43 protein-coding genes and 2 pseudogenes (2 of these 45 only partly in view) are annotated in these 57,671 nt (G+C 72.3%); 27 read left to right on the top strand and 18 right to left on the bottom strand.

The window, feature by feature from the left end:
• A protein-coding gene (locus F0L17_RS25750; protein WP_155072917.1) for an ABC transporter permease crosses the window boundary here: on the bottom strand, window positions 1–737 show its 5' portion. It extends 250 nt beyond the left edge of the window; only the first 737 of its 987 coding nucleotides appear in the window; it begins with the start codon at window positions 735–737; its stop codon lies beyond the left edge, outside the window.
• Window positions 738–843: 106 nt separating this feature from the next.
• Here F0L17_RS25750 and F0L17_RS25745 point away from each other — a divergent pair, with 106 nt between their 5' ends.
• Window positions 844–1,470 (top strand): TetR/AcrR family transcriptional regulator, encoded by a 627-nt coding sequence (locus F0L17_RS25745; RefSeq protein WP_155072916.1) that lies wholly within the window; start codon window positions 844–846, stop codon window positions 1,468–1,470.
• Window positions 1,471–1,983: 513 nt separating this feature from the next.
• Here the strand turns inward: F0L17_RS25745 and F0L17_RS25740 are convergent.
• From F0L17_RS25740 to F0L17_RS25720, 5 genes and pseudogenes are all read right to left on the bottom strand, one after another.
• Window positions 1,984–2,529: a TetR/AcrR family transcriptional regulator gene (locus F0L17_RS25740; protein ID WP_155072915.1), complete on the bottom strand. Its 546-nt coding sequence runs from the start codon at window positions 2,527–2,529 to the stop codon at window positions 1,984–1,986.
• A 13-nt stretch (window positions 2,530–2,542) separates the two neighbouring features.
• Window positions 2,543–3,121, bottom strand: a complete 579-nt coding sequence (locus F0L17_RS25735; protein ID WP_155072914.1) for a sugar O-acetyltransferase — start codon at window positions 3,119–3,121, stop codon at window positions 2,543–2,545.
• A 530-nt stretch (window positions 3,122–3,651) separates the two neighbouring features.
• Window positions 3,652–3,837, bottom strand: a pseudogene (locus tag F0L17_RS25730) (IS110 family transposase); the annotation flags it as partial.
• A 211-nt stretch (window positions 3,838–4,048) separates the two neighbouring features.
• Window positions 4,049–5,785, bottom strand: coding sequence for a hypothetical protein (locus F0L17_RS25725; protein ID WP_155072913.1), 1,737 nt, complete (start codon window positions 5,783–5,785; stop codon window positions 4,049–4,051).
• A 649-nt stretch (window positions 5,786–6,434) separates the two neighbouring features.
• The gene (locus F0L17_RS25720) at window positions 6,435–7,331 is read right to left on the bottom strand and encodes a LysR family transcriptional regulator (RefSeq protein ID WP_155072912.1); all 897 of its coding nucleotides are present in this window, start codon (window positions 7,329–7,331) and stop codon (window positions 6,435–6,437) included.
• 437 nt (window positions 7,332–7,768) lie between these two features.
• Between F0L17_RS25720 and F0L17_RS27890 the strand changes: the two genes are divergently transcribed.
• The 4 genes from F0L17_RS27890 to F0L17_RS25700 all read left to right on the top strand — a co-directional run bounded on the left by F0L17_RS27890 (window position 7,769) and on the right by F0L17_RS25700 (window position 11,837).
• Window positions 7,769–8,650, top strand: a complete 882-nt coding sequence (locus F0L17_RS27890; RefSeq protein ID WP_338018224.1) for an EamA family transporter — start codon at window positions 7,769–7,771, stop codon at window positions 8,648–8,650.
• 437 nt (window positions 8,651–9,087) lie between these two features.
• The gene (locus F0L17_RS25710; RefSeq protein WP_155072910.1) at window positions 9,088–9,588 is read left to right on the top strand and encodes a hypothetical protein; all 501 of its coding nucleotides are present in this window, start codon (window positions 9,088–9,090) and stop codon (window positions 9,586–9,588) included.
• Window positions 9,589–9,609: 21 nt separating this feature from the next.
• Window positions 9,610–10,053 (top strand): YetF domain-containing protein, encoded by a 444-nt coding sequence (locus tag F0L17_RS25705; RefSeq protein WP_162466693.1) that lies wholly within the window; start codon window positions 9,610–9,612, stop codon window positions 10,051–10,053.
• A gap of 605 nt (window positions 10,054–10,658) precedes the next feature.
• Window positions 10,659–11,837 carry a spore photoproduct lyase family protein gene (locus F0L17_RS25700; protein WP_420802455.1) on the top strand — a complete coding sequence of 393 codons (1,179 nt, stop codon included), beginning with the start codon at window positions 10,659–10,661 and terminating at the stop codon, window positions 11,835–11,837.
• Window positions 11,838–12,126: 289 nt separating this feature from the next.
• On the opposite strand, the gene F0L17_RS25695 is transcribed toward F0L17_RS25700, so the two are convergent.
• Together F0L17_RS25695 and F0L17_RS25690 are read right to left on the bottom strand one after the other, a co-directional pair.
• Window positions 12,127–12,270: a hypothetical protein gene (locus F0L17_RS25695; protein ID WP_155072909.1), complete on the bottom strand. Its 144-nt coding sequence runs from the start codon at window positions 12,268–12,270 to the stop codon at window positions 12,127–12,129.
• Window positions 12,267–13,103 (bottom strand): metallophosphoesterase family protein, encoded by an 837-nt coding sequence (locus tag F0L17_RS25690; RefSeq protein ID WP_155072908.1) that lies wholly within the window; start codon window positions 13,101–13,103, stop codon window positions 12,267–12,269. Before F0L17_RS25690 ends, F0L17_RS25695 begins: the two co-directional genes overlap by 4 nt.
• 406 nt (window positions 13,104–13,509) lie before the next feature.
• Between F0L17_RS25690 and F0L17_RS25685 the strand changes: the two genes are divergently transcribed.
• A complete protein-coding gene (locus F0L17_RS25685) occupies window positions 13,510–14,550 on the top strand; it encodes a vWA domain-containing protein (protein ID WP_162466692.1) in 1,041 nt (346 codons plus the stop codon).
• 540 nt (window positions 14,551–15,090) lie between these two features.
• On the opposite strand, the gene egtD is transcribed toward F0L17_RS25685, so the two are convergent.
• Together egtD and egtB are read right to left on the bottom strand one after the other, a co-directional pair.
• A complete protein-coding gene (gene egtD / locus F0L17_RS25680; RefSeq protein ID WP_420802454.1) occupies window positions 15,091–16,074 on the bottom strand; it encodes an L-histidine N(alpha)-methyltransferase in 984 nt (327 codons plus the stop codon).
• A gap of 47 nt (window positions 16,075–16,121) precedes the next feature.
• Window positions 16,122–17,357 carry an ergothioneine biosynthesis protein EgtB gene (gene egtB, locus F0L17_RS25675; protein ID WP_202917939.1) on the bottom strand — a complete coding sequence of 412 codons (1,236 nt, stop codon included), beginning with the start codon at window positions 17,355–17,357 and terminating at the stop codon, window positions 16,122–16,124.
• Between the two features lie 414 nt (window positions 17,358–17,771).
• Between egtB and F0L17_RS25670 the strand changes: the two genes are divergently transcribed.
• On the top strand, window positions 17,772–19,130 hold the full coding sequence (locus tag F0L17_RS25670) for a dihydrolipoyl dehydrogenase family protein (RefSeq protein WP_155072905.1): 1,359 nt from the start codon (window positions 17,772–17,774) through the stop codon (window positions 19,128–19,130).
• 171 nt (window positions 19,131–19,301) lie between these two features.
• Here the strand turns inward: F0L17_RS25670 and F0L17_RS25665 are convergent, their stop codons facing one another.
• Window positions 19,302–20,336: a cytochrome P450 gene (locus F0L17_RS25665; RefSeq protein WP_338018223.1), complete on the bottom strand. Its 1,035-nt coding sequence runs from the start codon at window positions 20,334–20,336 to the stop codon at window positions 19,302–19,304.
• An 893-nt stretch (window positions 20,337–21,229) separates the two neighbouring features.
• Between F0L17_RS25665 and F0L17_RS25660 the strand changes: the two genes are divergently transcribed.
• The 3 genes from F0L17_RS25660 to F0L17_RS25650 all read left to right on the top strand — a co-directional run bounded on the left by F0L17_RS25660 (window position 21,230) and on the right by F0L17_RS25650 (window position 24,646).
• Window positions 21,230–22,702 (top strand): FAD-binding protein, encoded by a 1,473-nt coding sequence (locus F0L17_RS25660; protein WP_155072903.1) that lies wholly within the window; start codon window positions 21,230–21,232, stop codon window positions 22,700–22,702.
• Window positions 22,703–23,080: 378 nt separating this feature from the next.
• Entirely contained in the window at window positions 23,081–23,593 is a 513-nt protein-coding gene (locus F0L17_RS25655) for a hypothetical protein (protein ID WP_155072902.1), read from the top strand.
• Window positions 23,594–23,662: 69 nt separating this feature from the next.
• Window positions 23,663–24,646, top strand: coding sequence for an NAD-dependent protein deacetylase (locus F0L17_RS25650; protein ID WP_155072901.1), 984 nt, complete (start codon window positions 23,663–23,665; stop codon window positions 24,644–24,646).
• Window positions 24,647–24,760: 114 nt separating this feature from the next.
• Here F0L17_RS25650 and F0L17_RS25645 read toward each other — a convergent pair.
• Together F0L17_RS25645 and F0L17_RS25640 are read right to left on the bottom strand one after the other, a co-directional pair.
• Window positions 24,761–25,112 (bottom strand): annotated as a pseudogene (locus F0L17_RS25645) (GNAT family N-acetyltransferase); the annotation flags it as partial.
• A gap of 37 nt (window positions 25,113–25,149) precedes the next feature.
• Window positions 25,150–25,719 (bottom strand): TetR/AcrR family transcriptional regulator, encoded by a 570-nt coding sequence (locus F0L17_RS25640; protein ID WP_155072900.1) that lies wholly within the window; start codon window positions 25,717–25,719, stop codon window positions 25,150–25,152.
• A 427-nt stretch (window positions 25,720–26,146) separates the two neighbouring features.
• Here F0L17_RS25640 and F0L17_RS25635 point away from each other — a divergent pair, with 427 nt between their 5' ends.
• Window positions 26,147–26,515: a hypothetical protein gene (locus tag F0L17_RS25635; protein WP_155072899.1), complete on the top strand. Its 369-nt coding sequence runs from the start codon at window positions 26,147–26,149 to the stop codon at window positions 26,513–26,515.
• Window positions 26,516–26,985: 470 nt separating this feature from the next.
• On the opposite strand, the gene F0L17_RS25630 is transcribed toward F0L17_RS25635, so the two are convergent.
• Window positions 26,986–27,912, bottom strand: coding sequence for a hypothetical protein (locus tag F0L17_RS25630; protein WP_155072898.1), 927 nt, complete (start codon window positions 27,910–27,912; stop codon window positions 26,986–26,988).
• Window positions 27,913–28,116: 204 nt separating this feature from the next.
• Window positions 28,117–29,031, bottom strand: a complete 915-nt coding sequence (locus F0L17_RS25625) for a LysR family transcriptional regulator (RefSeq protein WP_155072897.1) — start codon at window positions 29,029–29,031, stop codon at window positions 28,117–28,119.
• Between the two features lie 232 nt (window positions 29,032–29,263).
• Between F0L17_RS25625 and F0L17_RS25620 the strand changes: the two genes are divergently transcribed.
• From F0L17_RS25620 to F0L17_RS25595, 6 genes are all read left to right on the top strand, one after another.
• Window positions 29,264–30,469: an MFS transporter gene (locus F0L17_RS25620; RefSeq protein ID WP_338018222.1), complete on the top strand. Its 1,206-nt coding sequence runs from the start codon at window positions 29,264–29,266 to the stop codon at window positions 30,467–30,469.
• Window positions 30,470–30,550: 81 nt separating this feature from the next.
• Entirely contained in the window at window positions 30,551–31,351 is an 801-nt protein-coding gene (locus F0L17_RS25615; RefSeq protein ID WP_338018221.1) for a GNAT family N-acetyltransferase, read from the top strand.
• Window positions 31,352–31,571: 220 nt separating this feature from the next.
• Complete coding sequence (locus F0L17_RS25610) at window positions 31,572–31,997, top strand: helix-turn-helix domain-containing protein (protein ID WP_162466690.1); 426 nt, start codon at window positions 31,572–31,574, stop codon at window positions 31,995–31,997.
• Window positions 31,998–32,002: 5 nt separating this feature from the next.
• On the top strand, window positions 32,003–32,419 hold the full coding sequence (locus F0L17_RS25605; RefSeq protein WP_155072895.1) for a VOC family protein: 417 nt from the start codon (window positions 32,003–32,005) through the stop codon (window positions 32,417–32,419).
• Window positions 32,420–32,718: 299 nt separating this feature from the next.
• Window positions 32,719–35,109, top strand: a complete 2,391-nt coding sequence (locus F0L17_RS25600) for an ATP-binding cassette domain-containing protein (protein ID WP_155072894.1) — start codon at window positions 32,719–32,721, stop codon at window positions 35,107–35,109.
• A gap of 315 nt (window positions 35,110–35,424) precedes the next feature.
• A complete protein-coding gene (locus F0L17_RS25595) occupies window positions 35,425–36,069 on the top strand; it encodes a hypothetical protein (RefSeq protein WP_155072893.1) in 645 nt (214 codons plus the stop codon).
• A gap of 20 nt (window positions 36,070–36,089) precedes the next feature.
• Here F0L17_RS25595 and uppS read toward each other — a convergent pair whose 3' ends face one another.
• Entirely contained in the window at window positions 36,090–37,706 is a 1,617-nt protein-coding gene (uppS, locus tag F0L17_RS25590) for a polyprenyl diphosphate synthase (protein ID WP_155072892.1), read from the bottom strand.
• Between the two features lie 667 nt (window positions 37,707–38,373).
• Between uppS and F0L17_RS25585 the strand changes: the two genes are divergently transcribed.
• Window positions 38,374–39,531 (top strand): NAD(P)/FAD-dependent oxidoreductase, encoded by a 1,158-nt coding sequence (locus tag F0L17_RS25585; RefSeq protein WP_155072891.1) that lies wholly within the window; start codon window positions 38,374–38,376, stop codon window positions 39,529–39,531.
• Between the two features lie 446 nt (window positions 39,532–39,977).
• Window positions 39,978–40,718: a hypothetical protein gene (locus F0L17_RS25580; protein ID WP_155072890.1), complete on the top strand. Its 741-nt coding sequence runs from the start codon at window positions 39,978–39,980 to the stop codon at window positions 40,716–40,718.
• A gap of 73 nt (window positions 40,719–40,791) precedes the next feature.
• On the opposite strand, the gene F0L17_RS25575 is transcribed toward F0L17_RS25580, so the two are convergent.
• The gene (locus tag F0L17_RS25575; RefSeq protein WP_155072889.1) at window positions 40,792–40,947 is read right to left on the bottom strand and encodes a hypothetical protein; all 156 of its coding nucleotides are present in this window, start codon (window positions 40,945–40,947) and stop codon (window positions 40,792–40,794) included.
• 194 nt (window positions 40,948–41,141) lie between these two features.
• Window positions 41,142–42,068: a LuxR C-terminal-related transcriptional regulator gene (locus tag F0L17_RS25570; protein ID WP_155072888.1), complete on the bottom strand. Its 927-nt coding sequence runs from the start codon at window positions 42,066–42,068 to the stop codon at window positions 41,142–41,144.
• A 683-nt stretch (window positions 42,069–42,751) separates the two neighbouring features.
• Here F0L17_RS25570 and F0L17_RS25565 point away from each other — a divergent pair.
• The 8 genes from F0L17_RS25565 to F0L17_RS25530 form a co-directional block, all read left to right on the top strand.
• The gene (locus F0L17_RS25565) at window positions 42,752–42,919 is read left to right on the top strand and encodes a hypothetical protein (protein ID WP_155072887.1); all 168 of its coding nucleotides are present in this window, start codon (window positions 42,752–42,754) and stop codon (window positions 42,917–42,919) included.
• Window positions 42,920–42,978: 59 nt separating this feature from the next.
• Window positions 42,979–44,400 carry a helix-turn-helix domain-containing protein gene (locus tag F0L17_RS25560; protein ID WP_155072886.1) on the top strand — a complete coding sequence of 474 codons (1,422 nt, stop codon included), beginning with the start codon at window positions 42,979–42,981 and terminating at the stop codon, window positions 44,398–44,400.
• A gap of 98 nt (window positions 44,401–44,498) precedes the next feature.
• A complete protein-coding gene (locus F0L17_RS25555) occupies window positions 44,499–44,969 on the top strand; it encodes a cobalamin B12-binding domain-containing protein (protein ID WP_155072885.1) in 471 nt (156 codons plus the stop codon).
• The gene (locus F0L17_RS27200; protein ID WP_155072884.1) at window positions 44,969–46,252 is read left to right on the top strand and encodes a methylaspartate mutase; all 1,284 of its coding nucleotides are present in this window, start codon (window positions 44,969–44,971) and stop codon (window positions 46,250–46,252) included. The genes F0L17_RS25555 and F0L17_RS27200 overlap by 1 nt, the downstream gene beginning before the upstream one ends.
• A gap of 66 nt (window positions 46,253–46,318) precedes the next feature.
• Complete coding sequence (locus F0L17_RS27195) at window positions 46,319–47,314, top strand: asparagine synthetase A (RefSeq protein ID WP_155072883.1); 996 nt, start codon at window positions 46,319–46,321, stop codon at window positions 47,312–47,314.
• On the top strand, window positions 47,311–48,588 hold the full coding sequence (locus tag F0L17_RS25540) for a glutamate synthase-related protein (RefSeq protein ID WP_162466689.1): 1,278 nt from the start codon (window positions 47,311–47,313) through the stop codon (window positions 48,586–48,588). Before F0L17_RS27195 ends, F0L17_RS25540 begins: the two co-directional genes overlap by 4 nt.
• Before the next feature lie 3 nt (window positions 48,589–48,591).
• Entirely contained in the window at window positions 48,592–53,343 is a 4,752-nt protein-coding gene (locus F0L17_RS25535) for a non-ribosomal peptide synthetase (RefSeq protein ID WP_155072882.1), read from the top strand.
• Window positions 53,340–57,671, top strand: the 5' portion of a protein-coding gene (locus F0L17_RS25530; protein WP_155072881.1) for a non-ribosomal peptide synthetase. 231 nt of this gene lie beyond the right edge of the window; 4,332 of the gene's 4,563 nt are visible here — the first part of the coding sequence; the start codon lies at window positions 53,340–53,342; its stop codon lies beyond the right edge, outside the window. The genes F0L17_RS25535 and F0L17_RS25530 overlap by 4 nt, the downstream gene beginning before the upstream one ends.

Genomic DNA, 57,671 nt, shown 5'->3' with positions numbered 1-57,671 from the left:
GTGGAGACGCCGGAGAAGGGGTTGCCGAGCAGCATCACCAGCAGCGAGCCCAGACCGATTCCCCCTGTGCCGAGCAGCGCCGCCAGACCTGCGACCGTCGCACCGCCGGCCAGGACGACGAGCGCGAAGGCACCGGCCTCGGCCCACCAGTTGCCGGCCAGCGCGCCGAGCCAACTGTGCGCGATACCGGCGGCGACGAGCCCGATCGTGGTGGCGGCGCCGAGGACGGCGGTCGCAGCCCGGGTACCGCGCAGGCCGAGTGCGGTGACGGCGCCGCCGATGGCGATGCCGGCCAACGCCATCGGCAACACGCTGGAGCCGAGCGCGGTGCCTCGTGCGTCCTCCTTGGGCAGCGGGACAACGTCCTTGGCCGGCACGGGCCGGCCGTCTTGTCCGCCGACGGCATCGGTGAGCAGCTGCGCCACGGCCGGGCCGGCGGCGGAGGCGGTCAGCAGTTGCGGTCCCTGCCGGGTGACCACGACGGCGCCGTAGATGTCGCGCTCTTCGATGGCGGTGCGGGCGGCGTCTTCGTCCGCGTAGGTGTGCACCTCGAAAGCGCCGTCGTGCCGCTCCAGCTGCGTCTTGACCGGTGCGGTGGCCTGGGCGGGCCCGGCGACGCCGAGTGGCAGGTCCCGTGGCTCGAGGCGGGCGTTGGGCCACAGGAAGGCCCACAAAGCGGACGCGATCACGGTGGGGATCAGGAGGACGACGGCGATCATGCTACGTCCGTGCGACATGGGGAGGCCCCAATCGATCAAAGAAGGATCGTTCGTTTTACGTTCTCACTCTGTGACGACCTGGAGCCGCTTGTCAAGAAGGAACGTTCGTTTTAACCTGCGGAACATGGCACGCGTATCCCAGGCACACCTCGACGCCCGGCGTCAGCAGATCATCACCGGCGCCCGCCGCTGCTTCACCCGCAACGGCTTCCACGCCACGTCCATGCAGGACGTCTTCAAGGAGACGGATCTGTCGGCCGGCGCCGTCTACCGCTACTTCGGCAGCAAAGAGGAGCTGATCCAGGCGGTGGCCGTCGAGGCGTTCACCTCGATGCGCGAGGCCTTCGCCGGCGCCACCCGGGACACCCCGACACGCCCGCTCGACGAAGTGCTCAGCGGCGTGCTCAGCCGTGTGCTGGAAGAGCAGGCGCACCGGGCGGGCACCGAGAGTACCGGTGCCTTCGCCAAGCTGATCCTGCAGGTGTGGGGTGAATCCTTGCGCAATGAGCCGCTCGCCATCACCCTCCGGCAGGGGTACGAGGACATGCACGTGGTGTGGAGCGAGCTGGTCCGGACCTATCAGCGCGCGGGTCGACTGCCCGCCGACGTCACCACCGACCACGTCGTACGCACCCTGATGGCCTTGGCACAGGGATTCATCGTCCAGCAGGCCCTGTTCGGCGACGCCAGCAGCGAGATCCTGCGCAACGGACTGCACACACTGATGACGGCGAACGCCGACGTCCAGTAGTGCTTCGTTCCCGTCTCCGCTGGAGTGGGGGTTGTCCCTACCCGAGGAGTGGGCCGAGGACCAGCAGCGGCGTCGGCGGGCTCGGGTGCCCCAGGAGATCGCCCGGTCTGGCACCGCCGGGCCGTGGCAGCCTGCGTATGGTGGGCCTGGGCCACCCGCCCTGCCCCGCTACCGTGAGGCCGCCAGGCCGCTGACCTCGTTGGTCGCCCTGGCGCCCGCTCCCGGGAGGCCACCTGGCGGCAGGGCGGCAGGGCGGCAGAGGCACGATGACCTCGCACTTCGCCGTGCTCGACCAACTCGTTCCGTCCTCGCGCCCCAGGATGAAAGGGGGGTTCGGTGAAATGAACCATGGGAAGTGGCGTGAACAAGGCGGTCGGCAGGTGGTCGGGCTCGCGGCCCCGCTCGTGGACGGGAGGGAAGGCGGCGGCCCGCGAACCCGACACCATTTGCGGATGTGGCCCGCGGGGGCACGTTGTCAGGTTCGTGCCCCCGCGGGCTGCTTGATGGCCGCCTTCAGGCGGTGGTGGTGATGCGCCGGACCGCTTCGCTCGTCAGGGCGCGTTCGTGCGGTGCGGTGTCGAGCGCTCGGTGGAGGGTGAGTCCCTCGATGAGCGCGTCGAGCTGGCGGGCGGTGTCGGCGTCGAAGTGCCGCCGCAGCAGGTCCCGGCTGCGGGCCATCCACGTCCGGGTCAGTTCGCGGTACTCGGGGCGCCGGGCGGCGAGGGTGTAGAGCTCCTGCGTGAGGACGAGGTCGCGCTGCGGACCGTCGGAGATCGCGTGGACGAGGTCGGTGACGGCCTGGCGCGCCTGCTCCGTGTCGCCTGCGGTGACCAAGTGCTGTTCGAACACCGTCACGATGTGCTCGGCGAAGCGGGTGAAGGCTTCGCGGAGTAGGTCGTCGATGCCGGTGAAGTGGTAGGTCATCGAACCGAGCGGCACGCCGGCGCGGGCGGCGATCTTGCGGTGGGAGACGCCGGCGACGCCCTCGGCGGCGATGTGGTCGAGGGTGGCGGCGAGGATACGCTCGCGCCGCTGCGGATCGGTGTGTCCGGTGGCCATCGGGAAAGGGCTTTCAGAGGTCGCGGACGGGGCGGGCGGGGGCGCCCACGGCGACGACGTCGGCGGGGATGTTCTTGGTGACGACCGAGCCGGCGCCGACGACGCTGTTGTCGCCGATGGTCACGCCGGGACAGACGATGACGCCACCACCGAGCCAGACGTTGTCGCCGATGGTGATGGGGAGGGCGGCTTCCAGCTTGTCGCGTCGGGGCTGGGGCTCCAGGGGGTGGGTGGGGGTGAGGAGTTGGACGTTCGGGCCGATCTGGCAGTCCTCGCCGATGGTGATCGCGGCGACGTCCAGCGCGGTGAGGTTGTAGTTGACGAAGGTGCGGGCACCGATGGTGATGTTGCTGCCGTAGTCGACGAACAGTGGCGGGCGCACCTCGATCCCCTCGCCCGCGGAGCCGAGCAGTTCCTCCAGGGTCGACCGGGCCTCGGCGGGGGCGTCCAGGTAGACGGCCTGGTAGCGGGCGGCCAGCCGCATCGCGCGGTGCTGCCTGTCGGCGATCTCGGGGTCCTCTGCGATGTAGAAGTCGCCCGCGAGCATGCGTTCCAGGTTGGAACGCGGGTCGTCGGCGAAGTAGTCCGTCATGTGTACGAGCGTACGCTTCGAAAGGTACGTTCGTACATCCCGCCGACCGGCAAGGGGGAGGGCTTTCCGGTCGGCGGGAGGCCACAGCAGCCGGCGGGCCTGCCGCGTGGCCCACGCCGCCGTGGGGTGGGCGGTGACGCCCGGGGTGTGCGCGGTGCGGGTGCGGATCCCCATCACGAACACGGCGTACAGCCGCCGCGGGTTGATCATGTCAACGTGAGAGAAGTCCGTGGCGGGCGCCCCTCGCCCTGGGCCTTGAGGAAGGCGGCCCGCTCGCGCCGGGCAGGCTGCCGACGGGGCGCGGGTCCCAGCCCGGCTTCGCGCGGGAGACGGCGCACGGTGGCCGGACTGATCCTGTGTCCGAGTCGGCGCGGTTCGCCGTGGACGTGGCGGAAGCGTCGGCACGGGTTCTCGACGCCGAGCCGGATGGTCCGGTCGCGCGGTTCGGGGGTGCCGGATCGTCTTGCGGTCCTCGGCGTGCCGGCTCACGGCGGCCTCGGCGTTGGCAGGGTTCACCGGCCGGCTCGTCACACGGGCGCGTCCTCCGCGTCGGCCTTGGCCTCGCCCGGGTGGAGGTCGGCGATCCCTCGCATCGCGAGCCCGGACAGGTAGGCGACCTGGCAGCCCGCGTCCCGGGCGACGGTCAACGGCAGGACGCCGACGGAGGCGGGCTGGTCCACGATCACCAGGGCGGCGCCGAACTTCGCGGTCGGCTTCCGGCCCCGGGGGCCGGAGCCCTTGCGGACTGCCGGAACAGGTCCTGGAAGAACTGCTGGAGCAGGAGATCGAAGCGGTGCGGTTGCCGTGACCGGTGGTCCGCACCGTCCGGGCCTGTCTCCAAACCCGGCCGACAACCGGGGGCGTGGCAGTCGGACGTCAAGGTCCGCTCTCGTCCCCCGGGTCGTTCGGCATGGTCCCGGCCCGCCGTCACAGACCCAGCGGCGGCAGTTCGCGGGAGGCGTCCGAAGGGCCGTCGCGCAGCGACTCCCGCAAGGCGGCGCGCAGGGAGCGTTTGGCGACGACCCGCGCCTTCGGCATGTCGGCCAGAATCTCGTACCCTTCGCCGTACTCCGCGGGCAGCGCCGGCAGTCGCAGCGCCTTGAGGGTGGCGTCGAGCGGGGCGCGGTCCGTACCGGGGTCGCGCAGCGCGGCAGCGACGAGGCGCTCGTCGGCCTTGGGGAAGGCCGACGTGAGAGCGGCGGCGGTCTCGGCGGCCTCCTGCTGGATTGGGATCCCCTCGGGGCCCTGCCAAAAATGTGACATCAAGACCTTGCGGTCACGCACCAGAACCAGTCCGTACCGGTCGACGCACCGGGACACGACGAGCACGGGCCAGGGTTCACCGGTCGTGAACGACTGGGCGAGCCGTTCGAGGCCGCCCTCACCGAGGAGGGCACGGCGCAGGCCGCGCCGCCGGCCGCGCCCTCTGGTGTCCGGTTCCTGTGAGGGGGCGGTCTCGACGAGGGTGATGCCATTGCCGAGCGGCGCCGTGCGGTAGGTGACGCCGGTGAGCAGCACGGCCTTGGCGACCTGAGTGGCCGTCGCAGGCACCAGGGCGAGCTCCCGGCGGGCGCCGCCCGCGTCCACGGCGGCCGTCGCCGTCTCCGGCGAAGGCACCGAGCCGCCGAAGAACGGGGTCTCACGGGCCACTTGGGCGCGCACTCCCTTACGGAGTTCCAGGAACGTCGGCAGCCCGTCGAGGTAATCCCACGGGAAGGCGGTGACGTGCCGCCCGATGGCCCGGAAGACGTCAAGGATCTCGGTGGCCGGCCGGCCGTCACGGATCATCGCCCAGGCCAGGTGGTTGCGGACACGGGCCAGTTGCGGATCGCCGACGGGGCGGGCCGCCGAGAGGGCGCGGGCAGCGGCGATCGCGGCGTCCACACGGTCCTGGCCGATCGGCCCGTACTTGGTCGCCGCGTCGCCGGCCGGCCGTTCGTCCAAGACGAGTTCGGACAGTGCCACGACCGGCAGCCCGCGCAGCTGGTGACCTTCCGGGCTCGCGGCCGCGACCCGCTCGGCGTACGCGAACATCTCCTCGTGGGAGCCGTACCACTTGGCGGCGAGGAACTGCACGGCGCGCGCGTGGACGGCCCAGTTGTGGGGGTCCATCGCCAGGGCGTTCGCGAGGTGGTCCTCGAACTCCGCCCGGGACGCAGCGGCCCCGGTGTCGTGCCGGAGGACGGCGACCCACGGCGTGGGATCCCCCTGGTTCAAAGCGACCGCCTCTTCGAGAACCGGCACGGCGTCGGCGAGAAGCGCGTGGAAACCGGCGAACTGCTCGGTCGAAACCTCCGAGGCCCGCGCCCCGGTCCGCACCGACCAGGCCTGTGCGACGGCCGCCTCGGCGCGGACAAGAGCCAGATCACGGTCGCGGAACTTCCGTGCACACCAGTCGTCCAGTTGGCCGGGGCTGTCGAGCAGGGTGTCCGCGAACGCCCTGGCGGCATCGGCCCGGGTGGCCCAGTCGGACTCCGCGCGGGTGACCGCGAGCAGCTCCTCCGCGGGGGCGTACCGCCCCCGCCGCAAGGCATCACAGGCCGCCCGCACACGCGGTTCCGGGGCGTCGAACGCCATCTCGTCGTCGGCCGGAAGACCGACCGCGGTCGCACCGTAGTGGCGCAGCAGCCGAGGAACTCCCAGCAGACCGGGCAGACGTCCCATGGCGACTCCTCACAAGACCGGACGCGAACGATCTTGTCAGGGTACGGGGTCGCCGGCGCGGTACGGACGGCAGTGCCCCCTGCCTCGGCGACGCTGGGCGATCACATCTCGGCCGATGCCACTCCCCGGGTCTCGGGCGGGGCCGCGCCGTCCTCGGCTTGCCGGTGCGGTCGAGGTCGCCGCCGCACGGTGCACGGCCCAAAAGGCCCGACCTCCAGGCCATCGGCGCGTAGGCGGTTCCGTCCCACTCCTGCGGCGTCTGCCAAACCGAGCGGTCCGGTGAGGCCGTTGTTGTCGATGGGGTCGCCGCTCGCGTAGAGGCAAGGGTTGGTCTCCTGGCCGCTGGAGTCGGGTTGGGTGAAGCGGCCCCGGTACGGGACGCGGACCGCGCCCCTGGCGCCTCGGTAGCCCTTGTCCGCCCAGCACGTGACGCCGACCGTCGTGAGAACACCGATGATGCCGTGCCCCCATCGGTCGGCAGCAGCGTGCCGTCCAGCAGCGCGAACGTGGACACGTCCAGTCCGGACGGGTGGACAAGCACACGAAGCCTCTGGTGGAGACGGTTCTTCTTGGTCGAAAACCCGTCTACCAGGGGCTTCGCCTGTCTGTCAGCCCAACCAGCCCCCTCGGCGGTCAGGTTGGAAAACGCTCAGTGCCCCTGTGCCTGCTGCCGCAGAGCGGCGATGCCGTCGGCGATGGTGGGGTCCTGCCCGGTTCCGCTGCGGACGCAGACGAGGATCCGCCTGAACGGCGGTGGGTCCCCGCGGAGGCGTACGCGCGCGACGTCGAGACGTGGGGGAGGGACCAGGCGCGGAACGAGGCACACCCCGAAGCCATGGCTCACGAGAGAGAGCACCGCATGCCACGCGTCGGCCCTGTGGACGAACTTCGGGGCGAACCCGGACGCGGAGCACAGGGACTCGATGAGCCGGGTGTGGTCGTGGTGCGGGGCGATCCAGTCCTCGGTCGAGGCATCCGCCAGATCGACGGTGCTCTGTGTCGCCAACCGATGATCGGCGGGCACAGCGAGGTCCATGAGATCGTCCATCAGTACGGACTGTTCGAAGCGTGGATCGTCCAGGGGTGGCCCCCCTGGCAGAGGAGTCAGGACAGCCAGGTCGATCTCTCCGGCCAGCAGCTTTTCGTAGCACTCCTGCGTCCCCGCCTCCTGGAGGAACGTCCTGGTCGGATACTCGGCCTGGTTCAGGCGCCTGGCCGCAGGAGCCAGCAGAGTGTCGATGCTGGTGGCGAACCCCCCGAGGGACAGTGTCCGCCGAGGGCTTCCGGCCTCTTCGGCCAGCTCGGAGACTGCTCGCTCCCACTGCGAGCACAGCAGGTCGGCATGGCGCAGCAGGACGTGTCCCGCGGCGGTGAATTGGACCCGGCGTCCCTCGGCCCGTAGCAAGTCGGCGCCCGCCTCCGCCGCGAGTCGCCGTAGCTGCTGCGAAACAGCCGACGGTGACATGTGCAAGGCCCGAGCCGTCGCGGTGACCGTGCCCTGGACGTACAGAACGCGGAGAGTCCGAAGAAGCTGGAGATCAACCATGCAGTAATTCAATAAGATCACATGCGTAAATGTGCGATGGACGCGTACGGATTTCTTGCCGATCCTGAAGGCATGAGCGCCCCGTCGAAAGCCGAGGAAACGTGTTCCATATGTGGCTGGTCGCTGAGGCAGCCCCTCAGCGTCCTCTCCCGCCACCGAGTGATGGACGGCGTCCTCACCTACGTCCGGTGCGCATGTGGCCGGCTGCACGCATGGCTCGACCCCGCCTCCCAACGCGAGCCACGCCTTGTGGCGAGCGGAGGCAGCCCTTCCTTCCGACTTCCGAGCTCTCGCCACCCGCAGAGCCGAGACGGACACGGATGGAGGAGAACCTTGTGAGGTCTCCAGCCGACCCCGCATCCGGGCGCGCCTCGCCCGCCGAAGACTCCGGCCCGGCAGGGCACCGGGTCGCACGTTCGGTGCCCGCTCCGCTCCTCGTGCTCACCAGCGTCGTCAGCGTGCAGACCGGGCAAGCCATCGGCAAAGGGCTCTTCGGTGCCGCCGGAGGACCGTGGGGCGTAGTGGCGATCCGGCTGACCTTCGCCGCCCTTCTCCTTCTGGCCTGGTGGCGGCCACGCCTGCCGCGGGAACGCACCGACGTCGTGCTCATCCTGGCCTTTGGCACGGCCATCGCCGGAATGAATCTCGGCTACCTGGCGATGAAGTACATGCCCCTCGGCGTAGCGATGACCATTCAGCTCATGGGGCCGCTCGTCGTCTCGCTGTGTGCCGCCAGGCGCATGGTGCATCTGCTGTGGGGACTTCTGGCCGTCACGGGTCTGGTGCTTTTCACCTCCCCGGGCACCGCCGACGCGCCGCCCGCGATCGGCCTGCTCTTCGCCGTCGGATCCGCGATCTCCATGGGCTCCTACCTCCTGCTGAGCAAACGAACCGGGGCACGGATGTCAGGGGGCCAACCGCTGGCCCTGGCCGTTGCCTGGGCGGCCGTGCTCACCCTCCCCTTCGGCGTCCTGGACAGCGGCAGCCGCATGCTCGAAGCTGGCGTCCTATGGGTGGGCCTGGCCGTCGCCGTGCTGTCCGCGGCGGTTCCCTATTCCCTGGAACTCGCGGCGCTCCGGCACCTGCCTGCCCGCACGGTCGGTGTTCTGCAGAGCCTTGAGCCCGTCGCCGCAGGGATCGCCGGACTCCTCCTGCTCGGTGAGCACCTGGGAGGTCACCAGTGGCTGGCCATCGTGTGCATCTCCGCAGCATCAGCCGGCACCGTGGCCACCCATGAGACGCCCCCGGCCACCCACAGCGGAACCCGAAGCCGCAAAACGTCCGGTGTGACTTCCGATCGGGGGAAGGTACGCCGATGACCGGTACGAACGTGACCAAACCCGAGTCCGTCACAGTTCATCGACAAGCCGGTCATTGTGGTCCGACCCGATGCGGCCCGGGCCGCGGCAGAACATGGATGCGCAAGAGTTCCCGCGCCGTCTTCTCTACGGCAGTGGCCTGGGCGCCCCCGCCCCTGGTTCCCGGATCCGGCCGGGTCTGCCGCGAGTTGGTGGCGACTCCCCACACGGTGATGAACTTCACCGGGAAGACCTCGGTGAGGAGTTGCGTCGGGGGCAGCCCGGCGCGAGTGCTCGCGTACCCGTTCGTGTGGCGCGATACCGACCGCGGTGGGCGGTGGGCACGGCCCACCGGCACCACCGGGTGGTCGTCGTAGGCGGCGGCAAAGGGGTGAACCGTTTTTTCGTGGCGGTTCGGTCGCCTCCTTGAAGGTACCCGGCGGCGGGAGGTGATGCGTGTGGCTCCTCGAAACCTCCAGATCGACGAGGACGAGCGGTTCCAGCGCGGTGAGTGGGCCTTCGAGCGCGGTGCCTGGGTAGTGCTGACCATGATCGTCGTCGCGGCGTTGGCCAGCCTCTTCGGTGGCCTCGGAATCTTCCACTCCGAGCGGGCGTCGGCCGCTTCGGGGGCGGTGACGGTGGAGTACCCGGGGCTGACCCGCTACACGGCCACGACCGAGTTGCAGATCACCACGGGCACCGCGGCCGTGTCCGAGGGCGAGGTGATGTTGACGCTCTCCTCGGACTGGGTGGACGGGGCCGACATCGACCGGGTGACTCCCGAGCCGGACACCTGGGAGAGCACCTCGGACGGGCTGCGCCTGACCTTCCCCGCCGAACAGGCCCCGCCCGAGGTCCAGGTCTCCTACCGCCCCGATGTCATCGGCCTCCACTCCGGCACGGTCACCGTCGGAGAGTCCGGTCCCGAAGTCGGCTTCCGGCAGTTCGTCTACCCCTGAGCCCGTCAGAAGGAGGCCGCCGTGGATACGGTGGTACGTGCGCTTGTCGTCTACCTGATCGTGTTGTTGCTGCTGCGGGCCGGGGGGAAGCGGTCGCTGGCCAGCATGAACACCTTCGACCTGGTCCTGCTGTTGATCATCAGCGAGGCCACCCAGCAGGCACTGTTGGGGGACGACTTCTCCCTGACCACTGCGGCCCTGGTCATCACCACCCTGATCACGGTGGACCGGCTCACCGACTACCTCGGCTTCCGTTTCCCGGCCTTCTCGCGGGTCACCGACAGCGTCCCGCTGGTCGTGGTGGACGACGGGCGGCTCCTTGAGGACCGGCTGAAACGGCTGCACATCGACGAGGCCGACATCCTCGCTGCCGCACGGCAGAACCAGGGCCTGGAGCGCATGGACCAGATCAAGTACGCCGTGCTGGAGAAGGAAGGCAGCATCAGCATCGTTCCCCGGCGGTAACGGACCGAAAAAAGGCGCGCTTCCGAGTTCGGCCCAGGAGTGTGGACCTTCCCCGTGGAGGGCTGCCCCGCACGGACGCGCGAGTGCCACGTGTCGCCGTTCGGCGCCCCCGGTGGGTCCCCTTGCGCTTGGCCTGGGGTCCTTCAGTGGGACCGGAGTGCGCTTCTTCCCCCCGTACGTCCCTCGCCAGGTGAGTGTGGTTTCGTCCGTCATGGGTGCTCCCCTGGGCGGGCACCCACGGACAGTTCTCCTCGACCTTGACGGTCGGGAGGGTGGCCGGCTTCCCGTCGAGCGTGGTGCCCGTGGCGGGTGTCCGAACGACGGCGAGTGCAGTGGTGCGGGCGCGCAGGGCGGGGCTCCTGGTCGTGATGGTGCGGTGTCGGGCCATCTTGTCCGGATTCAGGTTCCACGTACGAGCTGTGTGACTTCTCCGTGACGCTCTGGTCGGATCCTTGTGGCCTTGCCCGGCCGTGCGGATCCCCCGCCGGTGTGGCGGGAGAGGGCAACGGTCGGTCCGGCTCCCCACCGGTCGGCACCGGCCCGCCGAGGGGCGCGCTCCCGTAGACTCGACGGCACGGCCGTCCCGCGAACCGTTCGGAGTCCCCGTGCCGCACCACTCCCACCAAGCGGACGGACTGTTCCCCGTGGACGACCTGCTGCCGCCCGCGCCCTCCGGAGCGGTCCGCCGCCCGGCCTCCGCAGCCGCCTTCCGCGGCTCCCCCGCGGCGCTCCGGATGCTCGACGTGCGGGAGATATACGCGGAGCCGGAAGCCGCCGCCTCCGAGCGCGGCCGGGAGATCATCTCGCGCTTCCCCCACGCCCGGGTCACCGACGTCGCCTCGCACTGGCGGATCCCGCGTCTCCACGGCGCCGAGGGCAACGCCGCGCGCTGGGTCCGGGTCAAGACCGACACGCTGGTCCTGGGGGTGAAGAAGACGCTCACCCTGCGTCCCAACGGACGCTCGGCCGACTGGATCGCCCCGAGCCCCTCCAACGGCTGCGCCATGGCCTGTGCCTACTGCTACGTGCCCCGCCGCAAGGGGTACGCCAACCCGATCACCGTCTTCACCAACACCGGGGAGATCGTCGGCCGCCTCGCCCGCCACATCGCGGCGCAGGGCCCCAAGCGCGTCCCCAACCAGTGCGACCCCGACGCGTGGGTGTACGACATCGGGGAGAACGGCGACTGCGCGGTGGACGCCCTGATCTGCGACAGCACCGCGGAACTGGTCGCCGCCTTCCGGCAGTGGCCGACGGCGAAGGCGTCCTTCGCCACCAAGTTCGTCAACCCCGATCTGCTGGCGTTCGACCCGCGCGGCCGCACCAGGATCCGCTTCTCCGTCATGCCGGCCGCCGACTCGCGGTTGCTGGACATCCGCACCAGCCCGGTCGCCGCGCGGATCGCCGCCGCCGGCGACTTCCTGGAAGCCGGGTACGAGGTGCACTTCAACCTCTCCCCGGTGGTGGTACGCCCGGGCTGGGAGGCCGCGTGGACGGAGCTGCTGCGGGAACTCGACGACGTCCTGCCCCGGGCGGTGAAGGAGCAGGCGGCGGCCGAGGTGATCATGCTCACCCACAACCGGGACCTGCACGAGGTCAACCTGGAGTGGCATCCGCGTGCCGAGGAGGTGCTGTGGCGGCCGGACCTCCAGGAGGGCAAGCGCTCGGAGAACGGGAGCTGGAACGTGCGCTACCGGGCCGGCGCCAAGCGGGAGGCGCTGGAGCGGCTGCGCGGACTGGTCGCCGCACACGCCCCGTGGCTGGACATCCGCTACGCCTTCTGACCCCGGAGTCCCCGGTGGGGTGGGGCTGGGTCGGCCCCCGGGCCGGCGCGGCCCCGCGGCACGTCGTCCACCCGCCGGCGCAGCGGGCACGGCCGCGAACCGGTGTGGACCGTCGCTCACCCATCCCCTCGTCGTCGAGGAGCAGGAGAGGTACGGCGAGTTCTTCGACATCCCGGCCCCGGCGGCCGGGACCACCTCGTCCACCACCACCCCGGCGTGCGTCTGGTCGTTCCCGACGCCGGCGCCAGGACACCGCCCAACGCCGGCACCATCGCCGCGGACTCCCCCGTCACGCCCCGACGGCTGCGACCCCGATCTCGGCCTCCTGCGGGAACAGCACGACGCCCGGCGGGTCGGTGAACAGCTCACTGACCACCACAGCATCGCAAAGCAGCCGGGCAAGCAGCCCGCGCCGACCGGTAACGGCGGTCACCGCCGCCGCTCCGGCCCGGGGAGGATCCGGCAGAGCCCGGGGGGCGCGACCGGCCGGCTGCGCCACTCGCGCGGATAGCCGAGCGACACCTCGCGGTGAGGCACCCCGTCGCAATCGATCGTGCGCGGGATGTGCAGATGTCCGTACACGACGGTGGTCGCGCGGTACCGCACGTGCCAGTCGGCTGTGGCTTCGGTGCCGCACCACAGCGCGAACTCCGGGTAGCGCAGGATGCGGGTGGGCTCCCGCACCAGCGGGAAGTGGTTGACGAGCACGGTGGGCAGTGCGGGATCGATCCGGTCCAGCCGCGAACGGGTATAGGCCAGTCGCGCCCGGCACCACGCCTCACGGCCGGGATACGGGTCGGGGTGCAGCAGGTACTCGTCGGTGGCGACCACGCCGGCCGCATGGGCGACACCGAGCGCCTCTTCCTTGGTGTACGTGCCTTCGGGTCGGAACGTGTAGTCGTACAACACGAACAGCGGCGCGATCACGGCCGGCCCGCCGGCGCCCTGCCACACCGGATAGGGGTCCTCGGGCGTGACCACGCCGAGACCACGCAGGGTCCGGACCAGGTGCAGATAGCGCTCCTCGCCACGGAGCTGAACCGGATCCTTCGGCGGGGTCCACAGTTCGTGGTTGCCGGGGGTCCAGACGACCTTGGCGAAGCGATCGTTCAGTGTCCCGAGCGCCCATACGATGTCGTCGAAGATCTCGGCGACATCTCCGGCGACCACCAGCCAGTCATCGTCCGAGTCCGGTCGCAGACCTTCGACGATGTCGCGGTTCGCGGCATGGCGGACGTGGAGGTCGCTGATGGCGAACAGATTCATCTCAGCGCACCCGCCGCACCGTGACGACCGCGCTGCTCGTCCTCGTACACACCGCTCCCCCGTCCGTGTCCCCTGCACGCGCTGCCTCCGCGCGTGTCCCGTCCTCGGCACCTCGCCCCTCGGTGCGGGGCGGCACGCGATCGCCCCACTCTACGCGCCCCGGTCCCGAAGGCTCGGGCCCATCGGAACCTCCCCCGGGCCTTGGCAGTTCATTCGCGCTCGTGCCGCGAGAGCGAGCAGGACCGCGCGCCGTCCGTGCAAAGAGGACCGTCGCTTTCCGTGGCACCCCGACCGTCTCGGCCTGCTCACGGTTCGGTGGGCCCTTCCGTCCAGCCTGGGAGCCAAGATCGATTGTCAGTGGTGGGTGGAACGGTAGGGGCATCGAGTCGGAAAGAGGGGGACTGTCGTGTCCGGAAGCCAGAACTACATCAATCACGTTGCTCTTGTGCTGGATGCCAGTTCGTCCATGTCACACCTGAGTCGCAAGGTCGTCGAAGTCGCGGACCAGCAGATCGCTTATCTTGCCCGTCGTTCGAGGGAGCTGGACCAGGAGACCCGCGTCACGGTGTACGTCTTCGCGGACAAGGTGGAGTGCGTCATCTACGACAAGGACGTACTGCGGATGCCGTCCCTGAAGCAGCTGTACCGGGTCGGTGGAATGACGGCTCTGCTGGCGGCCGCGCTGAAGTCGCAGCGGGAACTGGCGCAGACGGCTCAACTCTACGGTGACCACAGCTTCCTGACGTTCGTCCTCACCGACGGGCAGGAGAACGCAAGTCATCGCTGCCCGGATGCCCCCACCAGGAATCCGCGTGAACTGATCGGGGCCGTGGCCGAGATGATCAGGACGCAGGAGGACAACTGGACGTTGGCCGTCCTCGTGCCGGACCAGATGGGCAAGCGCGAGGCCATGCAGTGCGGTTTCCCGAAGGACAACATCGCCATCTGGGACGCCACGAGCACACAGGGCCTGGAGGAGGCCGGGCAGGTCATCCGGCAGGCCACGGAGAAATTCATGGTGGGCCGCACTCAGGGCATCCGGGGATCGCGGGCGGTGTTCTCCACGGGTGCGGAAGCGGTCAACAAGGACACCATCAAGGCGGCCGGCCTCACCCCGGTGAATCCGTCGAAGTACCAACTGATCCCGGTGGCCCGTGACGTGGCGATCCGGGACTGGGTCGTCGAATGCGGGCACACCTACCGTACCGGTGGCGCGTTCTACCAACTGAGCAAGTCGGAGAAGATCCAGGCGCGGAAGCGGATCGCGGTGCTGGAGAAGAAGACGGACCGGGTGTACACGGGGCCCGAGGCCCGGGCCCTGCTCGGCCTGCCGGACGTGGAAGTTCGCGTCAAGCCGGACCACAACGACGACTTCACGATCTTCGTGCAGAGCACCAGCGTGAACCGGAAGCTCGTGCCGAACACGCGGCTCCTGCTCATGCTCTGACGCCGGGAGGCCTCACCGGCTCCGGCCGGCCACGGTCCAGGGCCGCGTACAGCGCGCCGTGCCCGCGTCGGGGAGCTCGAATGGCGCGTCCGCGCGGCTGTCCGGGCGGTCGTGGAACTCGAATCGGGAGTGGGACGGCACGCCCGGTGCGACGGCAGCGAAACCTGCGGGAGCGAGACTCTTCACCAGCGGCCGTTCCCTCACGCGACGTCGCCTGACGCCTCGAAGCGTGAGGAACGGCCGTCCTGCCGTTCCCCGAAGGGCACCAGACCAGCGGGTCGAGCGAATCGGCGCGGTCAGGCGCCGAGCCGGGATCCCGCGGCGAAGCGGACGAAGCCGGCGATGCGGCAGCCGCGGCGCTGCTGCGGAGGGCAACGCGGGGAACGAGGCGGCAGCGTGGCAGTAGCGTGGCATTGGGGTGTCGCGGACCGTGCTCCGCGGTCCGTCGACGGCGGGCACGACGTGACGACAGTCGCCCCGCGCAACCACCGCCGCACACGGGTGAGGCGGAAGCGCACCGATCGGACCGGCAACCTTCCGTCACCGAGCCGCCTTCCTCGCGAGCGAGAGGGCGTAGTCCCCCTGCGGGTCGGTCCACCAGGAGTGCAGGCGCAGCCCGGAGGAGGCGAGTTCCCGCACGACACGCTCACGGCGGAACTTGGCGCTGACCTCGGTGCGCATTTCCTCCCCCTCGGCGAAGGACGCTTCGATGTCGAGGACGCGCACGACCTGGTCCCGCAGCGACCGCAGGCGCATCTCGATCCACTCGTTCTCCGCGTCCCAGACCGCGACGTGCGCGAAGGCGTCGGGGTCGACCTCGGCGCCGAGTTCCCGGGCGAGTACGTGCAACACGTTGCGGTTGAACCGCGCGGTCACGCCCGCCGCGTCGTCGTAGGCGGCGACCAACCGGGCCGGGTCCTTCACCAGGTCGGTGCCGAGCAGGAGGCCGTCCCCGGGTGCCATACTCCGCGCGAGGGTGCGAAGGAAGTGTGCGCGCTGCGCGGGGAGCAGGTTGCCGATGGTGCCGCCCAGGAAGGCCACCAGGCGGCGGCCGCCGGTCGGCAGCAGCGGCAGATGGCGCTCGAAGTCGCCGACGACGGCGTGCACCGCGACCGTGGGGTACTCCGCGGCCACCGCCCGGGCCGCTGCGGTGAGCACGGTCTCGTCCACGTCGAAGGGCACGTAGCGGCGCAGCGATCCGGCCTCTCCCAGCGCGTCGAGCAGCAGTCTGGTCTTCTCCGAGGTGCCGCTGCCGAGTTCGACGAGGGTGTCGGCCCCGGTCAGTTCGGCTATGTCGGCGGCGTGTGCCCGTAGGATCGCGCGCTCACGGCGGGTGGGGTAGTACTCCGCGAGTTCGGTGATCCGTGCGAACAGGTGCGAGCCCCGGGCGTCGTAGAACCACTTCGGCGGCAGCGCCTTGGGGATCGTGGCCAGTCCGGCTCGGACGTCGCCTTCGAGGTCGGCCCGCAGCGTCGACGGTGTCAGGTGGCGGTCCACACGGATCGCCGCACCGGCTCGCACCACGTCCGGCCTCCTCGCGCGGGCCGGGGAGTGAGGTCCGTGGGCGGCTTTCACGGGCGGGCCAGTCGTAGTCCGGCGAACACCCAGCGGGAGGCGGCGGGGTAGAAGTTGCGGTACGTCGGCCGCTCGTGCCCCGCGGGGGTGGCGCAGCTCGCCCCCCGCAGGACGTGCTGGTCGGACATGAACTTGCCGTTGTACTCGCCGACCGCGCCCTGGGCGGGGCGGAAGCCGGGGTAGGGCAGGTAGGCGCTGGAGGTCCACTCCCACACGTCGCCGAGCATGTGCCGGCCGGCCGGGCCCGGGTGCAGTCGGTCGGGGTCCAGCAGCCGGCCGCGCGAATCCGCCACCTCGCGGGCCGCGACCTCCCACTCGAACTCGGTGGGCAGGCGGGCACCGGCCCAGCGGGCGTAGGCGTCGGCCTCGTAGAACGAAAGGTGGCAGACCGGCTCGTCCCGGCGCAGCGGCCGCACACCGGCGGAACCGAACGCGGCCCACCGGCCGTCCTGCCGCAACCAGTAGCCCGGGGCCCGCCAGCCGTGCCGCCGCACCGCGGCCCACCCGTCGGAGAGCCACAGCTCCGGGCGGTCGTAGCCGCCGTCGGCGATGAACTCCAGCCACTCGGCGTTGGTGACCGCGCGTTCGGCTATCTCGAAGGGCACCAGGTGCACGCTGTGGCGCGGCCCCTCGTTGTCGAAGGCGAATCCGGTTCCGTCGTGCCCCACCTCGTACAGTCCGCCGGGGACCGCGCGCCAGGTCAGCGGCAGCGGCTCGGGGTCGTCCTCGGCCGGCCGCCGGAGCAGCGCCGGTCCGAACGGGTGACACGAGAGCAGGTGCAGGGCGTCCATGACCAGCAGTTCCTGGTGCTGCTGCTCGTGGTTCAGCCCCAGCACGATCATCTCCTCCTGCTTCTCGTCGACTCCGCGCCGCAGCAGGTCGACGACGGCCCGGTCGACGTGCGCCCGGTAACGGCCGACCTCGTCGGCCGACGGCCGGGTCACCAGACCGCGCTGCGGGCGGGGGTGCCGAGGGCCGACCGCCTCGTAGTAGGAGTTGAACAGGTAGCGGAACGTCGGGTCGAACGGCTGGTGTCCGCCCGCGGGACCGAGCAGGAACTCCTCGAAGAACCAAGTGGTGTGGGCGCGGTGCCACTTCGTCGGACTGGCCTCCGGCATCGACTGCGCGGTCTGGTCCTCGGGAGACAGGGGGGCGGCGAGCCGTTCGGTGAGCGCGCGGACGTCCTGGAACCGCGCGAGCAGGCTCGGCGGGGCGGGGGCGGCCAGGGACACACGACCTCCATCGTCATGGCAGTACGCGACCGGGCGGCGGTCACAGGTGTCAACGAGCGCTGTACCCATCGCGCGGGCGGCTGACTCCCGACCGTGGTCGGCCCCGGCCCGACGTCCGCATCGGCCCGCCGCCCGTTGCGGGGGCGACGGGCGGGGTGTTCGCGACGGGCCGGCCGTCCGGTGGGGTTGCCGCGCGGAGCGTGGTCGGGTCCCCGGCCCCCAGGTCCACGACGTGGGCGTCCGGGCCGTGGCACACCCGACCGGGCCTGTCGGGCCGTCGCCCATCCTTGGGGTTTCCTCACCCGTTCCGCCTTCGGAGCCGCCGAGGCCACGGCGGATGGGGCAGGGTGGTTCCCTGCTGCGGCGCACCCGATGAGTTCTGTCCCCCGGTCTTCGAAGGAAGGGAACGACACCATGGCTGAGGAATTCGACGCGGTCGTCATCGGAGCCGGTCCGGGAGGGGAGACCGTCGCCTCCCGGCTGCTGGCCGGCGGACTGCGTGTGGCGCTGGTGGAACGCGAACTCGTCGGCGGCGAGTGCGCCTACTGGGCCTGCGTCCCTTCCAAGACCCTGCTGCGTCCGCCCGAGGCCCGCGCCGAAGCCGCGGGCGCCGCCGGTCTGTCCACGCCCGAGCAACACTGGCCGACCCTGCGCGACTACCGCGACCACATGATCCGCCACCTTGACGACACCGCCCAGGTTGACGGCTACCGCGAGCAGGGCGCCACCGTCGTCAAGGCCACCGCCCGAATCACCGGACGCGGCCCGTGGCGCGTCGAGGCGGGCGGACGGCGGCTGAGTGCCGAGCACGTCGTGATCGCCACCGGGTCGCAGGCGGTGCGCCCGCCCATCGACGGTCTGGACCGGGTGGAGACGTGGACCAACCGGGAGGCCACCACCGTGCGGGAGATCCCCCGGCGTGCCGTGGTGATCGGCGGCAGCGCGGTCGGCGTGGAGCTGGGCCAGTTCCTGGCCCGCATGGGCAGCCACGTCACCCTTGTCCAACGCGGCCCGCGGCTGCTGGACCGCGAGGAACCCCGCCTCGGTGAGCTGGTCGGCGCCCGGCTCCGCGGGGACGGCATCGACGTGCGCCTGGGCCGCCAGGCCACCACCGTCCGTCGCGACGGCGCCGACACCGTGGTCGAACTGGACGACGGCAGCAGCGTCCGCACCGACGTGATCGTCCTCGGGACGGGCCGCCGGCCCCGTACCGCCGGGCTCGGCCTGGACGCCGTCGGCATCGAAGCCAACGCCGGCGGTGCCTTGGACGTCGACGAGCGGTGCCGCGTCACCGACGACGGGCTGTGGGCGGTCGGCGACGTCACCGGCACCGCCCTGTTCACCCACGTCGCCCAGTACCAGGCCAGGGTCGTGGCCGACACCATCCTCGGCAGGCCCCGCCGCGCCGACTACACCGCCGTCCCCCGCGTCGTCTTCGCCCAGCCGGAGATCGCCGCCGTCGGTCTGACCACCGCCCAGGCCGGCGAGCGGAACATCGACCTGGCCACCAGTGAACTCGACCTCGCCGCCTCCCTCGCCCGCCCATGGACCTTCGAAACCGAGCCCACCGGCACTCTCGGCCTGCTCGCCGACCGCAGGCGTCGCGTCCTGGTCGGCGCGTGGGCCGTCGCCCCACTGGCCGGGGAGTGGATCCACCAGGCCGCACTCGCCATCCGCGCCCGCGTCCCCCTCGATGTCCTGCTCGATGGGATCGCCCAGTTCCCCACCTACAGCGAGGCCTACCTCAAAGCAGCCGAGCGCCTCGACCTGTGAGCGGACCGTCCCGCTTCCGCGGCGACAAGGGGCCGAAGGCCCTACGGCGGCCGGCGGTCGGCCGGTGGTCGGGGTCCGCAACGCGGCAGGGCTCCCGGTCGGCGCGCGATCTCCTCGCGTTCCGCGAACGACGGGTGCCCGCCCGAGGGCGGGCCGAGCCGGATCGACGGTTCAGTCCTGCCGGTTCCGCCGGTCCGGCTGCGATTCCCGGGTGAGGCGGGTCCAGCCCGCCGGCGGTGCCAGGAGGGTGCGGGCATGGGGCTTCCGTCTCCGGAGCCGCACCTCTCCCCGGTAGTCGCGAAGGACGAGGTGGCCGAGGTGTTCCAGGGCCTTGGCCGCGAATCCGTTCGCCGGGCACATCCCCTCCCCCTTCCCGAAGGGAAGGTAGGACCGCCGCTGGTCGTCGGTCGGTTTCTCCCACCGCGTGGGACGGAAGTCCAGCGGCTCGTCCCACACGGCCGCCGACCGGTGGAGCGCGTGCGTGCCGATCAGGACGTGTTCGCCCTCGTGAACCGGGACGCCGGCTATCTCGTGATCAGCGGCGGCCACCCTGGCCAGGCGCCACGCCGTCGGATAGAGGCGTAGCGCCTCCTTGACCAGGGAACGGACCTGTTCCGGTCGTACCGATGGGCCGTTGTACCCGTGCCGAAGGCCGAGCAGCACCACCCATTCGAGAGTCACGCCGGTGAAGCCGACCGTGGAGAGGACGAGCCGCTGCAGCAGCTGCGCGCGATCCGCCGGGGACAGTTCCCCGTGCAGGCCCAGCACCACGTCGACGAGGTCCTGTGCGTCGGCGCCCGGTGCGGGCAGCCGTTCCAGCTGTTCGGCGATTCCGGCCCGGATGACGGGTACCGAGCGGTGGGAACGCCTCACCGCGTGACCGACGATGTCGTCGGCGATGATGCTCGACGTCACGTAGGCATCGATGAGTGAGTTGATCTCGCGGTGGCGCCGGTGTGCCATCACCGGCGCGAAGTACCGCCGAATCACTCGGACTCCCCAGCGCTGGTTCCGCAGGCGGCCGCGGCTGTCACCTGCCTCGCGGAGGGCGGAGTCGATGTCGAACGAAGCGCGGAGATCGTGACGGGTCAGGATCGTGAGCAGTTCGCGTGACGCCTCGGCTCGCAGCGTCCGGGAAAGGGGCGTTGGTCCGATGCGGAAGAACCCGGACTGCGGCAGGTACTTGTCGGCCGAATCGACCAGCACCTCCCGGGCCGCATCCGCATCGGCGACGAAGAGAGTCCCGAAGCGGAGCCTGAACGGGCCATCGGCGTCCGCTGCCAGGTTCTCCCATCGCCGAAGGTGGTGCCATAGGCTCTGCCTGTCCAAGAACACGAGGTCCTCTGCCCATCTGACGGGGGAAGGGGCGCGCGGAACCGGCTGCGCACCCCCTCCCGCACGGGGATCCTGTTCAGACTCTGTGTCCGTACCTGTCGCCGTACTGGTTGCGGCGGGCGCGCAGTTCGCCGCTGAGCGCCCGAGCGCCCCTGATGACCCACGACATCGTCGTCCTCCCGTCGCGCGGTGATCTGCGCTGTCCGGCCCGGCCCGGCGTCAGTCCTGCCGCCCGTATCCGACGAAGTATCCGTGCCACCGTGCGCGCATCTCACCGCTGAGCGCCCGCAGGCCGGTAGTGAACCAGGACATGGTGATCCTCCTCCTGATCGGTGATCTCCGCTGTCCGGCCCGGCTTGCGCCTTCTCGGCCCGCCGCCGCACGTCCCAGCGCGTGATCAGCCACTGACATGAATCCGGTCGGCCATGGGCCCACCTCGTGCGTCATGACGCTACACACACGGCGGAATCGGGTGAACCGGTGAAACCGGCCAAAGACAGTGGTGCCGGTGAGCTGCTCCGTCGAGGATCCCGAAGTTCCACGGGCCGGGCAGGGCCGGGGGCAGACGACGCGGAAGCGCCCTGGAGGGCGAAGTCGGGCGACACGCGCCCAGGAAGAAGGGGGTTGTTCCGGATGGGCTGTTTACTTCGCCGTGCCGCAGTTCCGCCGCTGTCGGCCGCCCGCCGTGCCTCCGGTGTTCGACGCGTTCACCCGGGCGGCCGGTGACGCGTGCGGCAGGCCCTCGGACACATGACGGGAGAGTTGTGCGCAACCGACGCGATGTTCTGCGCCTGGGAACCGGAGCCGCGGCCGCCGCTGTGGCCGCGGGCCCGACGACGGCGTCCCCGACCTCGGCGGGGCCCCGGGCGGCCGCCTGGCAGGAGTTGCGTCGGGCGCTGAGTCCGGGTGCGGCCCTGTACCGCCCGGGTGGGGGCGGGTACGACAGGTTGGCGGTACCGGAGAACCTGCGGTACGCCCATGTGCGCCCGGCCGGGATCGTGGCCTGCGCCACCCCGCGGGACGTGCGGGTCGCCGTGCGCTGGTCGGTCAAGCACGGCGTGCCGTTCGCACCGCGTTCGGGCGGCCACGACTACGCCGGTCACTCCACCACCGAAGGCCTGCTGGTCAGTCTGCGCCGGATGAGCGAGGTGGTCCCCGGCGGGCGGCGGCTACGGGTGGGTGGCGGTGCCACCAACTCCGACGTCTACCGCGCGAGGGAGGCGAACCTGTACTTCCCCGGCGGACGTTGCCCCGGGGTCGGGGTGGCCGGGTTGACCCTCGGCGGCGGACTGGGGTTCAACGACCGCAAGTGGGGCCTCGGTTGTGACCGCCTGACGCAGACCGAGGTGGTACTGGCCGACGGCTCCCTGGTGCGGGCCTCCGCCCGCGAGAACCCGGACCTGTTCTGGGCCTGCCGAGGTGGCGCCGGAGGCAACTTCGGCATCAACACCGGCTTCACCTTCGACGCGATCCCGGTCGCCGACCAGGTCGCCACCGTCTTCGACCTCACCTTCGCCCTCGACCGGGGCGTGAAGCTGATGGAGCGGGTGCAGGAGATCCTTCGGCGGGACGGGACGGGTGACTTCGACTGCCGCGTCGGGTTCGTCAACCACGGCCACGGCGAGATCACGCTGCTGGGCCAGTACCTGGGCACCGACGACCGACTCCGCCGACACCTGGCCCCGATCCTGGAACTGGGACCGACCAAGCGATTCGTCGAGCAACGGCACTTCTGGAAGGCCCAGGACCATCTGATGACCAAGCCCGAACGCGTGGCACTGGCCTCCAAGTCCCTGGTCCCCGACCGCCGACTGGAAGCCGAGACGGTGACGGCCGTCACCGAGTGGATCCGCCACTGGCAGCCGGGCCGGGCCGGCAACGCCGGCCATGTCACCCTCTTCGCCATGGGCGGCCGCAGCGGCACCCCCGCCCCGGACGAGACCGCCTTCCCCCACCGGGGTGCCACCTTCGTCATCGACATCGGCACCACCTGGGATCCGGCCACCCCCGGCGAGGTGGTCGGGCACCTACTGGACCAGATCGGCACGGTGTACCACACCCTCCGCCGCGACCTGGGCACCTCGGCCTCCTACGTCAACTTCCCCGACCCCGACCTGCACCGTTGGCGCACCGCCTACTACGGCCCCAACCACGACCGGCTGGTCGAGATCAAGCGCCGCTACGACCCGGGCAACCTCTTTCGCCACGGCCAGAGCGTCGACTCCCGGACCGCCTGAGCGGCCACCGCCGCCTTCCGGCGGTTCCACGCGCCAAAGACGCCCCGCCCACAGGAGGACGAGGGGCGGCGCCCGACGCACCGCTGCGCCGAAAGCGCGGCCCGCACGGCGGAACGGACCGTCCACCTGTGGCGGACCAGGGCGGAGACCAAGCCGGAAAGCCGGACGGTCACGGAAGTCGCGTCCGTGGCGCGGGGAGGGACGGCGGCCGCCGGTGTGGCCGTCTCCACGCCCACGGCACGGATGACGTCACACGACGGGGAGGGACCGCGGTCTTCTCGCACGCTCGGGTGTTGTGTACTTTCGGTACCCCATTCGTCACTTCGCGTCGCGCGGGCGGAGGTGACCGTCACTGTGGAGGTACGAGCGGTGCGGAGCATGCGAGGACTACCGGCCGTGGTCGCCCTGATCGCCTCGTCCCTGCTGTTCCCACCGGCGCCCGCGCACGCGGCGCCGGGCGATCCGACCTGCACGGAGAACGAGTCCGTCTCCTACTCCCCCGGCCTGCTGACCACGCCCCGGACGGTGGACGTGACCGTGCACAACGTCCTCTCGTGCACGTCCCTCACCGATCCGGCCGTGACGCGAGGGCAGGTGCGGGCGACCATCCACGGCCTCGACCGCTCCTGCACGGACCTGGCCGCCTCCGGCAGCGGCTCGTACACCATCACCTGGAACACCGGCGAAACCAGCACGATCAGCTATCACCGGTCCGCCAACTACGTCCTGGGGACACTGGTCATCGTGGAGAACGGGACGGTGACGGCGGGCAAGTTCACCGGTGACTCCGTCCTGCACGTCGTCGAGCTGCTCAACCTCGACCTCACGGCCTGCCTCGCGGAACCCGGGCTCACCACGGCCTCGGGCATCGGCACCTACACCTTCGCCTGACGCGCCCGCCCCAAAGACCGGGGACCGCCGGGTCACCGCAGGGGCGGGCTTGTTCCGTACCCTGGCGGCATGCGCATGCGCCCCACCGTGAGATGGACCCCCACCGAGGACCTGCCGCCGGGCACCACGGATCCGGGGCCGGTCGTCGACGCGCTGAGCGCCGGCGGTGTGCTGGTGCTCAGCGGGGCGGGCATCTCCACGGAGTCGGGCATCCCCGACTACCGGGGCGAAGGCGGGAGCCTGAGCCGGCACACCCCGATGACCTACCAGGACTTCACCGCCGGCGCCCAGGCCCGGCGTCGGTACTGGGCACGCAGCCACCTCGGCTGGCGCACCTTCGGCCGCGCCCGCCCCAACGCCGGGCACCGGGCCGTGGCCGCCTTCGAGCGGCACGGTCTGCTCTCGGGCGTGATCACCCAGAACGTCGACGGTCTGCACCAGGCCGCCGGCAGCGAGAGCGTCGTGGAACTCCACGGAAACCTGAGCCGGGTCGTCTGCCTCTCCTGCGGCGCCTTCAGTGCGCGCCACGAACTCGCCCGGCGGCTGGAGGAGGTCAACGCGGGCTTCGAGCCGGTGGCCGCGGGAATCAACCCGGACGGTGACGCCGACCTCACCGACGAGCAGGTCGGGGACTTCTCCGTGGTGCCCTGCGCGGCTTGTGGCGGCATCCTCAAACCGGACGTGGTGTTCTTCGGTGAAGCCGTTCCGCCGCGGCGGGTCGAGCACTGCCGCGATCTGGTCCGTGAGGCGGCCTCGCTGCTGGTCCTGGGCTCCTCCCTGACGGTGATGTCCGGACTCCGGTTCGTCCGCCAGGCGGCCCAGGCCGGGAAGCCGGTACTGATCGTCAACCGGGACCCGACCCGGGGCGACCGGCACGCCCTCGCCCGGGTCGCGCTCCCGCTGGGGGCGGCCCTCACCACCGTGGCCGGTCGGCTGGGCATCCCCGTCGACGACCGGGTGGCGACCGGACGGGACGGTGGCGGCGGTGGGGCGCCGCCGGGGTTCACCGCGTCGGCCCGCCCCGATCACAAGATCGTTCCGTCTTCCGGGTGACAGCGCGGGACCCACAAGCGCGGCAGTGGTCGACGACGCTCACACGAGCGGCGCCGAACCGACCGATCGCGGCGGAACAAGGGAGCAATGGCCGAGACCCGCGGATCGGTGGAGTCAGCGCCCGATGCTCCGGTGCCATCGGACTTCGCCTCCGTGCCATCCGTCGGTGGGCGTGAGCCCGGCGGCGGTGGCGACTGCGGCGGACGCCCGATGTTCGGGGTGGAGGTGGGCGATGACGGTCTGCACCGGCTGCCAGCCGAGCCGGTCGACGAGTCCTCGGGCGGCTTCGGTGGCGATGCCCCCCTCCCCTGCCACGGGGTTCCCGTCACCCAGGCGATCTCGGCGAGGGGCCGTGGTCGGAGGGCCTGATCACCGCCTGGACCGTGCCCGTCGGGCATGCCTCGTCACGGAGTCGGACCACCCGGTTCAGCCAGGAGACGGCCGGATCGGGAGGACCCGCGGCCGTGTGCCGGCCGCCCCGCGGGAGACGGGACGGCGGTGTTTCAGAGCGCGAGCCGGTTCCGCAGCAAGGCGTCGAGGCGGTCCAGGATCCAGGTCCAGGTCTCCTGCGAGCCGGGGGCGCTGTGGCCGAAGCCGCCGGCCGCCTCCAGAGCGACGTAGCCGTGGAAAACGCTCCCCAGCAGTCGAACCGCGTGCGTCTGGTCCGGTTCCACCAGGTCGTAGCCGCGCAGGATCGCTCGCATCATCTGCGCGTGCCTGCCCCCGGCGCTCGCGGCCGCCGTGTCCGGGTCGAGCCGGAGCCGCGCCGCGGCGTAGCGGCCGGGATGCTCCCGGGCGTAGTCGCGGTAGACGTTCGCGAAGGCGGTCAGGGCGTCCCTGCCGGCGCGCCCGGCCAGGGCGTCGGCGGCCCGGTCGGCGAGTTCCTCCAGGGCGAGCAGGGCGATCCCGGTCTTGAGCTCCTGGGAGTTCTTCAGATGCGAGTACAGACTCGCGACCTTGACGCCGAATCGCCTGGCCAGCGCCGAGACGGTCACCTGATCGAAGCCGACCTCGTCGGCCAGCTCCGCCCCCGCCCGGACCAGGCGTTCGGTGGTCAGCCCCGCTCGTGCCATCGCCTTCCCTCCATCGCCCTGAAGCCACCATGCATTTACCTATAACCTTTAGGCAAATTGACCCACCGTTTCGACACGGCCGTGCGCCGACACCACTGGGAAGGTCGCCGACCGCCGACACGGGTGCCGTCCGTGGCGACCCGGCCGGTCGGACCGGTCCCGGCGCACCGCCGAACCCCCCACCCGCGGCCCGCGCCGTCCACGATCTCCCGTCGGTACCGCGGCGGGACCGGACGGAGCACGGGAGCCCCGCAGGTCGTGGGGTGGCCGTCCCACCGTGCGTCCCGGGACGTCCTGGGACGTCCCGGGGTGGGTAAGGGCCCGCGCCGCCTGCCCGAGACTGGGTGCCGGGCCCACGCCGCAGCCCTGCCGCGCCGGCCCGGCACATCCCCACCCACCACAGCGAACAGCAAGGGAGCACACCCCCATGTCCGTCTCCGCCCTGACGCGCAAGAGCGCGGGTATCGCCGGAGCCCTGGCGCTGGCCGCCGGACTCACCGCCGCCTCGGCCACCGAAGCCCGGGCCGCGGTACCCGCCTGCCCCTACCCGTACGTCTGCTTCTACAACAGCTCCGGTCAGATGACCGGGCAGTTCCAGGACGTCACCGACTACTACCAGTCGGTCGGGGCCAGTGCGAACGCCACCGAGGTCTACAACACCCGCTACGACGACGTCGCCCGCATCCGGTACAGCGACGGATACGTCCGCTGCATCAAGCCGAGGGAGAACGCCTGGATCTCGCGAGCTTCCACCCGGGTGACCGGAATCAAGATCTCCTGGTCCTCGACCTGCTGAGGATCCGGGAAGTCGGTGGGAGGCGGGCCGGCAGCGGCGGCGTCACGGCCAGGTCGCCCACCGCACGGCCGGTCCCCGAACCACGGGCGTCCACGGCTGCGCGCACTCGTGGCGGCAAGTGCGTGCGGTCGGTTGCCGACCCGACCTGGCGCAGCGGCCACACGGCGTGCTCCTGATCGGCCGCACGGAACGTCAGGTCGGCGTGGAACAACGGCGGCAGCAGCTCGTACGGCGGCGTGACCTCCCACGCGGGGGCCGACCTCAGGACGCGCAAGGACTGCCCCCGCGGTCCAAGCGGGGCAACCTCGCGGACACGTACGAACTCCGCCGCCACCGTCGGGGCACCGACTCCTGCGGCCGACGCCCACTTCCCGCCGCTCCTCGTGCCGGGCGGGCGTTCCCCGCCCGGCACCTCCCACGCGTGAGTTTGGACAGTGCGGTCGGGACGGTGCGAGTGGGCGAGTGGGCGCTCAGCGCCGCATCGGCAGTTCCAACAGGCCGGCGAGCTCGGCGTCGGTCGCCGGTCCGAGTGTCGCCAGGATGTGCCGGGCCGCGGACAGGTCGGTGTCGTGGCCCTCCACCGTCACGGTGTACACGAGGCCGTCACGGCGCAGCCGTAGTTCCCGGTGCTCGTGGCCGCCCTCGTAGGTCAGCAGTTGGCGGCCTCCGCCGTCGTCCGCGCAGTGGATCGGTTCGCCGAAGGGGACCGGACAACCGCGCGCGTCGACGCGCCGGGGGTCGTGTCCCGCGCGTTCCACGCCGAGGTGGAGCCGCCGGGCGGGGTGGGACCGCTCGTATTCGGCACCGAAGCCCTCCTCGCCCGCGCCCAGGATCCGCAGTGTGTACCCCGGCGGTGGATCGCCGACCCGTAGCATGCTTCGGTCCACACCGTTGGCGGTGATCCACTCGTCGAGAGTGGGGGGTTGCGTGGCCGCCCGTACCGCGTACGTTCCGCCGACGACGAGGACGGCCGCTGCTCCGAGGGCGCCCAGCCTGAATCGGGTGTCCGGGAGGAAGAGCGCGGCTGCGAGCGCGTAGCAGGCACCTCCGGTCGAACAGAACAGAAGGCCGTCCTCCAGGCGGTTGACCTTGAAGTTCACCACGGCGGCCCCGAACGCCCCGACCGTGCCGAGCGCGTAGACGCCCACCGCCCATGTCCACGGTCCGCGCGCCCGGCTCGTGAGCGGCACGATCGCGCGGACGGCGGTCCCGAGCCACGCGAGCACCGCTACCGCCAGAAGGGCCACGCCGACGAGAACGACGGTGAACGGAACCGCTCCGCCGGTGAAGAGGGCGACGAACACCGCCTGCAGCTGCACGCTGGTCAGGACGCATCCGACCAGCCAGACGGCCGTCAGGTGAGTGACCGCGCGCCCCGCTTCCTTCCTCTGCGTCATTCCCGTGATCACGCCAGGCCGGCCGGTCACGGTTCCCGGCCGAGGCGGAGAACGAACGATCCCGCCGATCCGCCGAGCGGCCGGCCACCGAACCCGGGCGGGGTGCCGGAGCGTCCGTCCGACGGTCGTCGACGAGGTTCGGTGTGCCCGGACGCGTGCGGTGGGCGCGGGCCGACCCGAACCGGGATCGAGTTCCTGTCTCCCTCAGGGCGTCGGCAGCAGCCGTGTGGCGGTTGCGGCGATGGTCTCCACCGCATGGGTGAGAAGGGGGATCTCCCGGGCGCCGAGGCGGGTGACGGCCATGATGCGGCGGGCCGGGGCCGGCTCGCCTCGCAGCGGGAGACGAGCCGGCGACGGACTCCCGCCCAGTTGTGCCAGACGCGGCACGAGGATCACCCCGAGGCCGTGGGCGACCAGGGCGGTGCCGGTGTCCCACTCGTCCGCGTAGTGGGCGATGTGGGGCGTGAAGCCCGCGCTCAGGCAGGCCGCGAGCACCAACTGGTGGTAGGTCGTGCCCGGGTTTCCCAGGATCCACGGTTCCCCGGCGGCATCGGCGAGTGTGACCCTCCGCTGCCGGGTCAGGGGGTGCTCGCGCGGGACGACCAGGTCCAGTGGGTCGTCGAGGAGTGGCCGCTGGTCGAAACGGCGATCCGTCATGGGCGGTGAGTCCGCCGTGACCACCAACAGCGCGAGATCGGCCTCTTCCGAGAGCAGCAGGTCGAAGCAGCGGTCGGGCTCGGCCTCGATGATGCGCACCGTCAGGTGGGGGTGGGCATCGCGCAGGGCGGCCGCGGCGGGTGGCAGCAGACGGCTGGCCGCGGTGGAGAAGCCACAGAGCGTGATCCGGCCCATGGTCCGAGCGCCGGCGGTGGCCAGCTCGGCGCGGGCGAGTTCCCACTGCTCCTGAAGGCGTTCCGCGTGGCGCAGCAGGATGTGGGCCGCGTTCGTCAGGTGGATGCCCCGGCCCTGCTGTACCACCAGGTCCGCGCCCACCTCGGCAGCCAGCCGGCGCAGTTGGTAGGAGACGGCGGAGGGCGTGTAGTGCAGCGCCCGTGCCGCGGCGGTCACCGTGCCGTGCTCGGCGACCATCTGGAGGATCCGGATCCGGGGGTCGATCATGCAAACAGTTTGCACGGTCTGCTCCGAAACCATTTGATTCCCCTCGTCTTTCCTCGGAAGCACACTGGCGGACGTGACCGATCAGCACGTATCTCCGAAGCGGAACGCGGCAGGGCGCACCGTCGCGTTCACACCGATCGCCCCGCCCCGGTCGGACCGCCCCCGATCCCGGTGGCGTGGTCGGCCGGAGGAGCGCACCGACCGCCAAGTGGTGCGGACCGCCGGTGCGCTCGTGGTGACACTGACCGCGGGCGCCTACCTGCCCAGCCCCCTCTACCCCGACTACCAGCGTCTCTTCGGCTACGACGACCTGGTCATGACACTGCTCTTCGCCACGTTCGCCCTGGTCGGTTGCCCGGCGCTCCTGCTGTGCGGCCCGGCGGCGGACGCCGTGGGCCACCGGCCCGTGCTGCGGGCGAGCGTGCTGCTCGCCGCCGTCGGTTCCTGCTGCTTCGCCCTCGCCGACAGCCCCGTGTGGCTCTTCGCCGGGCGCGTCGGTCAGGCACTGGCACTGGGCGCCGCGACCGGGGCGGCCCAAGCGCTCATCGTCCGGCATCGCACCCCCACCGCCCGCGTCGGCGGACCGCTCCTCGCGAGCCTGGCCTTCACGGTGGGCACCGCCGCGGGTCCGGCCGCCTCGGGTCTGCTCGCCCACTACGTCCCCGGGCCGCTGGTCACCCCCTACCTGCTGCACCTGGTCCTGCTCGCGTGGGTGTGGCATCGGCTGCACCGGGACGTACCCGAGCCGACCGTCGCCCGTGAGGCGCGGCGGCGGTGGCGCCCCGTCCGACCGCACGTCCCGCCCGCCGCCCGGAAGGTCTTCGTCGTCGCGGGACTCAACGGCTTCCTCGCCTGGGCCGTCGTCGGCATCCACCTCGCTCTCGTTCCCGCTCTGCTCGAACGGGCCCTGCACAGCGGCGGCCCGGCAGCGGCCGGAGGCGTGCTGGGCGCGGTCCTGGCCTGGTCCCTGCCGGCCCAGCTCGCCGGCGCGCGCCGCACCGCGCAAAGAGCCCAGTACCTCGGTGTCGCCGCGCTCACCGGGAGCCTGCTGCTGCTCGCGGTCGCCGGGACCGCCTCGCTGCCCGCCATGCTCGGCTCCGCGCTCCTGGCCGGCGCCGGACACGGGGCGGCCTTCGGCGGCGCCGCCCGAGCGGTGGACGCGCGGACGCCGGCCGAGCACCGCGCCGGGACGGGGGCCGCGCTGTACCTCCTCTTCTACCTGGGGTCCGGGACACCGGCCGTCGCCGTCGGGCTGCTGGCCACGTCGGTGCCGCTGACCGCGGCGGTGTCCCTGACGAGCCGGGCCGGTGTCCCCTTGGGCGTCCTCGCCCTGCTGGCCACCTTCTGCCTCGCCGTTTCGGAGCGACGCCGGACCGGAGGGGCTCGCCCCTCCCCAACCCGCCGCGCGGGCCCGGCAGTCGACCCGACGGACAGGTGAAGGACCCGGCCGTGGAGCCGACAGAGGGCATATCCTTGCCCGGTCGGCTCTCCCCCCCGCTCGACCATGTGAGAGGTTTCGGTGACGGGACTCGCGGACTCCGTCGAATCGATGGAGCAGCTCGCCGTGGTCTGGCGTGCCATGGTGCTCGACCGGAATCCGGACGCGGACGTACGAGACCTTCCGGGCATCTCCGTCCGCTGGGCCGACTGCCGGTTCGCCTTCTGGAACTGCATCACGCTGACCGATGTCGGTCTGGACGCGAAGGGCGTCGAACAACGCCTGGACCGGGCAGCGGACATCATGCGCTCGAAGGAGCATCCGGGGTTCCTGTGGGTCTTCGAGGGCCTCCTCGCCGACGACGCGCGCACGGCGCTGAGGTCAGCGGCCGAGCAAGCGGGTCTTGCGTACGCCTTTCCCGGCACCGGCATGGCCGGAGACCTGCTTCCCCTCCCCGAACCCACCCACCCCGACCTGACGTTCGCGCGCGTGACCACCGACGGGCAACTGCGGGCCTACGCGGACCTCAACTCGCGCGCCTACGGGTTCCCTCTGGAGGACGGCCGGGACGGGCTCGTCGGCTCCGGTCTGTGGAAGGACCGGGTCCACGCGTATCTGGGCATGCGGGACGGTACTCCGGTGACCTGCGCCGCGACGGTGGAGGCGAAAGGCCGCCTCTTCGTCGTGCTTGTCGCCACGGCCCCGGAGTGGGAGCGCAGGGGCTACGGCGAGGCGGTGACGCGGAAGGCCCTGTACGAGGGAGTCCGAGCCACCGGACTGACCCGTGCCACCCTGCACGCGACCGTCGCCGGAGCCCCGGTGTACCCGCGCATCGGCTTCACGCCCAACTCACCGATGCACTTCTACGGCCTGAAGGGCTGATCCCGCCGAGACCACAGGGCGGCGCCCCTTGCGCCACAGCCTCGCCCGGGCCTCCCTGGGCCTCCGCCCGACCTGCTCGGCCTCCGCTCTCGTTCCTCCTTCCTCCCGTTCCTCGTTCCTCCGAGGTGGACGCCGAAGGTGCCCGACGGGGTGGGTCCCGGGCACCCCGCGCTTTTCCACAGCCGGCCCCGGCCGTGCCCGGCTGTGGGAGAGTGGCCCCGTGACACTGGAGGATCTCGCCCGGCTGCGCCGGGCCCGTGACCTGATGGACCGCGACTACGCGGAGCCGCTCGACGTTCCGGCGCTGGCGCGCGCCGCCCTCATGTCCCCGGGCCACTTCTCCCGCAGTTTCCGCGCCGCCTTCGGGGAGACGCCGTACAGCTACCTGATGACACGCCGGATCGAGCGGGCCAAGGCGCTGCTGCGGCGGGGAGACCTGACGGTGACGGAAGTCTGCTTCGCGGTCGGCTGCACCTCGCTGGGGTCGTTCAGCTCGCGGTTCACCGAGTTGGTGGGCGAGAGTCCGAGCTCGTACCGGGCCCGTCGCCATGACGAGGGCGCCGCCATCCCGGCCTGCGTCGCCAAGATCCACACGCGACCGATCAGGAACGGAGAAGCGAGAACCGTCTCCCCACCCGTAGCGTGAGGCGCATGGACATCAAGCTCTCACAGTGTTTCGTCGCCGTCGACGACCACGACAAGGCGCTCGCCTTCTACCGGGACGTTCTCGGCCTGGAGGTGCGCAACGACGTCGAGTTCGAGGGGATGCGCTGGGTGACCGTCGGCTCGCCGTCGCAGCCCGATGTGAACATCGTCCTCGAACCGCCCGCGGCGAATCCCAACGCCTCGCCGGCCGACAAACAGGCCATGGCGGAGCTGCTGGCCAAGGGCATGCTGCGCGGTGTGATCTTCTCGACCGACGACTGCGACGCCACCTTCGAGCGCGTCCAGGCCGCGGGTGGCGAGGTGCTGCAGGAGCCGATCGACCAGCCGTACGGCGTCCGCGACTGCGCCTTCCGCGATCCCTCCGGCAACATGCTGCGCTTCACCCAGCCTCGCGGCCGGTGAGCCCCGGGCCGGTGAACCGGCCGCCGTTCCGCCGGTGAACTCCACACCGCGTCCGGGCTCGGCGTGAGGTGAACGAGGTACTCGGCCGCGAGCCGACGCGCGACGTCCGTCCGTTCGGCGCCGAACGGACGTCGCGCCCCCCGGCCGACACCACCGGCCGGGTGGACAGCGGTCCGTTGCCTCGGCCCACGCCGACGAAGGAGAAACCAGACGTACTGCTCGAAGTCGACCGGACCGAGCCGGGCGACACCGACGGGGACCGCGAAGGCGGCCCCGCCTGACGACCTTACGGAGACACGATGAGCATGGCCACGAGGACGGACACGCGGTCGTCCGCCCCGCACGTCGCCGACAGCCACGACCTGATCCGTGTGCACGGCGCGCGTGTGAACAATCTCAAGGACATCGGCATCGAAATCCCGAAGCGCCGCCTGACGGTGTTCACCGGCGTCTCCGGCTCGGGCAAGAGCTCGCTGGTGTTCGACACGATCGCCGCGGAGTCACAGCGGATGATCAACGAGACCTACAGCGCCTTCGTACAGGGCTTCATGCCGACGCCGGCGCGGCCCGAGGTCGACGTACTCGAAGGGCTGACGACCGCGATCACCGTCGACCAGCAGCGGATGGGCGCCGACCCCCGCTCCACGGTCGGCACCGCCACCGACGCCAACGCGTTGCTGCGCATCCTCTTCAGCCGGCTCGGCGATCCGCACATCGGCCCGCCCGGCGCGTACGCCTTCAACGTCCCCTCCGTGCGCGCGAGCGGTGCGATCACCGTCGAACGCGGCGCCAAGAAAGCGGTGAAGGCCACCTACACCCGCACCGGTGGCATGTGCACGCGCTGCGAAGGCCGCGGCACGGTCTCCGACATCGACCCCACCCAGCTCTACGACGACTCCAAGTCGATCGCCGAGGGCGCGTTCACCATCCCCGGCTGGAAGTCGGACAGTTGGTGGACCGTGCGGCTCTACGCCGAGTCGGGCTTCCTCGACCCGAACAAGCCGATCCGCGAGTTCACCGAGAAGGAGATGCGGGACTTCCTCCACCGGGAGCCGACCAAGGTGAAGATCGAGGGCGTCAACCTCACCTACGAGGGACTGATCCCCAAGATCCAGAAGTCGTTCCTGTCCAAGGACCGGGAGGCGATGCAGCCACACATCCGGGCGTTCGTGGACCGGGCTGTCACCTTCACCACCTGCCCCGAGTGTGACGGCACCCGTCTCAGTGAGGCGGCACGGTCGTCGAGGATCAAGGGCGCCAACATCGCCGACCTGTGCGCGATGCAGATCAGCGACCTGGCCGCATGGGTCGGCGGTCTTAACGAGCCGTCGGTGGCGCCGCTGCTCGCCGCGCTGCGGCAGATCCTCGACTCGTTCGTGGAGATCGGGCTGGGCTACCTCTCGCTCGACCGGCCGTCGGGCACGCTGTCGGGCGGCGAGGCACAGCGCACCAAGATGATCCGTCATCTCGGCTCCTCGCTCACCGACGTCACCTACGTCTTCGACGAGCCCAGCGCCGGACTGCACCCCCATGACATCCAGCGGATGAACAACCTGCTGCTACGGCTGCGGGACAAAGGCAACACCGTGCTCGTCGTGGAGCACAAGCCGGAGGTCATCGCGATCGCCGACCACGTCGTCGACCTCGGCCCCGGCGCCGGTACGGCGGGTGGCACCGTCTGCTTCGAGGGCACCGTCGAGGGGCTACGGGCCGGCGGTACCCTCACCGGCCGCCATCTCGACGACCGGGCCACCCTCAAGGAGACGGTTCGGACGCCCACCGGCACGCTGGAGATCCGCGGCGCGACGGCGCACAACCTGCGCGACGTCGACGTCGACATCCCGCTGGGCGTGCTGACGGTCGTCACCGGCGTCGCGGGCTCGGGCAAGAGTTCGCTCGTGCACGGGTCGATTCCCACCGACGCGGGCGTGGTGTCGATCGACCAGGGCGCGATCCGCGGCTCGCGGCGCAGCAACCCGGCGACGTACACCGGGCTGCTCGACCCGATCCGCAAGGCGTTCGCGAAGGCCAACGGCGTGAAACCGGCGCTGTTCAGCGCCAACTCCCAGGGCGCCTGCCCCGGCTGCAACGGCGTCGGTGTCGTCTACACCGACCTGGCGATGATGGCCGGTGTCGCCACCACCTGCGAGGAGTGCGAGGGGAAGCGGTTCCAGGCGTCGGTGTTGGAGTACCGCCTCGGCGGCCGCGACATCAGCGAGGTGCTCGCGATGTCGGTGGCCGAGGCCAAGGAGTTCTTCGGCACCGGCGAGGCGCACACGCCGGCCGCGCACGCCGTCCTCGGCCGGCTCGCCGACGTCGGGCTCGGCTACCTCGGCCTCGGTCAGCCGCTCACCACCCTCTCCGGCGGCGAACGGCAGCGCCTCAAGCTGGCCACCCACATGGCCGAGAAGGGCGGCGTCTACATCCTCGACGAACCGACCACCGGCCTTCACCTCGCCGACGTCGAGCAGCTGCTCGGCCTGCTCGACCGGCTCGTCGACTCCGGCAAGTCGGTCATCGTCGTCGAGCACCACCAGGCGGTCATGGCGCATGCCGACTGGATCATCGACCTCGGCCCCGGCGCCGGCCACGACGGCGGCCGGATCGTCTTCGAGGGCACGCCCGCCGACCTCGTCGCCGCCCGCTCCACCCTCACCGGGGAGCACCTCGCGGCCTATGTCGGCGCCTGACCACGGCTCTCGCTGACACCGCGGGACGAGTTCGCGCGGCACCCGGCGATCTCCCGCGCGGGAGCGCCCCGGAGTCGGCGGACCGTCACGGCCGGAACGACGCAACAGACGGACTCGGGGCACCGAACCGCCGCCGGAGCACCACGTTTCGACACCGCGCCCGGGCGGCTCCCCCGAGCCCGGATAGACCTGACAGTGCACCCCTACCACCCTTTCGGGTGGTTTCCGGTCACTCCATGATCTGGGCATATCAACCGACTGGATGATCCCCCTGGGCCGTGCCCTGCGGCCCGGGGAAGGATGGTGCGCACACCGATGAGTACGACACGACGAACAGTTCTGGGCACCGCCTTGGCCGCGCCCCTGTTGTCCCGGTTCACCGGGACGGCCTCCGCCACCACGGAGGACACATGGGGCACCGTCTCCGACGGCTGGGTCGAGGTCCGCTGGACCGAGCAGGTCCAGGCGGAGTTGGACCGGTTGGGGGCCGTGGTCGAGGCCGTGGCTCCGGCCCGCTTGGTCAAGGACTCCCGCGGTTCGGCAGTGCGGTTCTCCGTACGCTCCGGCACCGGTGATCCCTCGCTGACGGACCTCCCGGAGGCGCGGGGCGACGGCGCCCTCGACGGCGGGATCACGGTCCGCTCACCGGCCGGTGTCTTCCGGATCGTCAATCCGGAAAGTCTCCTGCAGGACGGGGTGGCCTCCGGGAAGTGCGTGGTCAACGGCGTCGAGGTCGGGCACCACTCGATGTTCCGGTGTGGCCTGGCCGAGGGCCTGTTGTCCACCGGTGACGCGCCGCTGGGCCGGCCGCTGACGGTTCGGCTCGGCGAGGTGCCGCTACGCCCCACCCCCGAGCTGCTGGAGGTGTACACCGCCACCTTCGGCACGCCCGCGTTCACCGCCGACACGCCGTTGGCGTACGTGACCGCGGAGGGCGTGTACACCCCGCCGAAGCCGTGAGGCGAGGGCCGGCTCCGGCCTCAGGACGTCGGAGCCGGCTCCACCGGTCGGGCGGGGCCGGGAAGACCGCCGCCGAAGCGGCGCCGGCGACCGGCGTACGCCGTGACGGCGTCCCGCAACCGGGCCAGCCCGAAGTCGGGCCAGAGGGTCCGGTCGAAGACCAGTTCGGCGTAGGCGAGGTGCCAGGGCAGGAAGTTGCTGATCCGCTGTTCGCCGGAGGTGCGGATCAGTAGGTCGACGTCGGGAAGACCGGGCGCGTACAGGTTCCGGGCCAGGTCCTCGGGCCGGATGTCCTCGGGCCGGATCGTTCCCGCGACCGCCTCGGCGGCCAGCGCGCGGGCGGCCTCGGTCAGCTCCTCCCGTCCGCCGTAGTCGACGCAGACGGTCAGGGACAGCACGTCGTTGTTCGACGTCATGCTCTCCGCCAGTGCCAGTTCGGAGGCGAGCGACGGCTCGATGCGGTCACGCCGCCCGCACCAGCGCACCTGCACGCCCATTTCGTGCAGCCACTCGATGCCCCGGACGACCCGGTCGGCCAAGGCGTCGAACAGGGAGACCAGTTCGTCCTGGGAGCGACGCCAGTTCTCGGTGGAGAACACGTAGATGCTCAGGTGCCGGATTCCCAGTCGCAGGGCGGCGTTGACCAGACGCATCGCCGCCCGCTCGCCCGCGTGGTGCCCCTGGGAGGCCGACATGCCCCGCTGCGCGGCCCACCGCCGGTTGCCGTCCATGATCACCGCGACATGGTCCGGCACCGCACCCGTGTGCGGCCGGGCCGGGCGGCGCCGCGCCGGACCGATCGACGTCAGCGGGTCGATCCCGTCGGTGAAGACCCGGGCCTGTCGGAGCACGGTCTCGTCGAACTGCAACTGGGCCCCCAGGAGCAGGGTGTGCAGAAACGGTTGGTACTCGGGACCCACCATCCCGGTCACCGGCACCGCCCGCTCCAGCAGGCCGGTCCAGCGGTCGAGCTGGAGACCCACCAACTCGTCCAGCGCCTCCCGCCGCTCACCGCGCCGGAGATCGCCGATCTCCAGCCCCAGCCGTCGCAGGTCGGCACGCGGCAGATAGCACCGGCCGGCGGCGAGGTCGGCCGGCAGGTCCTCGATGATGTCGACCAACTGGCACACCTCGCCCAGCACGGAGGTCAGCGACGACACCTCCGCTCCTCTCACGTCCAGCAGCGGGGTCCACATCTCGAAGATCGTCCCCGTGGCTCCCCGCAGGTAGCGTCGCTGATCCGCGAACGTCTCGAAGACGGGCGGGGAGACGCAGTCGGCCAGGATGGTGTCGAGGAACTCCTCGAGCACCGCACGGTCGAGGTCCCACCGCAGCACCGTGTCCACGAACGCCCGCCGCAGCGGGTGCTCGCTGTGGCCCGCGCGCAACTCCGCCAGGGTGTCGGAGCGCCACCGGACGATCCGCTTCTCGCGGTCCGTCCGCGCTCCGCCCTCGTCGGCGACGCGATCGGTCCGCATCATGAAACCGTGCACGGCGTGGACGTGGGGGCGGATCGCGGCGGGCAGAAGCTCGGTCGCCTTCCACATCGGTGCCAGGAACCGCCTGGTCTCGGCCGCGCACGCCTCGTAGGACTCGCGTAGTTCCGGCGCACCCGACACAGCCTCGTCCCCCACCATCCGCGGACCTCCTCCTCGGTCACGCCGCCGGTACGCGTTCCGCAGCCCCGGCAACGCGGCGGACGGCGGCACCTCCTCTCCGGCTCACAGCCGGAGACCTCCACCCTTGTCAACGACGCCGGGGGCGATCGGTACCGGTTCGGTTGTCGGATCACACGTACACACGACAAACATCGCGCGTAGGCTCACCGACGGTCGGCGAACCCCCCTCCGGGGTCCGACCTCGGCGAGGGCCGTGAGGCGTCGATCGGGTGTCCGTCCGAACGGTCGGCACGCACGAGGGCGACGGATCGTCCTCAGGATCGCGCCGCCGGTTCGCGCACGGCGGCGGTGTCCCGAACTCGCCCGGACCGCCCCCGGCGCGACCGGTTCCGCCCCCCGTGAGGTCACCCGGCCCGCCCCCTCGCGCCGAGCGCCGCCGCCTCGGAGCAGGACGTCGTCGTGGCGGGGAACCACGCGAAGGGCCGCTCGCCGCGCTCGACACCGCCGGCATCGAAGCACGGATCCGTTTCCGAGCTCCGGTGCGTCGGCTGCCCCCCCTTGCCGATCCTATCGAATTTCGATAGCTTCCTATCGCAATTCGATAGAAAGAGCGGCGCCGGGAAAGCCGTCCGCGCTCGCGCCGCGCACCGATGCGAGCCGGTGACGGCCCCACGAGGAGCAGACCATGACGACGACCGACACCTCCCGCCACCTCGGGGCCACGACCCGTACCGACGTACTGGTGGTCGGAGCCGGGTTGGCCGGCCTCCACACCGCCACGCTCCTCGCCCGGCAGGGCCACGATGTCCTCCTGGTCGACCGGCGGACCGATCTCACCGGCGCGATCCGCACCACGGGAATCTTCGTGCGGAAGACGCTCGACGACTTTCCGCTGCCCTCCGAGCATCTCGGCCCACCGATCCGACGAGTGGTGCTCTACCCCCCTGGCATGCGCCACCCGGTCAGCCTGACCAGCGGCCGCGACGAGTACCGGGTGGGCGACATGGCACCGCTCTACGCGGCAGCGGCCGACGCCGCGACCGACGCGGGCGTGCGGACGGCGCTGGGCACGCGCTACGTCGGTCGGCGGGGCGACGCCTTCCACCTGGTCGGCCGCTGCGGGCCGACGGTGGTACGGGCACGCTTCGTCGTCGGCGCCGACGGGGCCCGCTCGACGGTCGCCCGCGACCTCGCCCTCGACCGCAACCACCACCTGCTGGTCGGCGCCGAGGAGGTCTTCGAACTGCCCGGGAGCGACGAGCCGCCGACGTTCCACTGCGTGCTCGACCCCTCGTTCGCCCCCGGCTACCTGGCCTGGGTGGTCAACGACGGCCGGCACGCCCATGTCGGCGTCGCCGGTTACGCCGACCGCTTCCCGGACGGCCTTCGCCGGGCCCTGGAACGGTTCGGCGCCTCGGCGCCCGGGTTGACCGGCGTGGCCCGTCCCGAGGTGGTGGAGCGGCGCGGAGGTCCGATCCCCGTCGGCGGCGTGCTGCGTCGGATCGGCTGCCCCGACGGACTTCTGGTGGGGGACGCGGCGGGCGCGGTCTCCCCGCTCACCGCCGGCGGCCTGGATCCGTGCCTGCGGCTGTCGGAGCTCGCCGCCGCGGTCCTCGACGACGCGCTGCGGACCGGGCGGCCGGACGTGTCGGCCGCCTACGACGGAGCCGCTCTGCGCGCTCGTTTCCGGGGGCGGCTCATGCTGCGCAGGGGGTTGGCCCAGGTGCGGACGCCGACCATGGCAGCGGTGGCGTTCAGGCTGCTGCGCACGCCGTTCGGCCGGGCCGCGGCCGAACGGGTCCTCTTCGGCGACAGGTCCTTCCCCGGCCCCGGACACGGGTGAACGCGGGTCGTCCCCGCCCCGCCCGCGCTGCCCGCCGGACCGCGGATCCCGTCCCGCGGTCCGGCCGGCCCCGGGCGTACGCCGCTCGGTGCCCGGCCCGCGCGGAGAGCGGGCTCTGTATGATGACCAGCCCCCTGGCGAGGCGTGGTGAGCCGAGGGGCGCGGGGAGGCGGCGAAGCGGCGCGGTGCGAGAGACGAGGGTGGGGTCCGTGTCCGACCGAGGGATGCGAGGGCCGGAGCCGTGGCCGCTCGCGACGACCGGCGCCCCGACGCTCCTCACCGGCCCACCGCTTCCGGCATGACCGCCGCGGTGGCCGTCGCCGGCTCCCCGCCCCGCCGCGGTCCCGGCTTCCGCCGGAGGTCCCGCGGTGGTGACACCGCCGACCGCCGTTCCGTGCCGGCGCCGGAGACGGAACGAGGCCGGACGGCCACGAGCGAGGTGAACGATGACTCGGTACCAACAGGATCTGACCCCTCCCTGGGTGCTCCGGACGTTCGGCGGTGTGTGCGGACTCGTCGCGCTGTTGTGTCTCGCCGTCTGGACGCCCGTCGCGGTGAGCGAGGAACGCGCCTACGCGGCGGCGCCCGTGTGCCCGCCGAACGGCCCCGTCCCGGAGTGCCGGTGGGAGCGCGAGGCGACGGTCACCGGCAAGGAGACCATCGCGAGGAAGACCCACATCGACCACTACGACCTCACCCATGCCGACGGCTCGGAGCATCGGGTGAGTCTGGTCGGGGACGGCTCCGTCGAAGACCGACTGCGCGTCGGCGCGACCGTCACCACGACCACCTGGCGGGGCGAGGTGCGGGAGGTGGCCCTCGGCCCGTCCCGGGAGAGCACCGAGGCCATGCCGGAGGGCGGGTACAGGGCCCCCGTCGGCATCGCGGTCCTCGCGCTCCCGTTCGCCGTGGTGTTCTTCTGGTCGGCCCACTGGCTGAGACGTCGGGACAGACGGGGCAGGCCGGTGGCGACGCACCAGTTCGGGCCCTTCGTGCTCGCCTACCTGGCCGCGATGGTGCCGGGCACCGGCGGACTGGTGGCCGTCTTCCTCCGGCCCGACATCCGGGACGCGCTGACCCTCACGGCCTGGCTCGCCGCCGGGACACTGGTGATCGTGGTGCCCTGGGCGGGGTGGCTCGCCCATCGGTCCTTCCACCGGGGCCCCGAAGCGGAACCGGTGGCCTGAGCACGGCCGTACCGGGTGCCCGAGCGGCACGGCCGGTCCCCGGGAGGGAGGCCGGTGGCATGGGCCCGTCGGTTCAGTCCCAGCCCCAGCTGCCCTCCGGCTCGGCCTCGCTCGCCACCATGGTGACGGGGGCCGGCGTCGACGCGCTCGCCGCCGGTTGGACTCCGCTACCGGCCGAGCCGGCCAGCAGCAGCGCGACCACCGTGCACGTGAAGCCCTGGAAGTTCATCCCGTCTCCTCTGCGTGTCCGCGTCCGGGTCGGCGGCGCGTCGTGCGGTTCCGGGGAACCCGCCGCGCTCTGACACCCCGAGCCTGTCCCCCATGGGCGCCGCTGCCCAGAGGAAAGCGATGGCAGCACCCGTCCACTGCATCAACCGGCCACGCGCGGCACGCCGCCGGGGAAGGCCGAACGCCGTCGCGACATCAGATCCACTGGCGCCGAGCGGCCTTGTAGCCCGCCTCGAAGCGGCTGCGTGCGTCCAGGGCGTCCATGAGCCGGGCCACGATCCGGCGAGTGGTGCGTACCGAGGTCCCCAGTTGTCGGGAGACGCCCTCGTCGGTGTGGCCGGCGGCCAGCAGGCGCAACAGCTCCCGCTCCTGGGCGGTGGGTTCGCCCGGTTCGGGGGCCTGTTCGACGCCCAGCGGCTCGGCCTCCTCCCAGACCTTCTCGAAGAGCGCGTTCAACCCCGCCAGAACTCCCCTGGAGGTGAGCAGCAGGGCCCCCTCGTGGGTGTTGTCCGGGGCGATGGGCACCACGGCGGTGCGGCGGTCCACGATCAGCATGCGGAGCGGCAGGGAGGGCACGGTGCGGACCTCGCCGCCCATCCGCGCGAGCCAGGCCGCGTACTCCCGGGTGGGCCGGTCGGCCTGAACGCTCGTCAGGTACACGGTACGCATACGCACGCCGCGCGCCAGATGACGTTCGTCCAAGGGGCGACTGGCCTCCAGCGCCACGCTGCTCTGGGCGCCCCCCGGCATGAAGGACATGAGTTCGGATTCGGCCTGCTCACAGAGCTCCGCCAGCCGATCGCGCACCGCCTCCAGCCCCCGGAGAAGCACGGCGATACCCCGGGTCTCCTGCGCGGACTCCCATTCCGAGGTGAGCTCGGCCACCATGTGACGGTTGCGCGCGATGTGGATCCGGTATTCCTCCAGCTCGGCCTCCTGCCGAGCCATCAACGGGGCCAGTGCGATCGACGGATTGACCGGGTGAAGGACGTCCTCGGATTCCGGTGAAGAGCGGATCAGCGATGCTTCCGCCAGCTCGTCGAGCGCTCCCCGGACCGTGTTCTCGTCGATATCCAGATGCTCGGCTATTTTTTCGACGCCCCAGTCGCGGTTCAACACCATCGCGCCGTAAACCTGAATGGTCCACTTATTCACGTCCAGCGCACCCCCCACAGGTCGACGCCCCGGATCCCGATCGGCTTCCGGCCTCGAAACAGGGTCAGCATAACGGCTTCCGCGCTTCGCACGCGGAAAACGCGAAGAAAATCACCGCTTCCCGTTCCGAGGTGCCCCGCCATCGCTCGCCGGACGGTCGCGAGCCGTGGCGAGTGGGCGGGAGATAGGCAGAATGTTGCGCTCCAAGGTGTTTGCGGCCCAGTGGCGGTCCCGCACCGGACTGCCCCGGTCCGCGAGGCGGGGTCGATCCGCGAGGGCCCCGACAGGGCGCCGGACCGGCCGGCAGCTACCTGCCGCGGCAGGTAGTGGGCTCCTGACGCCGGGTGACAGTCGCCCTCCCGCGCTGTTCTACTGCTGAACGGGAGCGGGGAGTTCCCCGATGAATTCCCTTCCGACCATCCGACCGTTTCCCCTTCCCGGGCGGGAGGGCTTCCCCGTTTCGTCGATCCGAAAATATCCGGCGCCCCATCCGCCACGATATGGCCGGACACCCGTTTCGTTCCTCGGCTGACTGGACCGCTGTGCACGGAGTAAGGATCACCTTTTTTACGGCCGGTGCGGCCGGAATACCACACCGGGAAAACCCCACGGAAGTTGTTCGACAAGCCTGCGAGTCGCTCGGTGTTTCCGTGGAACACATATGGGCCGAGATCCGGGGCGACACCCTGCACACGGTCGTGTTCCTCGTATCGCCACGGCCCGTGGACGCGCTGGCCGCAGGATGTTCCGTGGCGGTCCGGATGGAAGCGGATTCCCCCGGTCTCGTCTGTACCGGTTGCGAGCTGCTGGCGCTGTGAACGGGCGTCCGCGTCACCCGTCGCCCTCCGAAAGATCCGTGATCACGAAGGGAACAGCAATGGACACCAACCGGCCCCCGGCCACCTTCGGCGAGCTGCTCAGACACCGGCGCGAGCGGCTGGGGCAGACCCAACAGTGCCTGGCCGACCACGCGACCCTGAGCGTGCGGGCCATCCGGGACATGGAAGCGGGCCGGGTGCTGCGCCCCCGGCAGGAGACCGTACGCCTCCTCGCCGACGCGCTGCGGTTGGACGGGCGCGGTCGGGAGGCGTTCGAGGCGGCGGCCCGACGGCAGCCGCTCCGGCAGGAGCCCACCCCACCCGTCCCACCGCGGGGCGTGCTGCTGGGGCGCGACGCGGAGACGGAGGTCCTGTGCGAGGCGTTCACCACCCAGGGCGGGCGCCTGGTGTCGGTGGTCGGCCTCGGTGGCGTCGGCAAGAGCAGACTGGCGCAGGAGGTCGCCTGGCGACTGCACCGGACCGAGCGGTGGTCGGTGCGCTGGGCCTCCGCGGAGGGCCGCCGGGAGGCGGGCGGGTTGGACGCCTGGGCCCACGCGCACGCGTGGGACCTCGGGGACCGGCCGACGCTCCTGGTGCTCGACGGTGCCGGCCCCGGCACGGACGGCCCGGATGTGCCCGGGGGGCTGGACGGCCTCTTCCGCCGGCACGCCCGGCTGCGGGTGCTGGTGACCTCCCGGCTTCCGCTGCGGCTGCCGGGCGAGCACATGATCCCGCTGGCCCCGCTGGACGTCCCGGCCCTCGGCGCCGAGCACGACCCCGCCGCCCTGGGCCGCTACGCGGTGGTGGCGCTGCTGGTGACCCGCATGCGCGAGCTGAGACCGACGTTCCGGCTCACCGCCGCCGAAGCCCCCGCCATCGCCGAGCTGTGCCGCTGCCTCGACGGGCTGCCCCGGGCCCTGGAGCTGGCCGCACGCTGGACCCTGGTGCAGTCCCCCGCCCAGCTCGTGACCCGGCTGGCCAACCGTCCCGGTTGTCTCGCCTCCCCGCTGCTCAGCCACGGCTCCGGGGAGAGCCTGCACGACACGCTGTACAGCGCCCTGACCGCCCTGCCGCCCCGGCGACGGACCCTGCTGGGGCTGCTGGCCACCGCCCCCGGCACGCTCGGTCTCGACGAGGTGGTGCCGCTCAGCGGGCGGCCCGTCGAGGAGTGCCTGGCCGTGCTGCACGACCTCACCACCCACGGGCTGATCCGGTCGCTGGCCACTCCCGGCGGGGTCCGATACCGGGTGCTGAACCTGCTCCGTCCACTGTTCCGGGACGAAACCCCGCGCCCGGTCCAGACCGCGACCGTGCGCCGGCACGAACCGCGCCACCCCGCCGCCGTGCCGGGCCGGCGGCCCGCCGATGCCGTACCGGCGGCGCTCCGGACCGCCCCACCGGTCCACCCCGCCCCATCCGGCACCGCCGCCGGTGCCGCGTCCGCGGTATCTGCCGGTGCGCCCGCCATACTGCCCTCTTAGTTCCGGGCAAGCTGCCGGTCCGTCGCCCCAACGCTCCATAGCTTTCCAGACGTTGGTGGGGGTCCCCCCACTCTCCGGTCTCGAACGTGGGGGCTCGCATGGACAGCGGGAGCATGGAGCGGCGGGGTGGCCTGACCGTCACCGTCACCACCGTCGCCTCCGACGCGCACACCTGGAACCTGGTGTTCCTACGTCTGCTCCTGGAGGAGTCGGGTCACCGGGTGACCGTGCTCGGGCCCTGTGTTCCCGACGACCTCCTCCTCGACGAGTGCCGCGCACGGCGGCCCGACCTGATCGTGATCAGCAGCGTCAACGGGCACGGCTGCCAGGAGGGCGTCCGCGTCATCACGGCCCTGCGAGCCTGCCCGGAGCTACGCGGGACGGCCGTGGTCATCGGCGGCAAGCTCGGCATCACCGGCGCCGGGGACGCCGCCGACCGCGCCCGCACGCTGCTGGCCCGCGGCTTCGACGGGGTCTTCGAAGGCCCCGGCGCCCTGAACGTCTTCCGGGCCTTCGTCGATGCGCTCGCCACCGCTTCCGGCTCGTGCCGGCGGCCGAGGGCGGCCTGATGAGCGCCGCCTTCGGCCGCTTCGTGGCGCGCGCACACGCGGCGGGGACCCTGGTGGTGCAGCCCCGCATGGGGATGGGCCGTCCGGCCCGGATGCGTGCCGGACTGCTCGCCACCAAGAGCGCCGCGGCCACCACCGTCGGCACCCTCACCGTGGACAGCTACACCCGCACCGGGGACCTCGCCGCCGCGCGGCGGGCGGTCGCCGAGGGCGCGGACCTCAACGGCTACCCCCTGGCCTGCCACTCCCCGGAGACGACCCGCGAGGTGCTGCGCGGCGTCGCCGGGGACGACTTCCCCGTGCAGGTGCGGCACGGCTCCGCCCGGCCCGAGCACATCTTCCGCGCCCTGCTCGCCGCCGGTCTGACCGCCACCGAGGGCGGCCCCGTCTCCTACTGCCTGCCGTACAGCCGGACCCCGCTGGCGGAGGCGGTGGCCTGCTGGGAGCGGTGCTGCCGGCTGCTCGCAGCCGTACGGGGTCACGGGCCCGAGCCCCACCTGGAGACCTTCGGCGGTTGCATGATGGGCCAACTGTGCCCGCCCGGCCTGCTGGTGGCGCTCAGCGTGCTGGAAGGCGTGTTCTTCCGACGGCACGGGGTGCGCAGCATCTCCCTCAGCTACGCGCAGCAGACCAGCCCGGCGCAGGACGCGGAGGCGGTCACCGCGCTCGGCCGCCTCGCCGCCGAACTGCTGCCCGACACCGACTGGCACATCGTCGTCTACGCCTACATGGGCGTCTATCCGCGGACCCCCGGCGGCGCCCGGCTGCTGCTCACGGACGCGGCGCGGCTCGCGGTGCGGACCGGGGCCGCGCGGCTGATCGTCAAGACCGCCGCCGAGGCGCACCGCATCCCCACCGTCGCAGAGAACGTGCGCGCCCTGGAGGAGGCCGCGGCGGCGGCCGCGGCCGCCGGCCGCGCGGAGAACGGCGCCGGTGCCGGCGCCGGGACCGACTCCGGGACCGGCGTGTACGAGGAGGCACGGGCGCTGGTCGAGGCGGTGTTGAGCCTCGACGGGGACATCGGCCGGGCGCTGGTCGACGCCTTCGCCCGCGGCTACCTGGATGTCCCCCACTGCCTGCACCCGGCCAACGCGGGGCGATCCCGCAGCTGCCTGGACGGCGCGGGGCGGTTGCGTTGGACGGACATCGGGGCCATGCCGCTGGGGCGCCACACGGCCACCGGCGGCGCCGGGGTCGACTCCGCCGGGCTGCTCGACGCCCTGAACCACGTCAGTCGGAGCTACGACCGGCGGGCCGCGGTCGCCGCGGCCCGCGCCCGGTGACCGCGAGGACCGCCCCGGGACCACCGGAGCGGACGACCGGAAACGGAAGAGAGAGGAAGCGGCGCCATGTCCGAAGCAGAAGTCACCATCCCGCCGACCGACCCCGGCGTACACCTGAACTCCGCCCGCACCCGGAGTGTGCTGCGCGTCCAGCAGCAACTGCTCGGCGCGGCCCGCGAATACCTGCGCGAGGCCGGGTTCACCGAGCTGCTGCCACCCGTCATCGGCCCGGTCACCGATCCGGGGGCCCGGGGCGCCAAACAGGTGGACATCGACTTCTACGGCCACCGCTACAAGCTGATGACCAGCGCCATCCTCTACAAGCAGGCGTCGCTGCTGGCCTTCGACAAGATCTTCTGCATCGCCCCGAACGTCCGTCTGGAGCCGTTGGAGACCGCGCACACCAGCCGTCACCTGGCGGAGTTCCACCAACTGGACGTGGAGGTGGCGGGCGCCTCCCGGGAGGAGGTCATGGAGCTGCTGGAGCGGCTGGTCGTCCACATGGTGAACCGGACCGTCACCGGCCTCCCCGGGGAGCTGGAACGACTGGGCCGCGACCCGGACGCCTTCCGGCCCCTGTCGACGGGCCCCTTCCGCCGCGTCACCCACGCGGAGGCGGTGCGCGAACTGCGTGACCTCGGGCACGGGCAGAGTCCGGACGCCGAACTGGACTGGGAGGGCGAGGCGATCCTGTCGGCCAAGTCCGACCGTCCGTTCCTCGTCACCGACTACCCCAAGGGCTCGCGCGGCTTCTACGACCGGGAGGACCCCGCCGCGCCCGGCGTGCTGCGGAACTTCGACCTGATCGCCCCGCAGGGCTACGGCGAGCTGTGCAGCGGCAGCGAGCGCACCAACGACTACGCCGAGATCGTCACCCGGATGCGGGAGACCGGGGAGAACCCCCGGAAGTACCGCTGGTATCTGGACCTGGTGCGCGAGGGCCTCCCGGGCAGCGCGGGCTTCGGCATCGGCGTGGAACGCCTGACCCGGTACGTGGCCGGGCTGGACGCCGTCTGGCAGGCCAGTGCCTACCCCAAGCTGCCCGGGGTGGTCTCGCCGTGAGCGATATCACCGCCCCCGGCTTCCCCGAGGAGGAGGTGCGGCGCCGCGCCCGGCTGGGTGCCGCCGCCGCCTTTCCGCCGCCCGGTGAGTACGGGCAGGTGCTCTACGGGGGCGGCCGGGTACCCGCCGGATCCGGCGCCCCGGACGCCCTGGACGCCCTGCGGCTGGTCCCGCCGGTCTTCATGCCCGGCCGGCTGGCCCGTCTCGTCGAACTGGGCCACGAGCCCACCTACCGCGACGTCGACCTCGAGGTCACGGTGGGGGGTTTCCACTCGGCGCTGCCGCTCTACCTCTCCGCGCTCGGCTCCACCCGGGCCGCCGGCGACCGGGGCCTCGGCCTCGCGCTGAGCCGTCAGGCGGGGGTCATGGGGGTTCCCCTGGTCATCGGGGAGAACGTCACCTCCGTGCACGGCTACGGCCGGGGCGGCGACGCCCCCGGGGACTCCTCGGTGCTGGCCCGCCTCGTCGCCTACGCCGAGACGGCCCCCGAGGGGCGCGGCGGCGTCGTGGTGCAGCAGAGCACCGAGGACGCCGATGCCGAGGTGTGGAACCTCGCCTACAGCGACCCGGCGGCGCAGCCGCTGCTGGACTCGGGCCGCCTGGCCTTCGAGCTGAAGGCCGGCCAGGGCGCCAAGCCCGGACTGGGCGGGATGACCGTGCTGCCGGAGGCCGCGGCGGAGCGGATGCGGGAGCACTTCGTGGTGGATCCCCTCTTCGAGGGGCGGCGGGTGCTGCGCTCCGGCAGCCCCGGCACGCTCACCGAGGAGATCCTGCGGCAGCAGATCCGGCTGATGCGCAACAACTACCCACGGGCCCGGGTCTGGGTGAAGCTGCCGCCGGGCCGGGACGTGGCGGACGCCGCGCGGCTCGCGGTGGCGGCCGGGGCGGACGCGGTGACCGTGGACGGCGCCGAGGGCGGCACCGGTTGGGCGCCCGAGGTCTTCCTCGGACAGGTGGGGCTGCCCCTGGCCGAGTGCCTGCGCCGCCTGGGCGGGCCGCTGCCCGGACTGCTGGTCTCCGGTGGCATGTGGGAGGGCGGCCGGGCCGTGAAGTGCCTGGCGCTCGGGGCCACTGCCGTCGGGCTGGGGCGGGCCGCGCTGCTCGCCGTCGCCGAGGACCCCCGACAGGGCCTGGCCCGCCTGGTGGAGTGCCTGGCCCTGGAGATGCGCCTGCTGATCAGCGCGCTCGGGAAGTACCGGCCGGACGTCCTCGGTCCCGAGGACCTCTGGTCCCCCTCCGTTCCCCCGTCGAACCGACTCGACTCATCGAGGTGAACCATGTCCTCCTGCGGTTACCCCTTCGCCTCGGCGGTCCCCTGCCCCTCCCCGGACCGCCCGGCCGTGCGCCGGGCCGGCCGTGAGGTCGGCTACCGGGAGCTGGACGAACTGGCCGACGCGCTCGCCGCGCGGATCGCCCCCGGCCAGGTGGTCGCGGTCTCCAGCCGCGACCGGCTGGACTACGTGGTCGGACTGCTCGCCGTGCTCCGCGCGGGCGGCGTCTACCTGCCGCTCGACCCCGACGCCCCCGCCGACCGCACCGAGCTGCTGCTGGCGGATTCCGGGGCCGCCCTGTTGGTGGCCGACGGCGTCCCCGCCGCCCGCGGTCGGCAGGCCGTCGACGTCCCCGCCGCCCGCGGCTGTCTGTTCTACACCTCGGGGACCACCGGACGGCCCAAGGGCGTGCTGGTTCCGACGTCCGCGCTCGCCGCGCACGTCACGGCCGTGACGGAACGGTTCGGACTGTGCCCCCAGGACGTGGTCCTGCAGTACGCGCGGCCCACCGTGGACGTCTTCCTCGAACAGGTCACCGCCGCCCTGGCGGCCGGGGCCTGCCTGGTCCTGCCGGAGCGACAGCTGATGGCGCCCGGGGAGCTGCTGGACCTCCTCGCCACCGAGCGGGTGACGGTCGCCAACCTCTCCGCCGGGCACTTCCGGGAGCTGACCGCCGCGCTGTCCGCCCGAGCCTGGCGGCCCGGTCCGCTGCGTCTGATGGTCTCCGGCAGCGACCGCCTCCACCCCGGCACCGCCGCCGACTGGCACCGGCACACCGGAGTGCCGCTCCTCAACGCCTACGGCCCCACCGAAACCGTCGTCACCGCCACCGTGCACCCGGTCGCCCCGGACGACGCGGCGGGCTCCGACGGAGCCGTGCCGATCGGGAACGTGGTCGGGGACCGCGCGGCGCGCGTCCTCGACGAGCGGCTGCGCCCCTGCCCGCCCGGCACCCCCGGTGAGCTGTACCTCGGCGGAGACGTCCTGGCCGCCGGGTACTGGGGCGACCCGGCCCGCACCGCGGAGCGCTTCCTGCCCGATCCGCACGCGGACACCCCCGGCGCCCGCCTGTACCGCACCGGCGACCTCGTCCGGCAGCGGGCGGACGGCGCCCTGGAGTTCCTCGGCCGCACCGACGACCAGCTGAAGATCCGGGGCTTCCGGGTGGAGCCGGGCGAGGTCGAGGCCGCGTTGGCGTCCTGTCCCGGGGTGACCGCCTGCGCCGTCACCGGGCACGAGGGCAGACTCGCCGCCTACGTCACCGGGGCGCCGGAGACCGTGCCCGACCACGCCCGGGTCCGCGAGCACCTCGCCGCCCGGCTGCCCGAGCACCTGCTCCCGGCCACGTCGACCGTGCTGGACTCCTTCCCGCTCACCGACCGCGGCAAGATCGACAGGCGGGCGCTGCCCGCTCCCGGGGGCGAGGCGGCGCCGCGCGGCACCACGCCCCCCACGACGCCCGCGGAGCAGGTGATCGCCGCGGTCTGGTCCGAGGCGCTCGGCGTCTCCGGGGTCGGGCGGGAGGACAACTTCTTCCACCTCGGCGGGGACTCGCTGACCGCCGTGCGCGTCGTCGGCCGGGTCTTCGACGTCTTCGGGCCGGTCTCGCCCTACACCATCTTCGAGGCTCCCGAGCTGGCCGCCTTCGCCGCCGCGGTCGGCGGCACCGACGGCGGCGACCGCGCTCCCCTCACCGCGGCCGGACACGACCGGGCACCGCTGTCCAAACTCCAGCGCGGCCTGTGGTTCCTGGAGCAGTGGAATCCCGGCACCACCACCTACTCCGTGCCCTGGGTGTTCCGCTTCGACCGTCCGATGGACCCGGCGCTGCTGCACGCCGCCCTGGAGTCCGTCGCCGCCCGGCACGAGAGCCTGCGGACCGTCTTCCGTCTCGACGAGGACGGCCCCCGACAGTACGTGCGGTCCGAGGCCGTGGTGCCGTTCGAGGTCGCCGAGGCGCCCGCCGAACGCGTTCCCCGGCTGATCGAGGAGGCCGTGGCCCGGCCCCTCGACCTGGCGGACGGTCCTCCGCTGCGCGCCCACTTCTTTCCCGAGGGGCCCGCGGGGGAGAGCGTGCTGCTGCTGATCTTCCACCACATCGTGTGGGACGAGGGCTCGCTACCGGTGCTGGAACGCGAACTGGCCGAGAGCTACGCGGCGCTGCGCGAGGGCCGCCGGCCCCGGGCGGCCGGGCCGCCCGTCCAGTACGCGGACTTCAGCGCCTGGCAGTACGCCGACCCCGAGCACACCGAGGCGCAGCTGTCCTACTGGGCCGAGCAACTCGCCGGAGCCCCGGAGGGCCCGGCGCTGCCCCCCGACCGGACGCGGCCGGCGACCCAGGCCTTCCGCGGCGCCTGCCACACCTTCGCGATGCCCGATTCGCTGGCCCGCGCGGTGCGGGAGCTGGCCCGCGACGAGGACGCCACCCCGTACATGGTGCTGCTCGCCGGGTTGGCGTCGGCCCTGCGCCGCCGCTCCGGCGAGACCGACCTGGTGATCGGCAGCCCGGTCAGCACTCGCAACCGCGCCGAACTCAACGACCTGATCGGCTACTTCGTCAACCTGCTGCCGCTGCGGCTGCGTCCGGCCCCGGAGCTGTCCTTCCGTGAGCTGGTCCGCCATGTTCGGGAGGTCTGCCTGGGCGCCTATCGGCATCAGGACGCCTCCTTCGACGAGATCGTCGACCGGGTGCTCACCGACCCGCCGCAGGACCGCAATCCGCTGTGCCAGGTGCTGCTGGAGCAGCATCCGCTGGGCGAGCGCCCGCTGACCATCGGGGACGCCACCGTCACCCGGGCGCTGTACCCGCACCCCGTGGCCCGCTTCGACCTGTCGGTCTCCGTGGACGATCGGGGCAGTGGTTTCACCGGCCGCTTCGAGTACGACCGGGATCTGTTCGACGCGGCCACCATGGCCGAGCTGTGCGACGACTGGCTGACCGTGTTGGCCGCCGGCACCGGGCTGCCGGTCCACCGTCTCTTCGAGATCCAGGCCGACCGCACCCCGGAGGCGACCGCCCTGCTCTTCGACGGCGGACGCCTCGATTACGCCGGACTGAACACCGGGGCGAACCGCCTGGCGCACGTCCTCGCCGCGCGGGGCGTGGGGCGCGGTTCCCTGGTGGCGCTGCTGACCGAACGCGGGCCCGAGCTCGTCACCGGGCTGCTCGCGGTCCTCAAGACCGGCGCCGCCTACACCCTGCTGGACCCCGACTTCCCGGCGGCGCGGCTGGCCGACACGATCACGGACTGCGGTGCCGACCTGGTGTTGACCCACGGCCGCGTCGAACCGCCGCCGCTGCCCGAAGGGGGGCCGCCGCGCCTGGCGCTGGAGGAGCTGGCCGCCGAGGTGGCCGCCGCGCCCGGCGACGACCCCGGGCTGCCGGCCGGCGCCGAGGACCTGGCCTGCGTGATGTTCACCTCCGGTTCCACCGGCCGCCCCAAGGGCGTGGCCGTGCCGCACCGGGCGCTGACCGCCACCTATCCGGGGCAGGAGTACGCCCGCTTCGGCCCCGAGGAGGTGTGGCTGCAGTGCTCGCCCGTCTCCTGGGACGCCTTCGCGCTGGAGCTGTACGGGGCGCTGCTCTTCGGCGGGGTCTGTGTGCTCCAGCCCGGTCGGCGCGCCGATCCGCAGCTCATCGCCGAGTTGACCCGGCGCCACGGTGTCACCCAGCTCCAGCTGTCCGCCGGCCTGTTCAACTTCCTGGTGGAGGAGTACCCGGAGGCCTTCGACGGACCGCACACGGTGTTCACCGCCGGGGAACGCGCCTCGGGCCCCCATGTCGCCAAGGTACTGGCGGCCCACCCCCGACTGCGCGTCGGCAACGGTTACGGCCCGGTGGAATCCCTGGGCTTCACCACCTGCCATCCGGTGACGCCCGCCGACACCGCCACCGCGTCCGTTCCGATCGGCCGCCCCCTGGCCGGAAAGGACATCCTGGTCCTGGACGACGGGCTGCGGCCGGTGGCGCCCGGCGAGACCGGCGAACTGTACGCGGCGGGCGGCGGCCTGGCGCACGGTTATCTGGGCCGCCCCGCGCTGACCGCCGAGCGCTTCGTGGCCCGACCCGGCGGGCGCCCCGGTGAACGTCTGTACCGCACCGGGGACCTGGGGCGCGTCACCGCGGACGGCACGCTGGAGATCATCGGCCGGGCCGACGACCAGGTGAAGGTCAACGGCTTCCGCGTGGAGCCCGGTGAGATCGAGGACGCCCTCACCCGCCATCCGCGCGTACGGGAGGGCGCCGTCGCCGTCCGCACGGCGGACTCCGGCGAGCACCGGATCGCCGCCTACATCACCACTGGCCCGGACGGCGCCGACCCCGAAGAGGTGCTGCGCTGGCTGTCCGAGCGGCTGCCCGCCCATCTGCTTCCGGCCACCTGCGACCTGCTGGACGCGCTTCCGCTCAACCCCAACGGCAAGACCGACCGCACCGCCCTCCCCGCCCCCCGCACCCCCGCGCAACAGCCGCCGGAAGACGGACCGGGGGACGGGCTGACCGGCGACGAACGGCTGGTGGCCGAGGCCATGCGGACGGTGCTGGGCCACCGACGGATCCGCCCGGAGGACAACTTCTTCCGGATCGGCGGCAACTCGCTCGCCGCCGTCCGGGTCGCCATGCACCTGTCCCGCGCGACCGGCGCCCGGATCCGGCCCCAACTGGTGTTCCAGGCCAGGACCGTGCGCGCCATCGCCCGGCAGCTCCCCGCCGCGGACACCCGGCGGACCCACGACGCCAGGAAGGCGGACGCGTCATGACCCCTCCCGTGCCCCCCGCGTCACCGCAGGCACCCGAGGCAGCCGGAGCGCCCGGAGCGCTCCGGGCGGGCCGAACGGCTCCGGCCTCCCGGCTCCAGCGCGGCCTGTGGTTCCTCGACCGTTGGGACCCCGGCTCCGCCACCTACACCACGCCCACCGTCTACGAGTTCCGCGGTCCGCTCGACCTGTCGCTCCTGGAGCGCGCCCTCGCCGCCGTCGTCGACCGCCACGAGGCGCTGCGCACCACCTTCGACCTCCACGGGGACGTCCCCCGTCAACTGGTCCACCCCGCGCTGTCCGTGCCGCTGTCCGTCACCGACCTGCGGACGCTCCCCGCCGCCGAGCGGGACCGACGCGCCGAGCGGGTGCTCTCCGAGGCCGCCACCGAGCCGTTCGACCTGGCCACCGGCCCCCTGCTGCGCGCCACCGCGGTGCGCCGCGGCGAGCGGGAGACCACGGTGCAGTTCGTCGTCCACCACATCGTGTGGGACGGCTGGTCCGCGGAGATCTTCGAACGCGAGCTGACCGAGGGCTACGCGGCGCGGGTCGCCGGCCGTGCCCCCCGTCACCCGAGGCTCACCGTCCAGTACGCCGACCACGCCGCCGAGGAGGAGCACACCTGCCTGGAGGACCAGCTGGACCACTGGAGGCGCCGGCTGCGCGGCGCGCCGACCGTGCTGGAGCTGCCCGGCCGTCGCCCGCGCGCCGCGGAGCCCGGCCGACACGGCGCCACCGAGCACTTCGACACGGCCCCCGGCACCGCCGCACGAGTGCGCGAGCTCGCCGAACGCGAGGGCGTCACCCCCCACGTGGTGAACCTGGCCGTCTTCGCGCTGTTGCTCCACCGCTACACCGGCGCCCGGGACCTGGTCGTCGGCACCCCGGTGACCACCCGGGGCCACCCCGAGCTGGAGCATCTGATCGGCTACTTCGTCAACCTGCTGCCGCTGCGGTTGCGCCTGGAGCCAGAGATGACGTTCCGTCGGCTGCTGGTGGAGACCCAGGACGCGCTCCTCGACGGTTACGGTCACCTGGACGCCCCCCTGGACCTGATCGTCGACCGGCTCGACCTGGAACGCTCCCCCGGGCGCTCCCCACTGGTGCAGGTCGTCTTCGGCTCCCACACCGAGGACCCGGCGCCACTGCGTTTCGGCCCCGACCTCACCGCCACCCGCCAGGTGCGGTCCAACGGCACCAGCAAGTTCGACCTCACCTGGTCGGTCTTCGACTCCGGGGAACTGCGCGGCGAGGCGGAGTACCGCACCGGCCTCCTCGACGCCGCCACCGTCCGCCGGATGATCGGGGACTGGACCGGGCTGCTGGACGCCGCCCTGGCCGACAGCGGCCGCGCCCTGCCGCGGCTGACCGTCGCCGCCGCGTCCGCGGAACGGCCCCGGGGCCCGGCGGCCGAGGCCGCCCGGGCTCCCGGCCGTTGTCTGCACACCCTGTTCGAGGAGGCCGTCGACGCCCACGGCGCACGGCCGGCGGTCACCGACGACGCCGGTACCCTCGACTACGCCGAGCTGGACCGGCGGGCCAACCGGCTGGCGCACGTCCTGATCGCCGCCGGGGTGCGCCCCGGGGACCGCGTGGGGCTGCGGCTGGACCGCACCGCCTGGATCCCGGCGGCGGTGCTGGCCGTGCTGAAGGCGGGGGCGGCGTACGTGCCGGTGGACCCGGCCGCACCCGCCGACCGCTCCGCCCTGGTCTTCGCCGAGACCGGCGTCACCGTCGCCGTCACCGACCTGCCCGGCCTGCCGGAGGGGCCGTGGCTGTCCTACCGGCTGGACGAGCGGGCCGCCGAACTCGCCGCCGCCGACCCCGGGCGGCCGGGGACGATCACCGATCCCCGCAGCACCGCCTATGTCATCTTCACCTCGGGCTCCACCGGCCGTCCCAAGGGCGTGGCCGTCGCCCACGAACACGTCAGCCGTCTGATGGCGCAGGGCGACGCGCACTTCGGTTTCGGCCCCGACGAGGTCTGGACCCTCTTCCACAGCCACGCCTTCGACTGGACGGTCTGGGAGCTGTGGGGCGCGCTGCACCACGGCGCGCGGCTGGTCGTCGTCCCCTACCTCACCAGCCGTTCGCCGGAGGAGTTCGCGGAGCTGCTGGAGCGCGAGCGGGTCTCCTTCCTCTGCCTGACGCCTTCCGCGCTGCGCCAACTGGAGCCCGCCGTGCGGCGCCGCTCCCACGCGCTGCCCGCCCTGCGTCGGATCATGCTGGGCGGCGAGGCGCTGGATCCGGCCACCGTGCGCCGCTGGTTCACGCTCGACCCGCTGCCGCCCGCCCGGCTGTGCAATCTGTACGGCATCACGGAGACCACCGTCCATGTCACCACCCACGACCTGGCCGCGGACGGCGCGGGCTTCGACCGCAGCCTGATCGGCACCCCGCTGCCGCACCTGGACGCCCGGGTCCTCGATCCCTGGCTACGGCCCTGCCCGCCGGGCGTCACCGGTGAGCTGTACATCGGTGGCGGCAGCCTCGCCCACGGCTACTGGGGGCGGCCCGGCCTGACCGCCGGGCGCTTTGTCGCCGACCCCGGGGCGGCGGCGCCGGGCGCCCGCCTGTACCGCACCGGCGACCTCGCCCGGCGGCTGCCCGACGGTGGCCTGGAGTACCTGGGGCGGGGCGACCGCCAGATCAAGTTGAGCGGCTTCCGCATCGAGCCGGGCGAGATCGAGGAGGCGCTCAGCGCCCATCCGGACGTCTTCGACTGCGTGGTGACCGTCCACCAGGGCCGGTTGGCGGCCTACGTCACGGGCCGGGCCCCCGAGAATCTGCGGGAGTTCCTCGGCCGCACCCTGCCCGCCCACATGATCCCGGCCGGCTGCACCGTCCTGGACTCGCTGCCGCTGACGCCCAACGGCAAGCTCGACCACCGTGCCCTGCCCGCCCCCCGCTTCGGCTCCACCGGCCCGGCGGCGCCCGGCTCCGGCACGCGCACCGCCCCCCGCGGGCCGGTGGAGCAGACCTTCGCCCGCGCGTGGTCGGAGGTGCTCGGCGTCGGCGACATCGGCGTACACGACGACTTCTTCCGCCTCGGCGGGGACTCCATCCGCGCCGTCCAGCTCGCCGGAAGGCTCCAGGAGCACGGCTGGTCCGTCTCGCTGCGGGACGTCTTCACCGCCCCCACCATCGCCGAGCTGGTCCCACTCGCCTCCCCCGCCGCGCCGGACGCGGAGGCGTCGGCCGGAGAGCCGATGCCCTTCGCCCTGGCTCCGGACGGCGTCCGAAAGGAGGTGCCGCCCGGCGTCGAGGACGCCTACCCGATGGTGTCCATGCAGCTCAGCATGGTCTACCACATGGAGATCGCCGGGGGCACCGACAGCTACCACAACGTCAACAGCTACCGGCTCTCCGCCGCTCTGGACGAGGACGCCTTCCGCCGCTCGGTCGCCGAGGCGATGCGCCGCCACCCGGTGTTGCGGACCAGTCTGGACCTGTCCGGCCATGTCGAGCCGATGCAGTTGGTCCACGCCGAGCTGCCGCCCCCGGTGGAGTTCGCGGACCTGCGCGGGCTCGCCCCGCGGGCGCGGGACGCGGCCGTTCGCGCCGTCTTCGAGCACCACCGTGACACCCCGTTCGACCTGGAGCGGGCCCCGCTGTTCCGAATCACCGTGCAGCGACTGGCCGAGGACGCCTGTCAACTCACGATCTGCGAGCACCACGCCATCCTCGACGGCTGGAGCTTCACCTCGCTCCTCGCCGAGTTGCTGGAGCGGCACGGCGAGCTGGTCGCGGACCCGGCGGCGCCGCCCGCCGCGCCGCCCGCCTCCCGCTTCCGGGACTTCGTGGCCGCCGAACGGGCCGCCGCCGAGGACCCGGCCTCCCTGGCCTACTGGCGGGAGCGGTTGGCCGGCGCACACGGCCGGCTCTGGCCGGGCAGTGAGGACGTCCACGAGCTGCCGCGCACTCTGGAACGGGTGCTGCCGGAGGCGCCCGGCCAGCTCCGGGCCGCCGCCCGCGCCGCGGGCGTGCCGGTCAAGTCGGTGGCGCTCGCCGCGCATCTGCGGGCCCTGGCCCACCTCACCGGCCGCCGACACCCGGTGACCGGGCTGGCGATGAACGGGCGGTTGGAGCGGGAGGGCGGCGCCGATGCCTACGGACTGTTCCTCAACACCGTGCCGCTTCGCGCGGAGCTGCCCCCGCCCGGCACCGACGGGCTGGAGCCGGCCCGCACCCTGCACCGGGAGGAACTGGACATGATGCCGCACCGCCGGGTGCCGTTCGCCCGGCTCGCCCGACTGATGGCGGACGGCGGGCTGGACAGCCAGTTCGGCTATCTGCGCTTCCACGCCCTGGGACGGCTCGGCTCCGCCCGC

The organism is Streptomyces taklimakanensis (genome assembly GCF_009709575.1).
GTDB lineage: Bacteria > Actinomycetota > Actinomycetes > Streptomycetales > Streptomycetaceae > Streptomyces > Streptomyces taklimakanensis.
This window is presented reverse-complemented; position numbering and strand designations above follow the sequence as displayed.

Excerpts from the sequence above, each read along its gene's own strand:
- F0L17_RS25655 (WP_155072902.1), top strand. The coding sequence starts at position 23,081 with ATGCGAGGACTACCGGCCGTGGTCGCCCTGATCGCCTCGTCCCTGCTG.
- F0L17_RS25570 (WP_155072888.1), bottom strand. The coding sequence starts at position 42,068 with ATGGTGTTGAACCGCGACTGGGGCGTCGAAAAAATAGCCGAGCATCTG.
- F0L17_RS25640 (WP_155072900.1), bottom strand. The coding sequence starts at position 25,719 with ATGGCACGAGCGGGGCTGACCACCGAACGCCTGGTCCGGGCGGGGGCG.
- F0L17_RS25670 (WP_155072905.1), top strand. The coding sequence starts at position 17,772 with ATGGCTGAGGAATTCGACGCGGTCGTCATCGGAGCCGGTCCGGGAGGG.
- F0L17_RS25625 (WP_155072897.1), bottom strand. The coding sequence starts at position 29,031 with ATGATCGACCCCCGGATCCGGATCCTCCAGATGGTCGCCGAGCACGGC.
- F0L17_RS25600 (WP_155072894.1), top strand. The coding sequence starts at position 32,719 with ATGAGCATGGCCACGAGGACGGACACGCGGTCGTCCGCCCCGCACGTC.
- F0L17_RS25630 (WP_155072898.1), bottom strand. The coding sequence starts at position 27,912 with ATGACGCAGAGGAAGGAAGCGGGGCGCGCGGTCACTCACCTGACGGCC.
- F0L17_RS25535 (WP_155072882.1), top strand. The coding sequence starts at position 48,592 with ATGTCCTCCTGCGGTTACCCCTTCGCCTCGGCGGTCCCCTGCCCCTCC.
- F0L17_RS25690 (WP_155072908.1), bottom strand. The coding sequence starts at position 13,103 with ATGAATCTGTTCGCCATCAGCGACCTCCACGTCCGCCATGCCGCGAAC.
- F0L17_RS25575 (WP_155072889.1), bottom strand. The coding sequence starts at position 40,947 with ATGAACTTCCAGGGCTTCACGTGCACGGTGGTCGCGCTGCTGCTGGCC.
- F0L17_RS25605 (WP_155072895.1), top strand. The coding sequence starts at position 32,003 with ATGGACATCAAGCTCTCACAGTGTTTCGTCGCCGTCGACGACCACGAC.
- uppS (WP_155072892.1), bottom strand. The coding sequence starts at position 37,706 with ATGGTGGGGGACGAGGCTGTGTCGGGTGCGCCGGAACTACGCGAGTCC.
- F0L17_RS25555 (WP_155072885.1), top strand. The coding sequence starts at position 44,499 with ATGGACAGCGGGAGCATGGAGCGGCGGGGTGGCCTGACCGTCACCGTC.
- F0L17_RS25585 (WP_155072891.1), top strand. The coding sequence starts at position 38,374 with ATGACGACGACCGACACCTCCCGCCACCTCGGGGCCACGACCCGTACC.
- F0L17_RS25595 (WP_155072893.1), top strand. The coding sequence starts at position 35,425 with ATGAGTACGACACGACGAACAGTTCTGGGCACCGCCTTGGCCGCGCCC.
- F0L17_RS25725 (WP_155072913.1), bottom strand. The coding sequence starts at position 5,785 with ATGGGACGTCTGCCCGGTCTGCTGGGAGTTCCTCGGCTGCTGCGCCAC.
- F0L17_RS25740 (WP_155072915.1), bottom strand. The coding sequence starts at position 2,529 with ATGGCCACCGGACACACCGATCCGCAGCGGCGCGAGCGTATCCTCGCC.
- F0L17_RS25560 (WP_155072886.1), top strand. The coding sequence starts at position 42,979 with ATGGACACCAACCGGCCCCCGGCCACCTTCGGCGAGCTGCTCAGACAC.
- F0L17_RS27200 (WP_155072884.1), top strand. The coding sequence starts at position 44,969 with ATGAGCGCCGCCTTCGGCCGCTTCGTGGCGCGCGCACACGCGGCGGGG.
- F0L17_RS27195 (WP_155072883.1), top strand. The coding sequence starts at position 46,319 with ATGTCCGAAGCAGAAGTCACCATCCCGCCGACCGACCCCGGCGTACAC.
- F0L17_RS25720 (WP_155072912.1), bottom strand. The coding sequence starts at position 7,331 with ATGGTTGATCTCCAGCTTCTTCGGACTCTCCGCGTTCTGTACGTCCAG.
- F0L17_RS25635 (WP_155072899.1), top strand. The coding sequence starts at position 26,147 with ATGTCCGTCTCCGCCCTGACGCGCAAGAGCGCGGGTATCGCCGGAGCC.
- F0L17_RS25745 (WP_155072916.1), top strand. The coding sequence starts at position 844 with ATGGCACGCGTATCCCAGGCACACCTCGACGCCCGGCGTCAGCAGATC.
- F0L17_RS25735 (WP_155072914.1), bottom strand. The coding sequence starts at position 3,121 with ATGACGGACTACTTCGCCGACGACCCGCGTTCCAACCTGGAACGCATG.
- F0L17_RS25650 (WP_155072901.1), top strand. The coding sequence starts at position 23,663 with ATGCGCATGCGCCCCACCGTGAGATGGACCCCCACCGAGGACCTGCCG.
- F0L17_RS25580 (WP_155072890.1), top strand. The coding sequence starts at position 39,978 with ATGACTCGGTACCAACAGGATCTGACCCCTCCCTGGGTGCTCCGGACG.